The sequence below is a fragment of the Porphyromonas canoris genome, assembly GCF_000769115.1.
GTDB lineage: Bacteria > Bacteroidota > Bacteroidia > Bacteroidales > Porphyromonadaceae > Porphyromonas_A > Porphyromonas_A canoris.
On record NZ_JQZV01000003.1, the window covers coordinates 115,343 to 173,013 of the forward strand.

At 43.3% G+C, this 57,671-nt stretch carries 46 protein-coding genes and 1 tRNA gene; 23 read left to right on the top strand and 24 right to left on the bottom strand.

The genetic code is table 11. The annotated features are described in order from the left end of the window. Positions 1 to 375: 375 nt before the first annotated feature. On the top strand, positions 376 to 2,196 hold the full coding sequence (locus HQ43_RS01210; protein WP_036788686.1) for a membrane dipeptidase: 1,821 nt from the start codon (positions 376 to 378) through the stop codon (positions 2,194 to 2,196). Between the two features lie 92 nt (positions 2,197 to 2,288). Here HQ43_RS01210 and HQ43_RS01215 read toward each other — a convergent pair whose 3' ends face one another. Together HQ43_RS01215 and HQ43_RS01220 are read right to left on the bottom strand one after the other, a co-directional pair. Next, the gene (locus HQ43_RS01215; RefSeq protein WP_036788689.1) at positions 2,289 to 2,915 is read right to left on the bottom strand and encodes an OmpH family outer membrane protein; all 627 of its coding nucleotides are present in this window, start codon (positions 2,913 to 2,915) and stop codon (positions 2,289 to 2,291) included. A gap of 112 nt (positions 2,916 to 3,027) precedes the next feature. Then, the gene (locus HQ43_RS01220) at positions 3,028 to 3,261 is read right to left on the bottom strand and encodes a hypothetical protein (protein WP_036788693.1); all 234 of its coding nucleotides are present in this window, start codon (positions 3,259 to 3,261) and stop codon (positions 3,028 to 3,030) included. Positions 3,262 to 3,341: 80 nt separating this feature from the next. Here HQ43_RS01220 and HQ43_RS01225 point away from each other — a divergent pair, with 80 nt between their 5' ends. The 3 genes from HQ43_RS01225 (at position 3,342) to HQ43_RS01235 (ending at position 6,890) form a co-directional block, all read left to right on the top strand. Beyond that, the gene (locus HQ43_RS01225) at positions 3,342 to 4,799 is read left to right on the top strand and encodes an aminoacyl-histidine dipeptidase (protein WP_036788696.1); all 1,458 of its coding nucleotides are present in this window, start codon (positions 3,342 to 3,344) and stop codon (positions 4,797 to 4,799) included. Between the two features lie 151 nt (positions 4,800 to 4,950). After that, positions 4,951 to 5,922, top strand: coding sequence for an endonuclease/exonuclease/phosphatase family protein (locus HQ43_RS01230; RefSeq protein ID WP_152567446.1), 972 nt, complete (start codon positions 4,951 to 4,953; stop codon positions 5,920 to 5,922). Positions 5,923 to 5,927: 5 nt separating this feature from the next. Next, entirely contained in the window at positions 5,928 to 6,890 is a 963-nt protein-coding gene (locus HQ43_RS01235; RefSeq protein WP_161785859.1) for a DMT family transporter, read from the top strand. Between the two features lie 162 nt (positions 6,891 to 7,052). Here HQ43_RS01235 and HQ43_RS01240 read toward each other — a convergent pair whose 3' ends face one another. From HQ43_RS01240 to hemE, 5 genes are all read right to left on the bottom strand, one after another. Next, positions 7,053 to 8,165: a hypothetical protein gene (locus HQ43_RS01240; protein ID WP_036788702.1), complete on the bottom strand. Its 1,113-nt coding sequence runs from the start codon at positions 8,163 to 8,165 to the stop codon at positions 7,053 to 7,055. A 35-nt stretch (positions 8,166 to 8,200) separates the two neighbouring features. Further along, positions 8,201 to 9,334, bottom strand: a complete 1,134-nt coding sequence (locus HQ43_RS01245; protein ID WP_036788705.1) for an SPFH domain-containing protein — start codon at positions 9,332 to 9,334, stop codon at positions 8,201 to 8,203. Positions 9,335 to 9,960: 626 nt separating this feature from the next. Beyond that, a tRNA-Leu gene (locus HQ43_RS01255) sits at positions 9,961 to 10,045 on the bottom strand. Between the two features lie 67 nt (positions 10,046 to 10,112). Continuing rightward, on the bottom strand, positions 10,113 to 10,598 hold the full coding sequence (locus HQ43_RS01260) for a ferritin (protein ID WP_036788711.1): 486 nt from the start codon (positions 10,596 to 10,598) through the stop codon (positions 10,113 to 10,115). A 51-nt stretch (positions 10,599 to 10,649) separates the two neighbouring features. Continuing rightward, positions 10,650 to 11,720 carry a uroporphyrinogen decarboxylase gene (gene hemE / locus HQ43_RS01265; protein WP_036788713.1) on the bottom strand — a complete coding sequence of 357 codons (1,071 nt, stop codon included), beginning with the start codon at positions 11,718 to 11,720 and terminating at the stop codon, positions 10,650 to 10,652. A 167-nt stretch (positions 11,721 to 11,887) separates the two neighbouring features. On the opposite strand from hemE, the gene HQ43_RS01270 reads away from it, so the two are divergent. The 4 genes from HQ43_RS01270 (at position 11,888) to HQ43_RS01285 (ending at position 15,571) form a co-directional block, all read left to right on the top strand. Next, positions 11,888 to 12,478, top strand: a complete 591-nt coding sequence (locus HQ43_RS01270) for an L-threonylcarbamoyladenylate synthase (protein WP_036788715.1) — start codon at positions 11,888 to 11,890, stop codon at positions 12,476 to 12,478. Continuing rightward, positions 12,479 to 14,272, top strand: coding sequence for a chloride channel protein (locus HQ43_RS01275; protein ID WP_036788717.1), 1,794 nt, complete (start codon positions 12,479 to 12,481; stop codon positions 14,270 to 14,272). 4 nt (positions 14,273 to 14,276) lie between these two features. Then, entirely contained in the window at positions 14,277 to 15,257 is a 981-nt protein-coding gene (gene fmt / locus HQ43_RS01280; RefSeq protein ID WP_036788720.1) for a methionyl-tRNA formyltransferase, read from the top strand. Between the two features lie 128 nt (positions 15,258 to 15,385). Then, the gene (locus HQ43_RS01285; protein WP_036788723.1) at positions 15,386 to 15,571 is read left to right on the top strand and encodes a hypothetical protein; all 186 of its coding nucleotides are present in this window, start codon (positions 15,386 to 15,388) and stop codon (positions 15,569 to 15,571) included. A gap of 115 nt (positions 15,572 to 15,686) precedes the next feature. On the opposite strand, the gene HQ43_RS01290 is transcribed toward HQ43_RS01285, so the two are convergent. From HQ43_RS01290 to HQ43_RS01310, 5 genes are all read right to left on the bottom strand, one after another. Continuing rightward, positions 15,687 to 16,385, bottom strand: coding sequence for a metal ABC transporter ATP-binding protein (locus tag HQ43_RS01290; RefSeq protein WP_052102990.1), 699 nt, complete (start codon positions 16,383 to 16,385; stop codon positions 15,687 to 15,689). Next, positions 16,385 to 17,287 carry a metal ABC transporter solute-binding protein, Zn/Mn family gene (locus tag HQ43_RS01295; protein ID WP_036788726.1) on the bottom strand — a complete coding sequence of 301 codons (903 nt, stop codon included), beginning with the start codon at positions 17,285 to 17,287 and terminating at the stop codon, positions 16,385 to 16,387. Before HQ43_RS01295 ends, HQ43_RS01290 begins: the two co-directional genes overlap by 1 nt. Further along, positions 17,259 to 18,101: a hypothetical protein gene (locus HQ43_RS01300; RefSeq protein ID WP_161785861.1), complete on the bottom strand. Its 843-nt coding sequence runs from the start codon at positions 18,099 to 18,101 to the stop codon at positions 17,259 to 17,261. Before HQ43_RS01300 ends, HQ43_RS01295 begins: the two co-directional genes overlap by 29 nt. Before the next feature lie 39 nt (positions 18,102 to 18,140). Continuing rightward, positions 18,141 to 18,932, bottom strand: a complete 792-nt coding sequence (locus tag HQ43_RS01305; RefSeq protein WP_036788732.1) for a GIN domain-containing protein — start codon at positions 18,930 to 18,932, stop codon at positions 18,141 to 18,143. Positions 18,933 to 19,125: 193 nt separating this feature from the next. Beyond that, positions 19,126 to 19,347 carry a DUF2795 domain-containing protein gene (locus HQ43_RS01310; RefSeq protein WP_036788734.1) on the bottom strand — a complete coding sequence of 74 codons (222 nt, stop codon included), beginning with the start codon at positions 19,345 to 19,347 and terminating at the stop codon, positions 19,126 to 19,128. Positions 19,348 to 19,652: 305 nt separating this feature from the next. On the opposite strand from HQ43_RS01310, the gene leuS reads away from it, so the two are divergent. From leuS to HQ43_RS01330, 4 genes are read left to right on the top strand one after another with little or no spacing between them, the layout of a single operon-like run. Next, complete coding sequence (leuS, locus tag HQ43_RS01315) at positions 19,653 to 22,415, top strand: leucine--tRNA ligase (protein ID WP_036788737.1); 2,763 nt, start codon at positions 19,653 to 19,655, stop codon at positions 22,413 to 22,415. Positions 22,416 to 22,453: 38 nt separating this feature from the next. After that, positions 22,454 to 23,344 carry a YitT family protein gene (locus HQ43_RS01320; RefSeq protein WP_036788739.1) on the top strand — a complete coding sequence of 297 codons (891 nt, stop codon included), beginning with the start codon at positions 22,454 to 22,456 and terminating at the stop codon, positions 23,342 to 23,344. 38 nt (positions 23,345 to 23,382) lie between these two features. Next, on the top strand, positions 23,383 to 23,994 hold the full coding sequence (rdgB, locus tag HQ43_RS01325) for an RdgB/HAM1 family non-canonical purine NTP pyrophosphatase (RefSeq protein ID WP_036788742.1): 612 nt from the start codon (positions 23,383 to 23,385) through the stop codon (positions 23,992 to 23,994). Beyond that, positions 23,981 to 24,631 carry a DsbA family oxidoreductase gene (locus tag HQ43_RS01330; RefSeq protein ID WP_036788745.1) on the top strand — a complete coding sequence of 217 codons (651 nt, stop codon included), beginning with the start codon at positions 23,981 to 23,983 and terminating at the stop codon, positions 24,629 to 24,631. Before rdgB ends, HQ43_RS01330 begins: the two co-directional genes overlap by 14 nt. A 191-nt stretch (positions 24,632 to 24,822) precedes the next feature. Here the strand turns inward: HQ43_RS01330 and HQ43_RS01335 are convergent, their stop codons facing one another. From HQ43_RS01335 to HQ43_RS01350, 4 genes are all read right to left on the bottom strand, one after another. After that, positions 24,823 to 27,012, bottom strand: a complete 2,190-nt coding sequence (locus HQ43_RS01335) for a tetratricopeptide repeat protein (RefSeq protein ID WP_052102991.1) — start codon at positions 27,010 to 27,012, stop codon at positions 24,823 to 24,825. 161 nt (positions 27,013 to 27,173) lie between these two features. Continuing rightward, the gene (locus HQ43_RS01340) at positions 27,174 to 29,102 is read right to left on the bottom strand and encodes a peptidase U32 family protein (protein WP_081964505.1); all 1,929 of its coding nucleotides are present in this window, start codon (positions 29,100 to 29,102) and stop codon (positions 27,174 to 27,176) included. After that, entirely contained in the window at positions 29,005 to 29,673 is a 669-nt protein-coding gene (upp, locus tag HQ43_RS01345; protein ID WP_036788748.1) for a uracil phosphoribosyltransferase, read from the bottom strand. The genes HQ43_RS01340 and upp overlap by 98 nt, the downstream gene beginning before the upstream one ends. A gap of 69 nt (positions 29,674 to 29,742) precedes the next feature. Next, on the bottom strand, positions 29,743 to 31,209 hold the full coding sequence (locus HQ43_RS01350; protein WP_161785862.1) for an MltF family protein: 1,467 nt from the start codon (positions 31,207 to 31,209) through the stop codon (positions 29,743 to 29,745). Positions 31,210 to 32,117: 908 nt separating this feature from the next. Here HQ43_RS01350 and glmS point away from each other — a divergent pair. The 8 genes from glmS to HQ43_RS01390 all read left to right on the top strand — a co-directional run bounded on the left by glmS (position 32,118) and on the right by HQ43_RS01390 (position 40,892). Continuing rightward, positions 32,118 to 32,534: a methylaspartate mutase subunit S gene (gene glmS / locus HQ43_RS01355; RefSeq protein WP_036788752.1), complete on the top strand. Its 417-nt coding sequence runs from the start codon at positions 32,118 to 32,120 to the stop codon at positions 32,532 to 32,534. Between the two features lie 4 nt (positions 32,535 to 32,538). Then, complete coding sequence (gene glmL / locus HQ43_RS01360) at positions 32,539 to 33,921, top strand: methylaspartate mutase accessory protein GlmL (protein WP_036788753.1); 1,383 nt, start codon at positions 32,539 to 32,541, stop codon at positions 33,919 to 33,921. 125 nt (positions 33,922 to 34,046) lie between these two features. After that, on the top strand, positions 34,047 to 35,501 hold the full coding sequence (locus tag HQ43_RS01365) for a methylaspartate mutase subunit E (RefSeq protein WP_036788754.1): 1,455 nt from the start codon (positions 34,047 to 34,049) through the stop codon (positions 35,499 to 35,501). An 87-nt stretch (positions 35,502 to 35,588) separates the two neighbouring features. Beyond that, complete coding sequence (locus tag HQ43_RS01370; protein WP_036788755.1) at positions 35,589 to 36,833, top strand: methylaspartate ammonia-lyase; 1,245 nt, start codon at positions 35,589 to 35,591, stop codon at positions 36,831 to 36,833. Positions 36,834 to 36,850: 17 nt separating this feature from the next. After that, entirely contained in the window at positions 36,851 to 38,230 is a 1,380-nt protein-coding gene (locus HQ43_RS01375; RefSeq protein WP_036788757.1) for an acyclic terpene utilization AtuA family protein, read from the top strand. Positions 38,231 to 38,233: 3 nt separating this feature from the next. Further along, on the top strand, positions 38,234 to 38,554 hold the full coding sequence (locus tag HQ43_RS01380; protein ID WP_036788759.1) for a DUF4387 domain-containing protein: 321 nt from the start codon (positions 38,234 to 38,236) through the stop codon (positions 38,552 to 38,554). 529 nt (positions 38,555 to 39,083) lie between these two features. Further along, a complete protein-coding gene (locus HQ43_RS01385; RefSeq protein WP_036788761.1) occupies positions 39,084 to 40,034 on the top strand; it encodes a hypothetical protein in 951 nt (316 codons plus the stop codon). A 15-nt stretch (positions 40,035 to 40,049) separates the two neighbouring features. After that, the gene (locus HQ43_RS01390) at positions 40,050 to 40,892 is read left to right on the top strand and encodes a fumarate hydratase (RefSeq protein ID WP_036788763.1); all 843 of its coding nucleotides are present in this window, start codon (positions 40,050 to 40,052) and stop codon (positions 40,890 to 40,892) included. 243 nt (positions 40,893 to 41,135) lie between these two features. On the opposite strand, the gene HQ43_RS01395 is transcribed toward HQ43_RS01390, so the two are convergent. The 8 genes from HQ43_RS01395 to typA form a co-directional block, all read right to left on the bottom strand. Further along, positions 41,136 to 41,654 (bottom strand): hypothetical protein, encoded by a 519-nt coding sequence (locus HQ43_RS01395; RefSeq protein WP_036788766.1) that lies wholly within the window; start codon positions 41,652 to 41,654, stop codon positions 41,136 to 41,138. 20 nt (positions 41,655 to 41,674) lie between these two features. After that, positions 41,675 to 42,061: a hypothetical protein gene (locus HQ43_RS09380; RefSeq protein ID WP_052102994.1), complete on the bottom strand. Its 387-nt coding sequence runs from the start codon at positions 42,059 to 42,061 to the stop codon at positions 41,675 to 41,677. Positions 42,062 to 42,131: 70 nt separating this feature from the next. Beyond that, a complete protein-coding gene (locus tag HQ43_RS01405; protein WP_036788768.1) occupies positions 42,132 to 42,704 on the bottom strand; it encodes an RNA polymerase sigma factor in 573 nt (190 codons plus the stop codon). Then, positions 42,691 to 44,745 (bottom strand): HD family phosphohydrolase, encoded by a 2,055-nt coding sequence (locus HQ43_RS01410; protein ID WP_036788769.1) that lies wholly within the window; start codon positions 44,743 to 44,745, stop codon positions 42,691 to 42,693. The genes HQ43_RS01405 and HQ43_RS01410 overlap by 14 nt, the downstream gene beginning before the upstream one ends. Positions 44,746 to 44,871: 126 nt before the next feature. Further along, positions 44,872 to 45,780, bottom strand: coding sequence for a bifunctional methylenetetrahydrofolate dehydrogenase/methenyltetrahydrofolate cyclohydrolase FolD (gene folD, locus HQ43_RS01415; protein ID WP_036788771.1), 909 nt, complete (start codon positions 45,778 to 45,780; stop codon positions 44,872 to 44,874). 57 nt (positions 45,781 to 45,837) lie between these two features. After that, positions 45,838 to 47,175 carry a signal recognition particle protein gene (gene ffh / locus HQ43_RS01420; protein ID WP_036788773.1) on the bottom strand — a complete coding sequence of 446 codons (1,338 nt, stop codon included), beginning with the start codon at positions 47,173 to 47,175 and terminating at the stop codon, positions 45,838 to 45,840. Between the two features lie 50 nt (positions 47,176 to 47,225). Next, positions 47,226 to 49,079, bottom strand: coding sequence for a glycosyltransferase family 2 protein (locus HQ43_RS10155; protein WP_081964506.1), 1,854 nt, complete (start codon positions 49,077 to 49,079; stop codon positions 47,226 to 47,228). Next, the gene (gene typA, locus HQ43_RS01430; protein ID WP_036788775.1) at positions 49,042 to 50,850 is read right to left on the bottom strand and encodes a translational GTPase TypA; all 1,809 of its coding nucleotides are present in this window, start codon (positions 50,848 to 50,850) and stop codon (positions 49,042 to 49,044) included. Before typA ends, HQ43_RS10155 begins: the two co-directional genes overlap by 38 nt. A gap of 412 nt (positions 50,851 to 51,262) precedes the next feature. On the opposite strand from typA, the gene glgP reads away from it, so the two are divergent. From glgP to gdhA, 3 genes are all read left to right on the top strand, one after another. Next, positions 51,263 to 53,845, top strand: a complete 2,583-nt coding sequence (glgP, locus tag HQ43_RS01435) for an alpha-glucan family phosphorylase (protein WP_036788777.1) — start codon at positions 51,263 to 51,265, stop codon at positions 53,843 to 53,845. Between the two features lie 37 nt (positions 53,846 to 53,882). Then, complete coding sequence (locus tag HQ43_RS01440) at positions 53,883 to 55,871, top strand: glucosamine-6-phosphate deaminase (RefSeq protein ID WP_036788779.1); 1,989 nt, start codon at positions 53,883 to 53,885, stop codon at positions 55,869 to 55,871. A gap of 221 nt (positions 55,872 to 56,092) precedes the next feature. Then, positions 56,093 to 57,427 carry an NADP-specific glutamate dehydrogenase gene (gdhA, locus tag HQ43_RS01445; protein WP_036788781.1) on the top strand — a complete coding sequence of 445 codons (1,335 nt, stop codon included), beginning with the start codon at positions 56,093 to 56,095 and terminating at the stop codon, positions 57,425 to 57,427. Positions 57,428 to 57,671 lie beyond the last annotated feature (244 nt).

The following is a 57,671-nucleotide window of genomic DNA, read 5'->3' on the forward strand; positions in this document are numbered from 1 at the left end:
TCTCGCCGTGAAATATTAGTTTCTCGCCGTGAAATATTGGTTTCTCGCCGTGAAATATTGGTTTCACGGCGAGAAATATAGAATTGGTAAGTAAGAAATCAGTTTTTGATCATTATCAGCCGGATTATTCACCGTTTACAATACGGTTATTGCTCAATAAGAATTGACAAAAATTTTTGCTCCTTTTTCCCGAAGGGTAATGATTCGGCTCGGTTTTGATCATGACCGGACAGGAGGCCGTGAATCATCCCCCTCATCAACCCTGTTTATCAGCCGCCGGAGAGGAACGAATCTCTGCTTCGGGTCATAACTAAGAGATGTAAATGCTATCTTTGCAGAAAGAGCATGGGATAATGAAAAAATCAGTAGTCCGATATGAAAAATAACAGAGGAATAGAGTTTGCAAATCTCGCGGCTTTGCGTGAGAAAGTGAGAAGACTCACGGTGGGATCGGAGGATAAAAAGCCGCTGATCGGAATCACTGCCAATCATGCCGGCGTGGATCAGGAGTTGAGAGACAACTACATAAAGGCGGTGATCCGCAGCGGAGGCGCACCTTACATCATACCCTACTCCAACGATACGGAGGCAACGGTGCAGGCCGTGGAGCGATGTCATGGAATCCTCGTGACGGGAGGAGCGGACGCTCATCCGCTTTGGTATGGAGAAGAGCCCCATCCGAAGCTCGGAGCGGCGGACTGGGTGAAGGACGCCTTCGACATGGCAGTGGTCATCACGGCTCTCGAACGCGGTATCCCGCTGCTTGGCATCTGTCGCGGAATGCAGCTGCTGAATGTCGTGCTCGGAGGTTCGATGATACAAGATATTCCTTCCGCCTGCGAGCAGGAGGGAGTCCTTCATGTACAGACATCGCACCGGAGCGAACCCTGGCACTCGGTAAGTATGGAGAAGAAGAGCCGACTTTCAGATGTTTTCGGAGCACAGGAGAGTATCTATGTCAACTCTTTTCACCATCAGGCGGTGGGACGGTTGGGCAAAAGCATCCGCGTCTGCGCCACGGCAAGGGACGGAATAGTGGAGGCGATAGACGCCTATCCGGAACATAACGCCATGGGAGTACAGTGGCATCCGGAGGCAATGGTGTCCGAAGGAGAGTCCGAAGAGCAAGCCGCCCTGTTCTCTTTCCTTGTCAAAGAGGCTACACTGTATGCCGAAGCTCGTACTTTTCATGGCAAACATCTTACTCTCGACTCGCATACGGACACACCGATGCTCTTCAAGAATGACGAACCTTACGACCTGACCGCCCTGAGTGATAAAGCGTTGGTGGATCTCCCCAAGATGAGAGCCGGAAATCTGGATGCCGCAGTGATGGTGGCTTATCTTCCGCAAGGAGAAATCTCACCGGAAGGGCACGCGAAGGCTTATGAGTATGCTCTGGAACGGATCCGAAAGCTGAAGACGGCAGTCAAGAACAGCGGAGGAGCTGCCCGGCTCGCTTTCTCGTCAAAAGACTTGTATGTCAATAAGGAGAACAACCGCAAAAGCATCATACTCGGAATAGAAAACGGCTATGCACTGGGAGGAGATCCGGACAAGGTGGAAGAGTTTGCAAAGATGGGAGTGAAGTACATCACGCTCTGTCATAATGGAGATAACGCAATCTGCGACAGTGCATCGCGAAGCAACCATACGAATAACGGACTCAGCTCCCTCGGACGAGAAGTGGTCCGACAAATGAACACTTGGGGCGTTATGGTGGATGTCTCTCACGCCGGTATCAGAACCATAGAAGATGTCCTTGAGGTGAGCACGTCTCCCATCATCGCATCGCATTCCGGTGCACGGGCAATCTGCGATCATCCCAGAAATTTGTACGATGATCAGATCAAAGCCATAGCCGAATGCGGCGGTGTTGTGCAGGTCTGTATGTACAAGGGATTTGTATATGAACCTTCAAACGAGGCCTCTCTGCTTCATGTGATAGATCATGTCGAACATATCAGAGAGCTTGTCGGGATAGACCATGTCGGTATCGGCTCCGATTTTGATGGCGATGGGGAGGTGATCGGCTGCAGAGATGCTTCTGCAATGAAACGATTGACCATCGAAATGCTTCGCAGAGGATTCTCCACCGAAGAGCTCATGAAAGTATGGGGACACAACTTCCTGCGTGTAATGAAGGATGTGCAGATGAAAGGCTATAAAATCAGACAGGAGAAGACGATGAGATAGCGATTTATCTGCTATGTTGAAAAGGGAACGACCTCTTTGTCCGATCGGATAAAGAGGTCGTTCCCTTTTTATAAAGCTTTTGATTTTGTCTGTTATTTCTTTTCAGCCGTAGCCGGAGTATGATTGCTGTTGAGATACTCCAGGAACTTAGCCGTTATATCGTACTTCTTGTCCGAAAGCAAGATATTATCGTTCATCGTATTGGAGAAGATCACTTGTATCCCCATTGTCTTGTTGAATGCAGCCAACTGAGACATGATGGTATCTCTCAAAACCGTGTTCGTTTCCAACTGTTGTTGTTGAAACTCTACAGAAAGCTTTTGTTGAAGCTGCTCCAATTCTGCCTGACGCTTCATCAGATTATTACGTTGTTGTTCTGCACTCTGAGGAGATAAGAACGCTTGGTTTTGTGCTTTTCTTTGAAACTCCGCAGCTTCAGCCTCAAAAGATTTTAGACGCTGATTCAATGTCGCTTGTGCAGATTCCGCACGACGAACCATCTGCTCGTTAAGCTCTTTAGAGAGATGATAGTGAACAAGAATAGTGTCCACATTGATGTAAGCAATAGGCATTGTTACCGCTTCAACAGCAGTAGAATCTCCCATGCCAATCTCTTGAGTTGAGCTATTAACACTTTTGTTCCCAGAGAAATGCAGCCCAAATAGTACCACAACCGCTATAGCCAATATGGCTGTTGAAATGTAATTGAAATTTTTCATCGTAAGCGTTTATACGTTATATATCTTAACTCCCAATTCCTTCTTGTTGTACATATAATATTGACCAACAAAGGAATCTGCGTGCGAAGATACAATATATCTCTCATATAATCTAATTTATTTGGTCATCATTATCCTCTTCTTTAATGCGTTCTTCCAAATTTTTCCTCTCAGAGTCATCTGCATGCTGCTCTCTATGGCAAGAGAGTCCTTTCTCTCTTAGAGCAGGTTGTGCCCCGACATGAGAAGATGGGAATCGTCTTGTTTTAGTGAAAAAGACATTGATCCCCAGTAAAAGAACTGAAATAAGGACGATAACGATCGATATAAGTAAGAGAGTTGACATATTTTTTTGTACTTTTGAGATGGAAAATAATCCGACTAATAGTTGTCATCCAACGACAAACCAAAATTAATCATTTATTTATGAATACACTGAACCCAAGAATTATTTGGCACTACTTTGAAGAAATCACAAAAGTGCCACGTCCATCGAAGAAAGAAGGCAAGATAATCGCATATCTTGAGGCATTTGCCAAGGAACACAACTTGGAGTACAAGAAAGACCACGTAGGCAATATTGTTATTAAAAAAGCAGCTACTCCCGGTTATGAAGACAGAAAGTCTGTTTGCATGCAGAGCCATATTGATATGGTTTGTGAGAAGAACAGCGATGTGGTATTTGACTTTGAGAATGATGCTATCCAGACAGAGATTGTTGATGGTTGGTTGAAAGCTAAAGGTACGACTCTCGGAGCTGATAATGGTATCGGTGTCGCAGCAGAGTTGGCAATACTGGCTTCTGATGATATTGAGCATGGTCCTATTGAGTGTCTGTTCACAGTGGACGAAGAGACAGGTCTTACGGGAGCTATGGAACTTAAGGAGGGCTTTATAGATTCTCATATTCTTCTCAACTTGGATAGCGAGGATGAAGGCGAGTTGTTCATCGGTTGCGCAGGAGGTATGGGACAGATTGCTTATTTCGACTACCAAAAGGGCTATGCTTGTCCAGATAAAACATATTTGCGTGTTGATATAAAAGGCCTTCGTGGAGGACACTCCGGTGGAGATATTCATGTAGGACTTGGGAATGCTAATAAGATCTTGGCAAGATACCTTGTAGGTCTTAACGATATTACAGAAGATTGGACTTTGGCAGATATTAGAGGTGGTAATCTTCATAATGCTATTCCTCGTGAAGCTCATGCTATTATAGGCATTCCTTCAGAATTAAAAGAGCGAGTAGCTATCTTTGCAAATGAATTTGCAGCAGATGTTCATAATGAACTTAAGGCTGTAGACCCGGGTGTTACCCTTACTGTATCTACAACAGATAAACCGGAGTACATTATAGATGAGGATACTAAGTATTTCCTTCTTTCGGCATTGATTGCTTGTCCTCATGGCGTTTTAGGTATGAGCCATGCTATTGAAGGTCTTGTCGAGACTTCGAACAATCTTGCTTCTATTAAGATCAAAGAAGAGGAAAAGCAGATCCTTGTGGAAACTAGCCAACGCAGTAGTACCGAGTCTCTTAAACGTGCAGCAGGTCAGACAGTTCGTACAGTGTTTGAGTTAGCAGGAGCAGAGGTTGTCGAAAGAGATGGTTATCCAGGTTGGGAGCCAAATGTTGACTCTGAAATACTAAAAGTTGCAAAGGAAACTTATGAAAGGCTTTTTGGTAAGTCTCCGGAAGTGAAGGCTATCCATGCAGGTCTTGAGTGTGGTTTGTTCAAGGAAAAATATCCTCATTTGGATATGGTATCTTTTGGACCTACTATGAGGGATGTTCACTCTCCTAATGAAAGACTTGAGATTGTAACTGTAAAGATGTGGTGGGATCACCTTCTTGAAGTATTGAAGCATGCTCCTAAGAAATAAGTAGATCAATATTTTGCTGCGTTTTTGTAAACGCAATAATAATAGAGATATGAAAAGACTCGGTAGCAAATATTATCTTATATTATTGTTATCGGGTCTTTTTCTATTTTTTCTTTTTGTTTCGTGGTCTCCTCCCAAAAGGATTAGAGTCGTGAGTTATAATGTGGAGAATTTGTTTGATACGATACCTTCGGGTTCCTATGCGGATCTGGCCTTTTCTCCTAATGGAGAATACAGATGGAATAGAGCAAGGTATCAAAGAAAACTGTCTAATATTTCTACAGTGCTCAATAGTATCAATGGTTGGGAACTTCCCGGTATTATAGCTTTTAGTGAAGTAGAAAATAGTAGAGTGGTAGAAGAGTTACTATATAGGACAAAGCACGATATAGATGGTTCCCCCTATTTTAATTTTGATATAACTAATGGGAAAGATAGTAGAGGTATCAATGTTGCTATTGCGTGGGATAGAAGATTGTTTAGGAAGATAGGAAGAGAGGATATTCCTAACTACTCTGTTGCCGATACTTCACATTTCCCCGGGCGTCATACGCTTTACCTCGTCCTCGAAACATTGTTTAGCTATAGAAGAGGTACTATGACGGCTGATAAAGACTCTCTTCACCTTTATGCTATCCATCTTCCATCGAGAAGAGGAGGTGTAAGAGAGAGTGAACAGAAGCGGATTTTAGCAGCAAAGAATATTCGTAATCATCTCAGCGATCTAATATCTCGGAAGCCTAAAGCCAAAATAATAATCATGGGAGATGCCAACGAAGATCCGAAAGATCCGGCGACACTTCTTTTATCAGACTCTTTACTACATCTCTGTAAAGAGTTTTCTGATAGAGGTCTCTACTCACACTATTTTCAAGGTAAAGGTTGGACTCCGGATCACATTATTGTTTCTCCTTCTCTTGTTCAGTCAGAGTCCGGAACTCTTTGTATAGAGAGCCCGATGGCACAAGTTTACGCTCCTCTCTTTTTGCAAGATAAAAGATTTAGTATTTCCAGACCTCTCCGCTTCTTATCCGGGGAATTTTATAACGGCGGATATTCGGATCATTTTCCCATTTACATTGATCTGAACTATGGTAAATGTGTAACTGTTTCACAACAATAAATGTCATGGAACAAGTAATTCAAAATGGTAAAAGCTCTGTATGGCAATTAGTCAGAGGATGGATCATTGGTATATTTGCCTCAGCATCTTTTGGATTGATACCTTTCTTTACTCTTCCGGTTATGGAGATAGGTGTTTCTAAAGGTACTATTATTTTTTACCGTTTTCTTTTTTCTGCCCTCATCATTGGTTTATTGTCTTTCTTCAGAAAGAAAAATCTTAAAGTGCCGAAGAAAGCAATTCCCAGTGTATTCGCTCTTGCCATGATGTATGTTGGCTCAGCTATGTTCCTTTTCTGGGGATTCTACTACATGCCATCTGGAGTAGCCACAGTGATACACTTCCTTTATCCTGTATTTTTAGTCCTTATCTTAGCAATATTCTACCGCCAGCGCATCTCGCCGGTCTCTTTACTTGCCATTATCATGGCAATATTGGGCGTGTCATTTATTATGGATGTCTGGGGAGAGGGAAGTGGAGGTATAGAAACATTTGGTCTTATCGTCGTAGCTCTGTCTGCTCTCGCCTATGCGCTTTATATCGTAATAGTTCAACACTCTCCCGTTAAAAGCGTTTCCGCTTCTGTGCTTACCTTTTGGGTGATGCTACTCGCAGCAGGAATGGTTTTGATTATAGAGAGTCTTACCCAGGGCGGACTTTCTCACATTCCACAGCTTGACGGATGGCTTAATATTGCAGGTTTGGCTCTCATTCCAACAGTGCTTTCCAATCTTGCTTTAGTTGTTGCCATACGCTCCATTGGTTCTACTGCCACTTCTGTGTTGGGAGCAGTGGAGCCACTGACTGCCGTGACAGTCGGAATTATCGTGTTTGACGAACCAGTTTATACCTTAACATTCTCTGGTATTTTGCTTATTCTCTGCGCCGTTACACTTATCATAACATCCGGAGTGATAGAACGCTCTTCTTTCTATGGGCGAATTGCGGGGCTAGGGAGGAAGAAGTGATTGCCTCTCCTCTTTTGTTTCTACTCCACAAAGTATTTTATCTACAAAATAGTGCTACTCAACGATCCTTTATTGGTAGCGAGACCAATAAAACCGCCAAGTAGCACCGATGATTTTTTCTTACTGTATGTTACAGAGATTGTATCAGGAGTAGAACAGATATTATGCCTTTCCGCTGAGGAGATAGAAAATAACTATTATCAGTAAGATTCCCAATATAAAGAAGAATATCTTCACAAAGCTCTTGGGATAGTTACCGGCGACTTTGCCTGTCCTTCCATTCACCACAAACTGATAGAGCTTGCCATTGTACTTGAAAGCACTTATCCACAAGGGCAGAAGCATGAGCTTGAACATAACATTGTTGTACTCCGTATCCATAGAATGGATTCGCTGACGATCACCTCCGATGTCATTCCGAACCATTTGCTCAAGTTCTGCTTCCATCTTCATTTTTGCCTCCGATATACTTTCGAGAAAATCTTGTTGGTATATCTCTGTGATAAATCCAGCAATGTATTCATGGCTATATGGGAGGCAGTTCTTAGTATCCCAGTGAGTGAGATCGTTCATCAAGCTCTTGGGCAATGTATGAGATGCCGGTACCAATAGATCGTCAAAGCTATGGCTGATATCTCCGAAAGTATAGTACCAGTCTGTCACGGCTCTATGCCGTATGTTCCCTTTCTCATCTTTATCCACCTCCGTCCTGTCTATACCGCGCTCTCCGGTATATTGGGTTTCGGTGTCGGCATCATAACTCCAGAAAGGGAGATAGATCCCCTTGAAAGAGTCGGTTGCTATGTCTCCTCTTTTGACCTTATTGGGCAAAAACCAACGAGAGCCTATCCATTTCCTAAAACTCTCTTGGCTTCTCTTTTCGGTGATGGAGAAAGGGAGGACATAGTTTGGAAGCCACGTCGATTGAAGGCTTGTCTCGCTCAATATAAGGGGAGTACCGCAAAAGGCGCAACTCATACCGCTGGTGTTCGAAGGCATAGATGTCTTTGCTCCACACTGCTTACACCTTACCTGTCTTACTTTCAGGAGGCTTTCTGTTTCGGTCTCTTTCTCTTTCTTTCTTCCATTGAAATGAGTAGCCCAATACTCAAAGTCGTTTTCGACAATCTTTCCGGGAGTCAGGTTTAAGGCTTGAGTAAAACCACAGTTCTGACACTTGAGAGTCTGACTTTCGGGGTCGAAACGTGTGTAGCTTCCACATCTCTCACACTTTGTCTGCAAGGCACTATCAATATCGGTCTCTACCATATCCATCGTGTTTGATCATGAAATCTTTCTGTTGCACATCTTTACTCCTTAGGAAGTGGAGGAGGGGTTGCTCCGAAAAGTTCGTTCAGAGCTGGGATGGAAGAAGCGGATGCCCAGTCCGACATTCCTGCTGTCCAGACCAGGCTATCAGGAGATAAAGATCCTGCTTCGTGCATCCGGATGAGTTCTTCTTTGGAGAAAGGTCCTTTCGGTTTACCATCCAGAGCCACATGATAGAGTACTGCTTCCGGTACAGGAGGAGGCATAGCTCCAGTTGCCTGACCGGAAGGCGAGGCTGACAAGCCTTGGCTCACTTGGTTAGCCATCTGAGATGCCATCGCAAAGCCCATTCCCATTCCCATTGCATCTCCTGCTGGAGATCCGCCATGTACTGCTCCTTTTTCGAGAGAGTTTGCAAACTGCATTTGGGTGTAAGCATTCATGTTTCCTATCACACCCATGCTTGTACGGCGATCGAGGGCTTGTTCGACGCTTTCGGGCAGAGATATGTTTTCGATGAGAAACTTTGTCAGATCCAAACCATAATCTGCGAAGTCCGCACAGAGTTTCTCGAAAAGGCTTTGAGAGAACTCATTGAGATTTGCGGCCAGATCAAGCGCAGCGATCTTGGATTCGCCCAGATAGTCGCTAAACTTTGTGATGACGAAGTTGCGCAGCTGTTCACGGATACCTTCTGTTGTAAAGTGTTCGTTCGTTCCCAGTACTTTTCGGATGAAAGGTATCGGGTCGGACTGGATGCGGATATTAAAAGACCCGAAAGCCCGCAGCCTGATAGGACCAAATTCGGGGTCTCTCATCATGATCGGATTGGATGTTCCCCAGCGTTGGTTCAGAAACTCTTTTGTATTGACGAAGTAAACGTCCACTTTGAACGGTGAGTTGAAGCCGTATTTCCATCCCTTAAGAGTGGTCAGAATGGGCATGTTTTGAGTTGTAAGCTCATATCTTCCCGGCTGGAATACGTCGGCAAACTGACCTTCATTAACCAGCACCGCCAACTGTGTCTCTCTAACGGTAAGCTGCGCTCCGTTTTTAATTTCGGCTTGATAGCGAGGAAATCGCCAGACCATTGTATCCGAGCTGGAGTCTGTCCACTCGATGATGTCAATAAATTCTTTGAAAACTTTCTCTTTGATTGCTCCAAATAGTGACATAATTGCAGAATAATATTTTGTTGAATTAAACCATTTCTTTGTTCGAAGAGGAGCAGAAACATCTCCTTCCCCCTATGATCTGTCGTCTCTTCGTCTCATGACAAAGTAACGGAAAAAGGCAGCAAAAATCAATAGTCTGAGATGAAATGTTTAGCCCCTATTTAGGACAAAATCCGGGTATGCTGTCCTGCAATCATGTCGTTGAATAGTGCGTTTGTTCCGAAACTTTAGGGGCTTTTCTTCTGCATCTTGGTGGCTTCGCTTGGAGACCTTCTTTTTTTCCCTCTGAAGACTTAGCCGTTTTGCTCCCGGATCCACTTGAGAAAAGTTTGATTACTATTGGTCTAAAACTTAGAAACTATTTTTACTTGTTAGTAAGAGAGTTTATTCTTCTTGTTGAAAGAGTCGTTGTTCCGGACTGTTTTTCCGTTACAGTCGCAGATAAAAGCAGATGTTCGGGACAGAAGAGCCGATACGAGGCTTGGTTTTGAGGCAAAACAGAGTACCGAGATCTCGAAACAATGATGTGGAGCTCCTTTCTTCGGAGATGTTATGTTGTCAGGGGAAACAGGTATAAAAAAGACTCTTGCAAGGATGAAACAGCCTTTTGCAAGAGTCTTTAGAAGTGCCCGGAACGGGACTCGAACCCGTACAGCCGCAATGGCTAAAGGATTTTAAGTCCTTCGTGTCTACCAATTCCACCATCTGGGCGCCATAAATTTCAGGCACAAAGGTAAAAGAAAAAGTTTACCCGTGCAAGGCAGCCGCCGAGCAAGGCTTATCTTGCTCCCAACTGGCTGTCCAATGTCATAAGACCGGCAGGATTCTTATCTATCAGCTTGAGCTTGTTTATAATATCCGCAACAGTCTCTTCCTCCTCTACTTGTTCGTCCACAAACGTGCGGAAGAAGTTTTCTGTGGCATAGTCCGTCTCCTTGATGGCAATGGTTACGATGTTGTTGATCGCTTTGGAAACGTTACATTCGTGCTCGTAGCTCTTCTCAAATGTGTGTAGGACGGACTTGAAGTCGGACTCCGGAGCTTCCACTCCTGCAAGGATGGGCATCTCTCCGCGCGAAAGGACGTATCTGATCATCGTAATGGCGTGCTGATACTCTTCATCGGCTTGCTTTGCAAACCATTTTGCAAAACCGGACCATCCCTCATTGGAAAGGTAGATGGACATGGAAAGATAGATATGGGAAGCATTAAGCTCCAGCTTGATCTGTTCGTCAATAGCTTGTTTAAGTGTCTTTGGAATCATAGTGTAACGATTTGTTTTAGTGTGAAAAACTATATAGTGATAAATACAAAATTATTGCTGTTTCTTTCCAGAAGAGTAGCGGCGAACTTCATCCACTAATGCCGCCACGTGTTCTACCGGCGTCTCTCGGTCTATGCCGTGCCCTAAGTTGAAGATATGAGGCGTATCGGCAGGAACCTGATCCAATATCTCTCGCGCTCTCGCCCTTATGGCTTCCGGATCACCAAGCAAAAGGAATGGATCCGAATTGCCCTGCAATGGCATCCGAGGCAAAGCCTCCGCAACGGAAGAGAGCTCGTGGCGCCAATCCACTCCTATAACGGATGCACCCGACTCCTTATAGAGCTTATACCACGCAAGAGGAGCATCTTTCGTGAAGCAGATAATGGGGGGAGCGGACTCTCCCAATGCTTTTCGGACTCCTTCCATGACCTCCTGTGTGTATGCCAGGCTGAAAGTCTTGAACGACGGAGTGGAAAGTATCCCTCCCCATGTGTCGAAGATCTGTACAACATTTGCTCCGGCACGCACCTGCCCAACAAGATAGGAGATAAGGGCTTGAGAGAGTACGCTCAATAGTCTGTGCAAAAGATCCGGACGGCTGTACATCATCCGTCTGGTCTGTATGAACCGTTTGCTTCCACTGCCCTCTATCATGTAGCAAGCAAGCGTAAAAGGACTGCCGCAAAAGCCTATCAGCGGTACTGCACCCTCGAGCCTTTTCTTTGTCTCCTTGATAGCTTCCATGACATAGGACAACTTCTCCATGGACAATGGACTATCAAACTCCAGCTGTTTGATATCTCTTTCCGTTCGGATAGGATGCTTGAACAGAGGACCTTGATTCTCCTCGAAGTAGAGACCGAGTCCCATGGCATCGGGAACGGTAAGAATATCGGAAAAGATAATAACGGCATCCAACGGAAAACGCCTTAACGGCTGAAGAGTAATCTCCGCAGCAATGTCGGGGCGTGTACACATGCCCATGAAAGAGCCTACTTCCTCCCGTATCTTCATGTACTCCGGAAGATAGCGTCCGGCTTGTCTCATCATCCATATCGGTGTATGAGTGATGGGGCAGCCCTGAATAGCATCTATGAGCGTATTATTGTGTGCTTTCATCTTTATAGTTTTGGAGAGTCTTTCTTTTATAGATTTTTACCGTGAAAGAAATCTTTCCGTGTCTTAAACACAAAGATAGGAAAATATTTTAACGAGTCAGACCATGCAATTGCTTGGAAATGCCTATATTCGCTATCCATAATTAAAGAATAATAAAAATGTAATCAATGGACAGATCTGTAGAACAACGTTATGACGCCCAAGATCTGGAAAAAGCTGTAAAGACGGTACTCGAAGGAGGTTTGATCCTCTATCCGACAGATACAATTTGGGGAATAGGCTGTGATGCGACAAATGATATAGCGGTATCTAAGGTTTTTGAACTAAAGAGGCGAGCAGACTCTAAGGCGCTCATTACACTTATGGAACACAGCGGATGGCTTGAAAGATATATGCTAGAGGTGCCCGAAATAGCGTATGATCTGGTAGAATTGGCGACAGAACCTCTTACTATTATCTATCCGAATGTTACGGGAGTAAGTGCTCTCTTGAAGGCTGAGGATGGAAGTGCCGGCATACGTATCCCTGATGATGCTTTCTGCAAAGCATTGTGCAACAAAATTAAACGCCCTCTTGTGTCTACTTCTGCAAATATCAGCGGAGAGAGTGCTCCTCGAAACTTTGAGGAGATAAGCGAGGAAATAAAGTCCGGAGTGGATTACGTGGTTAGCTTCAGGCAACAAGATCGCAATCCTGCTATGGCTTCCAAGATAATTAAACTTGATGTCGAAGGTTCTATAAAGATCATAAGAGGATAGATGAAACTGATAAAAGATATAGATTCGTTCTTTCTGAAGGTCTTACTTTGGCGGGAAAAGTATATCAAAGAAGGGCTGTTTATTCTTATTGTAGCATTCTTGATAGGTATTTGCAGCTCATTTGCTGCAGGTCTTCTTAAGACTATCATTCACGAGATTCAGGATTTTGTCATTTATACTACCGCCACTCAACGGCTCAACTTTTCTTATCTCATCTTTCCCGTTCTGGGAATATTGCTTTCCGGAATTTTTGTAAGGTACATTCTGAAGGATGATATAAGCCATGGCGTTACAAAGATTCTCTACGCTTTGAGTCAGAAGAAAAGTAGGATAAAACCGCACAATATGTGGTCTTCTCTTGTTGCTTCAAGTATGACAATTGGATTTGGAGGATCTGTCGGAGCCGAATCTCCAATCGTTCTGACAGGAGCCGCGATCGGTAGTAATATTGGTAGAGCTTTCCGGTTGGAGCAGCGAAATCTGATGTTGCTCGTCGGTTGTGGTGTTGCCGGAGCTGTTGCGGGTATTTTTAAGGCTCCTATCACCGGTTTGGTATTTGTGATAGAGGTTCTCATGTTGGATCTTACACTATCATCCGTACTGCCATTGCTTATCTCCTCTGTTACTGCAGCAACGCTCTCTTACGTAGCCTTCGGAACAGAACCTATGTTTGGGTTTTCTCACTCGGAGATGTTTACACTTGAGCGTATTCCGTTTGTGATATGTTTGGGGGTGATGTGTGGTTTGGTCTCTCTTTACTTTACGAAGATTTCTTTTTCTCTTGAGACACGTTTAAAAAAGATACCAAGCTATTGGGTACGCTATGCTTTGTGTGCTTCCATATTGAGTGCTCTTATCTTTCTTATACCAACACTGTATGGAGAAGGATACCTCACTATCAATGCTCTTATTAATGGTCATCCGAATTCTATATTGAAGAATACCATCTTTGCTAATATGGATAATCTCTTTTGGGTGTTACCGATATTTGTTGTTCTGAGTATTTTGATGAAAGTATTCGCAACTGTAACTACCAATTCCGGAGGTGGGTGTGGGGGAGTATTTGCACCAAGTCTTTTCTTAGGATGCTTGACAGGATTCCTTTTTGCATACTTACTCAACTACGCTCCATTTGCTCCATATCTTCCGACAAAAAACTTTGCTCTTATGGGCATGGCAGGGGTGATGGCTGGTATAATGCATGCACCTCTGACAGGAGTATTCCTTATTGCCGAACTTACCGGCGGGTATGATCTGTTTCTACCTCTGATGGTGGTCTCTATAAGTTCGTATGCTACCAATAAGATATTCCTTCCACATAATATCTACTCTCTTCGTTTAGCAGAGAAAGGTAAACTACTGACTCACAGGAAAGATCAAGCTATCCTTACACTTCTACATGTGGAGAACGTAATAGAAACGGATTTTAGTGAGCTTAGGCCGGATATGACCTTAGGCGAGATGGTACAAGTCTTTGGAGAGAGTAAAAGAAACCTTTTTCCGGTACTTACAGAGGACAGAAAGTTGGTTGGGATAGTATTGCTGGATAATATTAGGAACATCATGTTTCGCCCAGAACTATACGACAGATTTCTGGTGCAGAAGTTTATGGTATCACCTCCGGCGAGGGTAAATGTTAGCTTGACTATGGAAGAGGTGATGCACCAATTTGATGACACAGGGGCTTGGAACTTGCCTGTATTGGATGAAAAAGGTTGTTATTTGGGATTTGTCTCCAAGTCTAAAATATTTAATAGTTACAGAGATCTTCTAATAACCAATTTTGACGGATAATAAAATGTCTGAAAACAATAAACAAAGATCGATAGTATTCTTTGGAACACCGGAGTTTGCTGCTCATATTTTAGACTATCTTGTATCTGAGAAATACAACATAGCCGGAGTGGTAACTGTTCCTGATAGACCTGCCGGAAGAGGACACAAGATGCAACCATCAGCTGTGAAAGTTGTGGCAGAGTCTAATAATCTCCCCCTGTTGCAACCGGAAAGCCTTAAAGATTTGAAGTTTGTATCTTCTTTGCAGGCATGGAGAGCAGAGATATTTGTCGTAGTAGCATTCAGGATGCTTCCTAAGATTGTTTGGAATATGCCAGCCCTGGGGACTTTTAATCTTCATGCAAGCTTATTACCTGCGTACAGAGGAGCAGCACCGATCAATAGAGCTATCCAGAATGGAGAAACACGTACCGGAATTACCACATTTTTATTAGATGAAGAAATAGATACCGGACGAATATTGTTGCAAGAAGAGGTGAATATAGAGCCTGTAGATAATGCAGGTTCTCTACACGACAAACTGATGAATAGGGGGAAATTTTTGGTAGCAAAAACCATAGATGGGCTATTTGATGGTACCATTTCAGATGGTATTCCACAAGATCCGATAGCTGCAGCACAAGCTCCATCCGCTCCGAAGATTTTTAAGGAAGATCAGCTCCTCTCGTTTACACAATCTAATGCAGAATCCCTCTTGCTTACTATAAGGGCCATGTCTCCCTATCCTGCTGCTTTAGCTGAGTGTGAAGATGAAGAAGGGAACTCTTTACAGTTTAAGGTGTATGATGCGAAAATTGGAGATCATGTCTCTAATTCTGCTCCAGGAATATGTGAGACAGATGGAAAGAGTTTTTTGAGAGTAATTGCTGCGGACGGAAAGTCTGTGGAACTTCTTGAACTTCAACCTCCAAGTAAGAAAAGAATGACGATTCAAGCGTTTTTGAATGGGTCAAGAAAGAATCTTCTTTTGAAATTTAGATAATGGCATTTTTCCCTTAATCTTTTTTGTAGAATCAATAAAAATGGCTTTATTTGCAGTGATATCGCCTTTATAGAGCGAGACGAATTTAGAGAAAGAATAATAAACATACTATATAAAGTAACAGCATTATGGGCATACTGAAATACTTAGGCATCATTATTGAACTTATCGGTGCCGCAATTTTGATCTTTGTTGGTCTTAGAGGAAATATCCAAAGCAATACTCTTTTGGTTGTGGGGTTAATTGCTGTGGTAGGTGGGTTCCTTTTCCACATCATTGCTAATAAGTATCTTGTTCCAATGAGAGAAAAATAAGAGACTTTGTACCTTCTTGTTATAAAAAGAATAGAAGCTGTCCAGATGATCATTTGGACAGTTTTTCTTTTATAGAACAATCCCAACGGATAACAACCTTGAAAAAGAACAGATATTATACAATAGTATGGTCCGTCGGATTGCTTGCTAAGGATTGAACATCGTGGTGGATATGAAGATCTCTATCCACACAGAAAATCGTTCGCACTAATTTTTGAACACTTCCAACATCGTGAGAGATCACTATAATGGCGGTCTCTTTGTTTATTTCGGGAAGAAGAGAGTAGAGATGACCCTCAAAACGTTTATCTACATACGTATTAGGTTCATCTAATATAAGCAGAGCTGGAGAAGACACCAATGCGCGAGCGAGAAGTATGCGTTGGAGTTGTCCTCCGGATAGTTTCCCTATGTGAGCATCTTTGTAGTCAATCATGTGTACTCTTTTGAGCATATCTTCCACTTTCTGCCGAATATTATAGATGTCTTTTATACCTTTTTTCCAGCTTTTTACCAATCCACTACTCACTACATCATAAACAGATATGGGAAACTGTTTGTCTATGCTACTTTGTTGCGGAAGATAACCAATTCCAAATGTCGGAAATAGGGAGCTCTCTTCTCCATAAAGAACTTTTCCGGAGAAAGGCTTTATCATTCCTAATAGTACTTTTATCAAAGTTGTCTTTCCCCCACCATTGGGGCCAATAATACCTATAAAATCGTTAGAAGAGATTTCAAACGATACTCTTGGAAGAATGATATCCCCATCATATCCGGCTACAATATCTATAGCTTTTATTAATAAAGGCATTAGTTGAATATCGCTTTTGCTGTAGCTAATAGCTCCTTATCCCATTCTTCGGATAGCGGATTTATGGTGTGAGTAGGAAGAGATAAAGACTTGGCAATAGCTTCCACGGAGCTGCTTGAAAACTCTTTTTGAAGCAATACAACTCTTGCATCTTGGTCTTTTGCCTCCTTTAATATCTTCTCTATATGCTTGGGAGTCGGCTCTTTGCCTTCGTGTTCCACTGCTATTTGAGAGAGTCCCCATTCTCCCGAAAAGAAAGAGAGAGAGGGGTGAAAGATTACAAATGAGCGAGTTGGAGAGTTCGATTTTAGTAGTTCTATCTCTTTTTCCAATAAATCCATTTCATGGATAAGCTGATCATAGTTCTTTTCCAATAAATCTTTATGCTTAGGAAAAATAGCTTGGAATGTCTCAAACATCCCTTTTGCTATCGCACGTCCTCCAAGAATAGAAGACCAATAATGAGGATCTCCCATGCTTGAGTGGACATGCCCCGGATGAGAACAAATATGATCTGACCCATATGCTTCCATAATTTCTTTAGGAACATAGTTTGAAAGATCTACACTCTTTATTCCATTCTCATTGATGGTATTGACCAAAGTTTTCTCCATAAGCAAACTTCCCATGTAAAAGAATACCTTACATGATGATAAGGAGAGAAGGGTATTGGGTGTAGGATCAAAGGACTCAGGGTTTGCTCCGGGAGGAACCAATACTCTTACGTTGGCGACGTCTCCTAACAGTTTTTCTGCAAAGAATCTCTGTGGAGAGATACTTACCACAACTTCTGGCTTAGAATCTGTCTTATCATTAGATGTACAAGAGAGACAAGATAAGATCAGAATGACCCCAAGAGTGTGCTGAAAGATCTTAGAGACGATAAGTTTTTGCATTAACATCTACGGAGTCTGTCCTTGTAGGAGTTTTGGAACTTTTATTTTCTTCCGGAGAAGAGATAATAAGTTTTGAAGAATTGTCTATGTCGTTCTTATTAACCTTATCAGAGCTTAATAATGCTTCGGATGAGTTTAGCAGCTTTAGGTCTATGCTGTCTGTTTTAAACGTACCTGCAAGTAGTTCGGAGGCTCTTAGTACTGACGCTTTAAGATATTTGGAACTCCCTTCTAAGGTTGCCTCAGATGCATCTGCCAATTTAAGATGGAAAATATTTACATCTCCTGAAAAGAGCAGAGTTGATGCATCTTGAGTTACTACTGTAAGGGTATCAATATTACCCTGCAATGAGAAACTTCCGGCTTTATTGATCTCTGCATTAAGTTTGGAAAGCCACTTTTCACCAATTGAAAATTTTGCCGATGCAGCTTTGTCTAAACTAATGTCCGTGAAGTTCATCTTTCGGGATTTTATTTTTATATAGATTTGTTCATTGTCAGAATCATGTCTATAGTCCACAATCCTTAAAACTTTTCTGTTGTCTTGTTTAGAAATCTTGAATAAAATATCTTCTTCCGAGAGGTCTTGATCTACTATTTCATATATGGTGTGCTTAACCTCCTTATCATAGATAAAGTCTAATAGAATATTTCCTTCAATTTCTACTACATCAAAGTCCTCTAATTCTCCTTCCTCTGGAATCTCTTTTTTGTTCCTGTCCTCCGAAGTATGTACAACAATCCTGTCATTGTAAGATGCACTACGCTTAAACGTGCATTTGGCAATCATTAATGCTACGGCACAGCACAGAAGTGCCAATATCGTTGTCAATCTCTTGCTTTCTCGCATATTCGGAAATTATTTCTGATTAAACTTTGAAAATCCACTTGTTTCTCCACGTCGAATTTCCGGAACTTTTTCACTTGCATTAGTTAACAAAGAACTACCATAGACACCATAATAGAGTTCGGTGTTGACATTGGTTGTGGCTGAGCTTGCTCCTGAAACTTCAACCTTACCTACTTTAGTAAGCAGTTTTTTTAAGTTTGCAGACGAAGCTCCTGATATTTCTAGATCTAACAAGCGTGTGTGCCCGGACATATCAATATTAGAAGCTCCGGATAGTTCACAGTCAACTTTGTCAAAGTTCCCGGATATCCTTGCTGTTGATGCCCCAGAAAGCTCAACGTCCAATTCCCGAATGTCCGCAGAACAACCAAAAGATGATGCTCCGGAAAGTTCTATTGCAAGTTTGTCTATGTTTGTGGATTGACTTGAATTGACAAGGATTGTAGATGCTCCTTGTAGAGAAAAGCCTCGTAGAACAGATAGGTCTGTTACATGTAGTATAAATTCTATTCTGCTATTCTTTGTAAAAGGAATTTTCTTAGGCCCAACAACTTTTACTTTCCCATTATCTACTTGTATTTCCGTGCCTTTTGCGTATTTGGAATCGGAAATAAGTTCTAAATAGTTTCTATTGGACTGCTTAACATTTATCTTAACGACTCTTTCTGCTTCTACAAATTTAGGAGATTCAGGTAGGTCATATTGTCTATTTTCATTCTTGTTGAAGTCTTGTGCATAGGCGAATCCGGCCAAGAGAGTCGCAAGTATTACTACAAAAGAAAAGAAGCTTTTACTGTTCATTATGCTAAGATATTTTATGGTTTGTATTTTGTTCGTTCAAATGTAATTTGAGGACAGCCATATACAGGTGCTAATTTAGCAATTTCTATTGTAATGGAAGTCGTTCAGACGAATCATCTGTCATAAAACAAAAGCAATATCGCTATGGTTGAGCGGTATTGCTTTTGTTTTCTTTCGCTGTCCGGACAGAAGATCAATACTCTTCCTCGTTAAAGAAAAAATCTTCTTTACTGGGATAGTCTGCCCAAATATCTTCAATAGAGTCATATATCTCACCTTCTTCTTCTATTTCTTGTAAGTTTTCTATGACTTCCATAGGTGCTCCGGATCGCTGAGCATAGTCTATAAGTTCATCCTTGCTTGCAGGCCATGGTGCATCTTCCAATTTTGATGCAAGTTCTAGTGTCCAGTACATAGTGATTTAGTTGTCGTTATAGGTTCTTTTAATTATTCTTTCTCCGAAGAAAACACAATCCGTCTTCCGGAGTACAAACTTGGCGCAAAGTAAAACATTTTTTCTCAAAAACCAATTCTTGTGTGTGTTTTCTTCTGTTTTGTATAGGGAAAGGCTTCTTTTGATTCTTTTCTTGCGCTTTCAAAGGAGTTTAATAATTCACTTCAGAGTGTCTGATTTTATCGTAAAATAGAAGCTGTTAGCTGATTTATCTCTACATCGTTTTTGTTATCTTTGCACAATATTTAAGTAGTAAAAATCAGAGTATGGAATATAACTTTTCGACCATAGAAAAAAAGTGGCAAGACTACTGGTCAAAAAACTCAACGTATAAGATTGTTGAAGACACATCTCGTCCGAAATTTTACATATTGGATATGTTTCCATATCCCTCCGGAGCGGGGTTACATGTGGGGCACCCATTAGGATATATTGCATCAGATATATATGCAAGATACAAGACACATAAAGGATTTAATGTTTTGCATCCTATGGGCTTCGATGCGTATGGCTTACCGGCAGAGCAGTATGCCATTCAAACAGGCCAGCACCCTGAAGTAACGACCTATAAAAATATTGATCGGTACAAAGAACAGCTTGCCAAGATCGGTTTCGGTTATGATTGGGATAGAGAGATTCGCACTTCTGAGCCGGGTTATTATAAGTGGACTCAATGGGCATTTTTAAGGATGTTTGGCTCTTATTACGACAACATACAGAATAAAGCTCTTCCCATAGAACAACTAGTGTCTCACTTTGAGCATAAAGGAACAGAGGGACTTGATGTTGCTTGCTCCGATGAAATTTATTTTACCGCAGAGGAATGGAAGGGGAAAAGTGAGAAAGAGCAGCAAGAGATCTTGATGAACTATCGGATAGCATACCTTGGAGAAACAATGGTAAACTGGTGTGCTGCTTTAGGTACGGTTCTTGCCAACGATGAAGTCAGCGAAGGTCTCTCTGTTCGCGGAGGATATCCGGTAGAACAACGCAAGATGAAGCAGTGGTGCCTGCGTATTTCTGCTTATGCAGACAGGCTTTTAAGCGGCTTGGAAGGTTTGAACTGGACAGAATCGCTTAAAGAAACACAGCGCAACTGGATTGGTAAAAGTGAAGGGGCAGAGATAAAGTTTCATATAGCAGATTCCGATGCTGTTATCACTGTGTTTACCACAAGAGTAGATACTTTGTTTGGAGTCTCCTTCATGGTACTGGCTCCCGAAAGCGAATATGTGAGTGTCATCACTTCCTCCGAGTATAGGGAAGAAGTGGAAGCTTATCTGGATGCGACGAAAAAGAAAACTGAGCGTGAGCGTATTTCTGATCGTCGAGTGACCGGTGTATTTACGGGAGGTTATGCCATCCATCCTATTACAAAGCAGCCAATTCCCATCTGGATTAGCGATTATGTCCTTTCCGGATATGGAACCGGTGCAATCATGGCTGTTCCTGCTCATGATAGTAGGGACTTTGCCTTTGCTCACCACTTTGGCTTGCCTATACTTCCGGTTGTAAAACCTCTGGACGGAGAACTTTTGCCGGTAGAGGAGTGGAAAGATAGCTTGGACAGTAAAGAGGGGGTCATGATAAACTCTGATTTTCTTAATGGACTGTCGGTAAGAGATGCTATTGCCGAGATGAAGAATTATATCCACGACCATGACTTGGGACGAGTTAAAACCAATTTCCGTCTTCGTGATGCCATATTCAGTCGTCAGAGATATTGGGGAGAGCCTTTTCCTATCTATTACAAAGAGGGAATGCCTTATCCTCTACCGGAAGAGCAACTTCCACTTGAATTGCCGGAGGTAGATAAGTTTCTTCCAACAGAATCAGGAGAGCCTCCTCTCGGTCGAGCAAAGGACTGGAAGACCCAAGACGGCTATCCCTTAGAGCTCTCAACGATGCCCGGATTTGCCGGATCTTCTGCGTACTATTTGAGGTATATGGATCCTCATAATCCGGAGGCTTTGGTTGACAAGCAAAAGAACGAATATTGGAAGAATGTAGATCTCTATATCGGAGGGACGGAACATGCCACCGGACACCTTATATATAGTCGTTTTTGGAATAAGTTCTTGTTTGATTTAGGCATCATTTGTGAAGATGAACCCTTCAAGAAACTTATTAACCAAGGAATGATACAAGGACGATCCAATTTTGTTTATAGAATCAAGGAGACCAATACGTTTGTCTCTCTTGGTTTGAAAGATCAGTATGATACTACTGCAATACATGTCGATGTAAATATTGTTCATAACGATCGTTTAGACTTGGATGCATTCAAAAGATGGATGCCGGAGTTTGCAACAGCAGAGTTTATCCTCGAAGATGGAGAGTATATCTGTGGTTACGCAGTAGAAAAGATGAGTAAGAGTCTCTTCAATGTAGTCAATCCTGATGATATTGTTGCACAATATGGAGCGGATACGCTCAGACTATACGAAATGTTTTTAGGTCCGTTGGAGCAATCTAAGCCTTGGGATACTAAGGGTATAGATGGTGTTCATCGTTTCTTGAGAAAGTTCGTCGGACTATACGATAATATCACGGATGAAAAACCTTCTTCGGAAGAGTATAAAATCTTGCACACTCTTATCAAGAAGTTAGGGCAGGGAATCGAGTCTTTCTCTTTTAATACCTGTGTCAGTGCTTTTATGATCTGTGTCAATGATTTACAAGCAGGCCGTTGCAGTAAGATACAGATCTTGGAGCCACTCGCGATATTACTCTCTCCTTTTGCTCCACACTTGGCTGAAGAGTTGTGGCAGTACCTCGGACATCAAAATACTATTACCCGGGAGCCTTATCCCATGTTGGAAGAGAAATACCTGGTTGAAGCCGAGATAAATTATCCTGTATCTTTCAATGGTAAGGTTCGTTTCCAACTTTCTCTACCCGCAGATATGGATAAGAATGAAGTGGAGAAAGTTGCTTTATCACATCCGGACACAGCCAAATGGCTTGTGGAAGCCACACCTAAAAAAGTGATAGTTGTTCCCGGAAAGATTATAAACATAGTACATTAAATACAAAAACATAACCATTCTCTAATAGTTTAGAAATCATGGGAAAGATCTCAAAAAAACTCTACGCAATCTCCGACTATGTTGTCATTTTCATCGGGCTTTTAGTTTACTCTTTTGGTTGGACGGCCTTTATCCTCTCGCATGACATCACATCCGGAGGTCTTGCCGGTATTGCAACGCTCATAGGGCGTACATTGGATATCGCTGTAGCTTGGCCATATAATATTATCAATGGTATCCTTATAGTGATAGCACTTGTAGTTTTAGGATGGCAGTTCTCACTGAAGACTCTCTTCAGCGTTGTTGCATTGTTCTTTATAATCCCTCCTTTTGAAAGCTTTTTCAAAACACCACTACTTGCCGATCAACCTTTTATGGCGGTGGTCATAGGATCTATTCTTTGCGGTATCGGTTTAGGAATAGTATTCACTGTAAATGGCTCTACCGGAGGGACGGACATTATAGCTGCAATCATCAATAAATATAAGCCGATGTCCATCGGAACCGGACTTATGATCATTGACGTATTTATTATTGGTGCTTCTTATTTTGTCTTCAGAAATCCCGATCTCTTGGTGTTCTCTGTTGTAGAAGTGATGTTGGTAAACTTTACTTTGGACTTCGTGCTGAATGGTTATAGACAGAGTATGCAGTTTTTCATCTTCTCCGAGAAGACCAAAGAGATTAGTGAAGCCATCATGGAAGAGACCGGACGCGGAGGAACATATCTTTATGGCGAAGGAGCCTACTCCGGTAACGAAGCAAGGGTTTTGATGGTTGTGGCAAGACGTAGTGAAAGTTCCACAATCTTCAGGATTGTGAAGGAACGCGACCAGAAAGCGTTCATTACTCAAAGCCTTGTCAAGGGTGTTTACGGAGAGGGATTTGATCCGATTAAAACCTCTTCCAAGAAAAAAAAAATGGCATAAAGTCGTAGAAAACCTTATTTTCTGGGGATAACAACCTTATGGAGGCAATATTTGCAACGCATAATAACCACAAGCTTCATGAAGTGGCTCAGATGTTACCATCTTGGCTTCATCTCCACAGCTTGAATGACATCGGGCTTACTGAAGAGATCATCGAAGATGGTAACAGTCTGGAAGAAAATGCTCTTATCAAAGCCCGTTATGTCTTTTCAAAGAATCCTTCTGCTGATATGGCATTCGCGGACGATACCGGATTGGAAGTGGATGCTCTCAACGGGGCGCCTGGCATATATAGTGCGAGATATGCGGGAGAGCACTGCTCTTTCAAGGATAATGTAGACAAACTTCTCCGCGAACTTCAAGACTTTCAAGATCCGGAGCTGAGACGAGCCAGATTTCGCACCGTCATTGCGCTTATCTTGAACGGAGGAGAGGAGCACCTTTTCAGTGGAGTAGTAGAAGGTGTTATTGCTGCCGATCCAAGAGGCATAGACGGCTTTGGTTATGATCCCATATTTATTCCGGATGGTTTCGGTGAGAGCTTTTCAGAGATGCCATTGGCATTGAAGAACAGCATCAGCCACAGAGGAAAGGCATTTCGCAATATGAAACAATTCTTAGAAACTCGTACAGAAGATGAGAAACGATAAGATCAAGATAGAATTTTGGGGAGATTTTAACTGCCCTTTCTGCTACATCGGAGATGTTGTTCTCAAGCGTACAGTCGAATCTATGGGATATATGGATAGGGTTGAAGTGGCTTATCGGGCTTGTCGTTTATATCCTCACTTTACTCCTGAAGAGCAGTATCATTTCCGTTCCCAACTTGATGAATCTGACGAAACATCAAAAGAACATATCGACAAGAAAATCGGAGTCCTAAAGCATTTGGCAGACAAGTATGGCTTAAAGTACGGGATGGATGATGCTATCGTCTCCAATACGTCTGAAGCTCTTGCTTTGCTTCTGTGGGTATCGAGTCGTTTCAGCGGAGACATTAACACTCTTTTTGCCTTGAAAGAAGCCCTTGGCAGAGCATTCTTTTCAGAAGGTAAAGTATTATCCGACAGGGCAGTGCTTCTTTCTGCAGCAGAAGAAGCCGGACTGGATAGAGTCGAAGCAGAGCAGATTTTGGACAACGGTGTCTATCTTGAGACCTTGGAGAGAGACCAAAAAGAGTCTGAGACCAAATGCCCTCGTTTCATACCGACCATATACATTGGAGATACAAGATTGGAAGGTGTGCTGAAAGCCGAACAGATCGAAAGGGCACTATTAGAACAATAGCTTACTGGTTATAAAAGAAAGAGTCGGAAACAGAAAGGCCTGTTTCCGACTCTTTCTTATGTCTGCCTTTTGTTAAGTTTTGCTTTATATTTCCTATTTAAGGATCAAATATTGAAAGTAATGACCTTAAATTTTATCCTATAAAGAGAGGTCTTGATTTTGCTTGAAAAGGTGTTTTTTATCAAGATCCATTACAAAGAGTCTATTTCACAAGCTTTTTTGGAGTACTCTTCCGCCTTATCATACTCTTTTCGGATATCTTTTAGGAAGAGAGCGTAGCCTCCCAAGATGATTGCATTTTTTTGATCGGCGTCGATCGCTCTGTTATAGAACTCTTCCGCCTTATCGTACTCTTTTCGGATATCTTTTAGGAAGAGAGCATAGTTATACAAGATAGCTGCATTTTTTTGATCAGCGTCGATCGCTCTGTTATAGAACTCTTCCGCTTTATCGTACTCTTTTCGGAAACTTTGAAGGAAGAGAGCATAGCTTCCCAAGACGGTTGCATTTTTTTGATCAGCCTCGATCGCTCTGTTATAGAACTCTTCCGCTTTATCGTCCTCTTTTCGGATATCTTTTAGGAAGAGAGCGTAGCCTCCCAAGATGATTGCATTTTTTTGATCAGCCTCGATCGCTCTGTTATAGAACTCTTCCGCCTTATCGTACTCTTTTCGGATATTCTTAAGGAAGAGAGCATAGTTATACAAGATAGTTGCATTTTTTTGATCAGCCTCGATCGCTCTGTTATAGAACTCTTCCGCTTTATCGTCCTCTTTTCGGATATCTTTTAGGAAGAGAGCGTAGCTTCCCAAGACGGTTGCATTTTTTTGATCAGCCTCGATCGCTCTGTTATAGAACTCTTCCGCCTTATCGTACTCTTTTCGGATATTCTCAAGGAAGAGAGCATAGCTTCCCAAGACGGTTGCATTTTTTTGATCAGTGTCGATCGCTCTGTTATAGAACTCTTCCGCCTTATCGTACTCTTTTCGGATATCTTTAAGGAAGAGAGCATAGTTTCCCAAGACGGTTGCATTTTTTTGATCAGCATTGATCGCGCTGTTATAGAGCTCTTCCGCCTTATCATACTCTTTTCGGATACTTTGAAGGAAGAGAGCATAGTTTCCCAAGTTGATTACATTCTTTGGATCGGCGTCGATCGCTCTGTTAAAGAACTCTTCCGCCTTATCGTACTCTTTTCGGATATTCTTAAGGAAGAGAGCATAGTTTCCCAAGTTGATTACATTCTTTGGATCGGCGTCGATCGCTCTGTTAAAGAACTCTTCCGCCTTATCGTACTCTTTTCCTCTTGCATTACTAATGATTTTGTAGGGTTCTGGAAGTAATTTAGTCAAAGAGTCAGATCTCTTTTCCATTGGTTTTTTCTCGTTACCTATGTATTCTTGTAGTTTTTGATCAATTTTGCGTAGCTTTCGTAGAACCGGTTCTATTATGGGGAGAGAAGAAATTCGTCGAATTTCTGATATTCGCTCAAATAAGTCTTTAAATTTTAAATCTGGCTCCAATTCAGAAGCACATTCATACATAAACTCATCAAATCCTTCTATGGTTACAATCCTATCTGAAGGACCTTGCAAGACATCTAATATTCTTGAACTAAGCTCGCCATCATCTTTTCTCTTACACCAATAGATTCCCTTTCTTTGATCGGGAGACAGCTCTTCAAAGAAGTTCATGAGACTGCCATCATTACCTCCGTATCCTAAAACAATAAGGGTTGATGCAGAGAGAATATTCCGAAGAGTCTTCTGCCATGCCTCTTTGAGGCAGGCTGTTTCATCACTTGTGTTGAGGGGTTTGTATAACAGATCTCGGTGAAGTTTGATGATTATAGGACGATCTGTATGGGAGGTAATATGTTCAGCTAAATGCTCATGCCCTGCAACAAAGGGGATCTTTTCCGTATAGGAACGAACAGCGTCCTCCATAAGATTGTCGAAGTTGGTTGTTAAGACAATATTGTTTTTTGTTTTGGAGATAATTTGAGACAAAATAAAGTATCCCAAAAAAGGATCTTTGCCCTCCATGATCCGCTTTAGTTCATTGTATCCCTCATCCGGGATATGTCCAAATCTTCTCTGATATATTGGGGAGTAAAATTCAGCTCGTCTATTGGGGACTTCAATTCCCTTATTTTCATTTATCCACTCTTCCAATTCTTCCTTTTCTAGTGTCTCTTCCAGTTCTTTATACCATTTTTCAGCAAGAGTCTTACCGGTTGGGATTCCGGAAGATTTGGATGCTCCGGAACCTAACAGAAAAGTAAATTTGATACCAGATGAATTTTGGTTCCTTTGTATTGTTTTAGTGAGCTCCCTGAGAGAAAGAGTTTTGACTTCGGATGTCTTTTTATCTGATGTCATAATCTTATATTGAAAAATTGTATTATTTGTAATGAGAAAGATATTCTACTGATAAGCTATGCAGAGGTCATGTTATCTTCAAACCTCTTTTTGAAAAATCACTTCTTAAAGTTAAGAAATATTTTGAATAGCAGATTCGACAAAGGAATCAAGAAAGGTGCCTAGCATTTGGGCTTGGCATTGTAGAGGTACATCTTGCATGCCTTGCAGTCGGTGCGGATTCGCATTCGGACGGTCCCGTCGATGCTTTCGAGGTAGAGAGGTTCGGAGAGAGTGGAGGTGGGAGATTGGCGGATAGGACATTTACCAAGACTGTACTTGATGCAGTGTCGTGTCTCCATGAGAGGAGCTTCGGGGGCTGGGGAACTCTCGAATGCTTCAGCCTCTACGGCTACGTGGTGGTCGGAGTAGAATGTTTTGGCTTGGGCATTAAAGACGTTGACACGGAAGTCTACTTTCTTTTCGGGATAAGCTAAGAGCGTCTTCCGCTTTATCGTGCGATATGGTTTCGTATAAGATCTTTTTATTTCCCGAAGAAGATGTTGGGAGAGATCATTTTTGAGATTTTGGAGTAGAGAACGAGGTACAAATATATCTTTAAGACCGTCTGTGTCAATGTCTGACGGAGTAAAGATGGTTTCGCCCCATCTTGAAAGGATATCTATCTGACCTGCAGAGTCATCACGCTTTGCCGGTTCCGGTTTGAATGGTATACTGCTCCTTACTCTCTTCTCTCCACAAGTAACCTCCATGGAAAGTTCGTCATCTGTAACGGAAGCGCAGATAGATATCGGGAGCTTTCTTTCTGCGGTCTTCTGTTGCAACTCTTTCTGATAGCGGACATCAAGGCTGCGGTAAATCTCCATTCCGAGTGTGAGTTTTTTCAGATCGGATGGTGTGGATGGAAATATCTTAAAGCCTTCCGCTTTATTTGCCCGTATTCCGGAGGTACCCCCATCGGGGAGAAAGAATGTGAGTCCGTCTCCATTGTTCAGAGCAGTAGTGCCGGTGATGGAGAACCATTGCGGTGTGATCTTCTCCACTTTGCCGATGAGCACCCCGATAGACTTAGGCGTGGCAAAAGATGATAGCTCGTCTTCTCCTCGCCCTCTTGCCATATAGGTGGTGAATCTTCTGTTGAACGACTTTGAAAGATCCGGAGTAAAGAAGTGCGTAATCTCTCCTTCCGAACTCCTGCACAGATCCTCCCGGCGAGAGATAATCCCCTCCAATTCTTGATGATAGTGTGCAGTTACACTCTTGAGATAGGTGAGATCTTTCAGTCTGCCTTCTATCTTGAACGATGAAACCCCTGCGTCTATCATCTGCTCCAGCAGAGAACTTCTGTTGAGGTCTTTGATGGAGAGAAGATGACGGTTGGATACAATCGTCCGTCCGTTGGCATCTATCAGATTGAATGCCATCCGGCACACTTGCGAACACTCCCCTCTGTTTGCGCTTCTCCCATGAAAGGCTTGAGCGGCATAGCACACTCCGCTGTAAGAGACGCACAAAGCTCCGTGGACGAATGCTTCGAGACGGACATCGGGAGCAGTCTTTGCAATTGTGGCAATATCTGCCAGATTCAGCTCACGAGGTATCACGATCTGCTCCATACCGAGATCCGCATAAAATCTCACCTTCTCAGGTGTGCGCAGATCCATCTGTGTACTTGCATGGAGCGGAATGGGCGGAAGATCCGAAGCCAGTAATCCGACATCCTGAATAATAATGGCATCGACATCCGACTCGTATAACTTCCGGATGAGATCCACCGCCTGAGGCAGCTCTTTATCCGTCAGAATCGTATTGAGAGCGACATACACTTTCGCTCCATACAGGTGTGCAAAAGCTGCAAGTTCCGCAATATCCTCTATGCTATTGCCTGCCGATGCTCTGGCTCCAAACGCCGGAGCTCCTATGTAAACGGCATCCGCACCATGCAGTATCGCTTCCTGTCCGTAGGTTTTATTCTTTGCAGGAGCAAGAAGTTCAATGCTTCGCACCGTGATCGAGCTTGTGTCCGTATGCAAGGTCTCCGGCATCGCCAAGTCCCGGCACGATATAAGAGTGGCTGTTGATGGTGTCATCAAGAGCGGCAACCCATACACTCACCTCTTCCGGCAGATGTTCTTCCAGATATTTCAGTGCCGGCTTGCTTGCTATAACGGATGCAATGTGTACGCTTTTCGGCTTGCCAAAACGCTGGAGAGCCTCATAAGCAATCTCCATAGAGCTTCCGGTGGCAAGCATCGGGTCTATGATGACGAGTGTTTTATCCGTAAGATCGGGAGTGGTAAGGTAACCCATGTGGATGTCGAAATGCTCTTCATCAATGTATTTTCTGTATGCCGATACAAAAGCATTCTCGGCTCTGTCGAAATAGTTCAAGAATCCGTGGTGCATCGGAAGTCCTGCACGAAGGATGGTAGCAAGTACCACTTTATCTTCTTCCAGTTCGGTAGGAGCGATACCCAGCGGTGTCTGTATATCTTTTACTTTGTAGTCCAATGTCTTGCTTATCTCATACGCCATGATCTCACCTATCCGCTCTATGTTGCGACGGAATCTCATCGAGTCGTTTTGTATGTTCACATTTCGGAGTTCAGCCACAAAGCGGTGTAGCAGCGAGTTCTCTTCTGCCAGATTAAAAGTTTTCATCTTATATATATGTATTCTGTTTTTATGACTCTTTTAGGAAGCAATCTTTTGTCGGAAGAGTAGAGGTTGTCATTGATAATTGCGTCTGAACAGCTCGTACTTCTCTACAACGTTTGTCACATAGTTTGCTGTTTCACGTCCTCTAAGGTATCCGTTCTTGCAGACAGGGTCGTTGTAGTATTCCGGGTTCGACTTCAAAAGGATATATTTCCTCACTCCACTATCCCAAGAGTGTTTATCTTCATTGTATTTTTCTGCCAACCTTTGGGCATCGACCACGTGTCCGTGTCCTGCATTATACGCCGCCAGAACGATTTTGACGCGCTCTGCCGGATCTTCTATATTTCGAAATATTTTGTCTAAAGCCAGAAGCAGAGAGACGGCAATGCGTACCGAAACATGAGGATCCGTAAGTTCGCCAACGGATGCACCATAGGCTCTTCCTGTTCTTGGCATAATTCCCATAAGACCGGTAGCACCCGACCATGCTTTTACTTCCGGACGGAATCTGGACTCATGGAATGCTATCGCAGCAAGATACTGCCAATCCCAACCGAGTCTTTTCGCTTCTTCCTTAAATATATCATCAAAAGGGGAGAGGTTGCCCGGCTTTGTGATGTATGTTGTACCGGTTTTGCTCTCATCCTCTGCCAGCCATCTGTTTTCCTCGAAATATCTGTAAACCATTTGTCGCTCTTTGGAGACGAACTCATGTTCCGTTACGAAAAGATTGATACTGTCTTGAAGAGCTTTATTGCCCTTGGCTGTGTACCACGATGTCGGGATCGGAAAGCTGAGACGAGTAGAGGTATTCAACCCTCGTATATAGGTTTTGTTGAGACCGGCAGTGCGTTCGTCCGTTGCCGTGAAGCGTATGGAGTCTTTGGCGACGAGCATCATCAGCTCCTCTATCTGTATGGAGTCTCCCTGTACAGGCACTATCTCTACTCCTCCACCTATCTCTCTGTTCATGTTGTGCAGACGAAGCTCTTCGGGTGTGTGCGGTAGGATGTGTATGGTTTCTCCTGCAAGCTCATACGGCTGCTTGATAAGGCTGTCTGTCTGCTTTTGTACCAAAACGATGCTATAGCTCTCTTTCTCTCCGCAAAAGTCCACACGTTCTCTCGCTTTTGCCGTCATGCCGTAAGGAGCAATGGAGAGGTCTATCTCTCCTCTCTCTATCCAAGTGAAAAGGGAGTCTGAAGAGGGAGCAAGATGTAGCTCTATGTTCAGATCATGCCTGGTGGCAAAGGCTACGATTTTCTCATATTCCGGTCCCAGCTCTTCTCCTTTGTAGAGAAAGTAAATCAGCGGAGACGATATGGCTCCCACTCTTATGGTATCTGAACTCTTGATCTCATCCCAAGAGCGGTAGAGTGGAGTCTCTTCTTTGGAAAGGTTGCAGGATTGAATGAATGGCAATAGAGACAGAGCTGCAAAAAAAAAGAGCTTCTTCCCACAATATCCCAGACTTGTGGCAAGTGCTCTCAGCCGATCCGAAACGTCTCTATACTGGTTCTTCCGAAATATATTCATCCGATTCGTTTTTGCTCCATTTCTGCAAAGGTAGTAAATGTTTTTCGAGTTACGTCTTATCGCGCTCCTCTTTTCATAAAGTCTGCCCCCTTTTAGAGAGTCCATTTTTATATATTCCATACCGAAAAATGCTCACTTTTTTCGGTCTCTCTATTTTGATCGTAGGGCTCGTTTTCAGAGCACGACCGAACTGTTAAATCAGGGCTGTTTTATTAACATAAATTCTGATAGCTGTTAAGCGAAAACACTAAACGAGCATATTGTTTCGGCTTAACGTGTTTAATTTTTCAATGAACACGTTTACCGATTTCATTTAATACGTTTACCGGATTTGGTTAAAGTGTTTAGCCAAAATGATTATAATCCTGATTATTAGCGTATTAGCTATTTTCTTCTCTTTTTGCCCTCTTTTTCCGGATTTTTGTCGTTAGGTTTTGTTTGCACCAAAGTGGTTTGTTTTTCAACTTTATTAACGCAAAAACAGCCCATGAAATCGTCTAAGGAGAGAAAGATTCTAAAATTCGAGAAAATTTGTATGCTATTGTGTGTGAGTGTTTTGGTTGTTGTTTAGAGAAAAATAGAGCTATAAGAGAGCCGGAGAATGTCGAAACAGACGAGCCGGTAGAGGCTTCCGTTTTTATATAAAACACACCGCCGAAAGCCCCCTTTTATTCCCCGAAAAGGATGAGAAAAAAGAGCTTCTGAAGGGTGGAGAAAAAGCTATGAAAGAGATGTGATAACGTTAAATTCGGGTTCGGTTGTCCAGATTATAAATCTTTGTTTAACTTTGTGTCTATAATCGCACACAGGACACGAGAAACCACTGAAAAACGTGTCTTGATGTGTGAAGGACGAAGAAGTATATAAGAAGCTAAGCTTCATTTTTAGCACATAGGTAGAAAAATATTATGAATGGAAAGACAGTGGTCACCGGTGTTATCGGTGCGGATGCCCATGCTGTAGGGAATAAGATTATTGCATTTGCTTTAGAGCAAGCGGGCTACAAGGTTGTTAACCTCGGTGTTATGGTCTCACAGGAAGAGTATATAGAAGCTGCCATAGAAACGGCGGCCGATGCTATTATCGTCTCTTCTCTTTATGGTCATGGTGAAATAGACTGTAATGGTCTTCGTGAAAAGTGTGATGAAGCCGGGTTAAAAGGTATTCCTCTCCTTGCCGGTGGCAATCTTGTGGTAGGTAAACAGGAGTTCGCAGACGTTAAAGAGCGTTTTGAGAAAATGGGCTTCAACTGTGTTTATCCTCCCGGAACTCCAATAGAAACTACAATAGCAGATCTTGATAAAATATTGGGAGTAACTCGTTAAAGTAATGAGGTACCTTACTGCGGACTTTGGAAGTACCTACACCAAACTTACCGCAATAGATGGTAATTCCCGTAAAATTGTAGGTACGGCTGCTGCATTTACAACAATTGAAACTCATATCGGAGATGGCTTTCGGGATGCGCTTCTTGCGCTTGAACAGAACATAGGAGAGCCATGGCTGTATGACGAATTGGTTTGTTGTAGTTCTGCCGCGGGTGGACTCAAGATGGTAGCTCTTGGTTTAGTGCCGGAGCTGACATCGAAAGCTGCACGCATGGCTGCTTCAAGCGCAGGAGCAAAGGTGGTTAAGACCTATGCTTATGAGATTTCAAAGGCAGAACAGCATGAGATAGCAACCATCGCTCCGGATTTGATCCTGCTTTGTGGAGGAACAGACGGAGGAAATAAGGAGGTTATACTCGCCAATGCTCGTCGTCTGATAGAGATTCCCGGAGACTTCTCTATTATAGTGGCAGGAAACAAGACAGCATCTTACGAACTGGAAGAGATTCTCTCTGCCGGGAATAAGTCGTTTATCATCACAGAAAATGTGATGCCGGAGTTCAACAGACTCAATATAGAGCCTGCCAAGCGTTGTATAATGGAGCTTTTTATCTCTAAGATCATAGAGGCTAAGGGGCTTACATCCATACAAGAGATGTCTCGCTTCAAGATCGTGCCTACGCCTTATGCCGTGTTGAATGCCTGTAATCTCTTGAGTTTGGGTACGAAACAGACGCCGGGAATAGGGGATTTGATGGCGATAGATCTCGGCGGAGCCACTACCGATGTTTACTCGATAGCAAAGGGAGAGCCTACAATGGAAAGCATCATGCTGAAAGGTATTCCGGAGCCTTACAGCAAACGTTCCGTTGAGGGAGATTTGGGGATGAGATATAGCTTGATTCCGCTCTTGGAGCAAGCAGACTCCTACAAACTTTCTTTGGAAGCAGAAGTGGAGGAGACAGAGCTGGTGCATTGGGTAAAAAGCTGTACGGACACACCGGATACTCTTGCCTCAAACGAGAGAGAAGTACGAATGGAAGAGGCATTGGCAAGAGCTGCCGTGAGGATTGCCATGGAGCGTCATTGCGGAACACTTGCAAAGGTTTATACGCCTATGGGTGAGCTTTTTACGCTTAATGGTAAAGACCTTACTCAAGTCCCGTTTGTGCTGGGTATCGGAGGAGCTATCCTCAATAGTCCGAACCCTAAAGAGGTGCTGAAAGGAGCATTGTACGACCCGATGAGATACGAGAGTGCCAAGCCGAAAAAGCCTGCATTCCTTTTGGACAAGAGGTACATCATGGCTTCTATGGGGCTTCTGAGCAGTGCAGATCCCGAATTGGCTCTCGAACTGATGAAGAAAGAGGTAGTAACCTTATGATATAATAGAAGACCTTATTCCTGTACGACTGCTTAGAGGAATGAGGTCTTTGTGCCTTGGTATGGTAGGCATATTGGGAAGTAGAAAAGAAGATTAAACTAAAGAATAGAATCCATTTTTAGACTATGGAAGTAAAGAATGTAAGAATTCCCGAAGACGTGTTCATGAAAGAACGCGAAGAGGTCTTGAAACAATGGCCTACGGGAGCAGGTGTAAACTTTGATGAAGCTGTGGAGTATCAGAAGCGCATCGCGCCTGAAAAGCGTTTCGACTCAAAGCTGCAACAGGCAGAGAAAGAGGGAGTAACTCTTATTCAACCTCGTGCCGGTGTGGCTCTTTACGATGAACACATCAAGCTGCTTCAGTTTTTGGAAACAGAGGGAGAAGCGGATCTTCTGCCTTCAACGGTAGACAGCTATACTCGTCTCAACAGATACAAAGAGGCAGAGAATGGTATAGAGAAGAGTAAGGAGACCGGACGCTCTATGCTTAATGGTTTCCCTATCGTAAACTATGGTGTGGATATTTGTAGGTCGGTAACTTCTGCGCTTAAAAATCCGGTTCAGGTGCGTCACGGAACTCCTGATGCACGCCTCTTGACGGAGATCTCTATCGCAGGAGGATTTACATCATACGAGGGTGGTGGTATCTCTTATAACATTCCGTATTCTAAAAACTACTCTTTGGAGAAGACCATTGCCTATTGGCAGTACACAGACCGTCTTTGCGGTATGTATGCGGAAGCCGGTATCAATATCAACCGTGAACCATTCGGTCCTCTTACAGGTACGTTGATCCCTCCGTGTATCTCCAACTCTGTTGCCGTGCTTGAAAGCTTACTTGCCGCAGAGCAGGGTGTTAAGGATATTACCGTAGGCTATGGTCAGTGCGGTAACCTCATCCAGGACGTGGCAGCAGTGAGATCTTTGAAGAAGATGACGGAAGAGTATCTTGAGAGATACGGCTATAAAGGATGTACGGTTACGACTGTATTCCACCAATGGATGGGCGGATTCCCTCAAGATGAAGCCAAAGCATTCGGTGTAATATCTTGGGGAGCTGCCGCTGCTGCATTGGCAAAAGCGACAAAGGTTATTGTAAAGACTCCGCACGAAGCTATGGGGGTACCTACCAAGGAGGCTAACGCGGCAGGTCTTAGAGCCACAAAACAGGTGATCTCCATGTTGAGAGACCAAGACTTCCGTGAAATCCCGGCAGTTTTGGCAGAGAGCGAAATCATAGAAGCAGAGATGAGATGTATCTTGGATAAGGTAGAGGAGCTTGGCAAGGGCGACTATGCCAAGGGTACCATTGCGGCATTTGAAGCAGGTGTACTGGATATTCCTTTTGCTCCATCGAAGTACAATGCCGGAAAGGTAATGCCTGCTCGCGACAACTTCGGTGCTGTGAGAATTTTGGAGTTGGGAAACATTCCATTCAGCGAAGAGCTTAAAGCGTTCCACAGAGCGAAACTCGAAGAGCGAGGAAGAGCAGAAGACAGAACCGTGAGCTTCCAAATGGTGATAGATGATGTCTATGCCATCGGTAAAGGATTTCTTGTAGGTAGAAATACAAACTAAAACAGAAAGAGTATGCAGGCTAAAGGTCTGCATACTTTCTATTACAACCTAATACTAAACATAAACTCGTTAAAAACTACATACGCGATGAAGATTAAGAAAGTAGTATGTGCAGCCGGAAAGACCGGTTTCTACTTTGATGACCAAAGAGCCATCAAAAAAGGTGCGGAAAGCGATGGTGCTTTCTATAAAGGTGAGACAGTTACGGAGGGTTTCTCTTCTGTTCGTCAGGCAGGCGAGGCTATTTCTGTACTGTTTATATTGGAAAACGGAGCCATTGCTCATGGAGACTGTGCTGCGGTGCAGTATTCGGGAGCAGGGGGTAGAGATCCTCTGTTTTTGGCAGAGAACTTCATTCCTGTTATCGAAAAGGAGATAGCTCCGATGTATGAAGGAAAAGAGATCACTACATTCCGTGAGATGGCGGACTTGGTAGATAAGTTTGTCTGCCCGAAAACAGGAAAACAATACCACACGGCTATTCGCTACGGCGTTACTCAAGCTTGCTTGGATGCCGTTGCCAAGAGCAAAGGAAAGCTTATGGCTCAAGTCATAGCGGAAGAGTACGGCACAAAGGTTTCGGATAAGATGATCCCGATCTTCACTCAGAGTGGAGACAACCGTTATGAAAACGCAGATAAGATGATCATGAAAGGTGCAGAGGTGCTTCCTCATGCTCTGTTCAACCACGTTGAACAAAAGGTCGGTCTCAAGGGCGAGAAGATGAAAGCGTATGTGGAATGGTTGAGAAACCGCATTCTCGAATACAGAACATCGGACTCTTACAACCCTATTCTGCACATTGACGTATATGGTACGCTCGGTATCGTATTCAATAATGACTTTGAAAAGATCGCGGACTACGTTATGGAGCTGGAAGAGATAGCCAAGCCGTTCAAGCTGCGTGTAGAAGGTCCGGTGGACGTTGAGGAGAAATGGGCACAGATAGATGCTTTGGCAGCTATCCGCAAGCACATGGATGCCAAAGGCTCTACTGCCGAAATCGTGGCAGACGAATGGTGCAATACTTTTGAAGATATTGTAGACTTCTCCAAAGCCAAAGCCGGACACATGGCGCAGATTAAGACTCCTGACCTCGGCGGTATCAACAACTCGATAGAAGCCGTTCTCTACTGTAAAGAGCATGGAATGGGGGCTTACTTGGGAGGAACATGCAACGAGACAAGCCGTTCTGCCGAGATCTGCGCCAACATTGCCATGGCTACCCGGCCGGCTCAAACTCTTGCCAAGCCCGGTATGGGTGTGGACGAAGGCTACATGATAGTCTTCAACGAGATGAGCAGAATACTTTCACTAAAGGATAAACTCTAATTACAACACATTATATTATGGAAGAGATAAGAGTACTCTCTCCTACGGCTATTTTGGGATACGGCTTTCCGGAAGAGTCTTTCTTGGAGGGCATGAAGCGTAATCCCGATGTTATAGCCGTGGATGCCGGAAGTACAGATCCGGGTCCGTATTACTTGGGAGCCGGCAAGTCTTTTACGGACAGAAACTCCGTCAAGCGAGATCTTGAATACATGATCCCTGCGGGGGTGGAAAGAAATATCCCTGTGATCATCGGTTCTGCCGGTGGTGCGGGTGGTCATCCTCATGTGGAGTTTGTGCTTGATATTGTCAGAGAGATTGCGAAGGAGAAGCTGCTCTCTTTCAAGATGGCGGTCATCGAGTCCGAGTTTAAGAAGGATTTTATTCTTTCGGAGCTTCGCAAGGGCAACATCACGCCTCTCAAGCCGGCGAAGGAGCTTACCGAGAAGGATGTCGAGGAGAGCGTTCGCATAGTGGCACAGATGGGAGAAGAGCCTATCATCGAGGCATTGAAGAACGGAGCGAATGTGATAGTGGCGGGGCGTGCGTATGATCCGAGTGTTTTCTCTGCGCTGGCCATCAGCCGGGGTTATGAGAAAGGCTTGGCGATCCACATGGGAAAGATTTTGGAGTGCGCAGCCATCGCGGCACTTCCGGGCAGCGGTTCGGACTGTATGTTCGGCTATCTCCGCAGGGATCACTTCGAGCTGGAGACGCTCTCTCCGCTTCGCAAGTGTACCACTCTTTCGGTGGCGGCTCATACGCTGTACGAGAAGAGCAACCCTTACATCCTGCCGGGTCCGGGCGGAGCCATCAATCTGCACGAGACCAAGTTCGAGCAGGTGGAAGAGAACCGTGTCCGGGTATCGGGCAGCAGGTTCGAGCCTACGGAGGAGTATTTCGTCAAGCTCGAAGGCGTGCGCAAGGTCGGATACCGGACCATCTCCTGCGCGGCGGTGAAGGATCCCATCCTCATCTCGAAGATAGACGAGGTGAAAGAGAAGGTCAAGGAGCGTGTGGTGAACAACTTCGATGCTTACGGCATTCGCGATTTCTTCCTGGACTTCAAGGTCTACGGCAAGAACGGTACGATGGCTATCTTCGAGGATAGGGCGGACGAGTATCAGCCTCGCGAACTTCTCATCATCATCGAAGCCGTGGCGGCGACTCAGGAGCAGGCGGATACGATCTGCGGTTTTGCGAGAAGCACGATGCTGCACTACGGTTACGAGGGACGCATCTCCACGGCGGGGAATCTTGCTTTCCCGTTCTCGCCTTCGGACTGTCATGTGGGCGAGGTGTTCGAGTTCAATGTGTATCACCTGCTGAAAGTGGCGGATGCAACGTCTCTTTTCCCTGCGAGGTACGAAGTGTTTAACCAAGGAATAAGCAAATAAATCATGGCAAGATATACTTTGAGAGAGCTTGCTTCCGTTATCAGGAGCAAGAACTCCGGACCTTACGAGCTGACATTCGACGTGATTTTCAAGGACTTCGACGGCTATCACATGGTGAGAGACGCCGGAATTTTCACCAAAGAGATGTTTGCGCGGCTGTACAACATTTCGGAGGACGACATCATGAATATCGTTCATTTCGACCCTGCCAAGGCGATCAAGGTAACCATCGTTCGTCCCATTCCGTCCGGAGCATTGGGCGAGACCGATGTGTACGGCGCACAACAGCATGCCCCTCTCGTAACTTTCGGGTTCGAGATCTGAGGAAACGGTGCCGCATTTGTCGGATAAAAAGACAGAGACAGACGGATTAGTGGCGGAATCGGTTCCGGTCATTTACGGAGCCGGTTCCGCTCATTGATGGAAAATTGCCTCTTTTCGGAAGGAGCAAAATTTCTGCACGCACGCAAATTTATTTCTTCATGCACGTAAATTTACTTCTGCACGTACGGAAAATTTTCTCCGCACGCACGCAAATTTATTTCTGCACGCACGGAAAATTTTTTCTGCACGCACGGAAAATTTTCTCTGCACGTACGGAAAATTTTTTCTGCACGCACGGAAAATTTTTTCTGCACGTACGAAAAATTTTTTTTGTACGTACGAAAATTTTTTTTTGTACGTACGAAAATTTTTTTTTGTACGTACGAAATTTTCACCCCTTCCGAAGGAAATTTATTTTTCGCTATAAACAGCTGATTATCATGCTTCTAAAAAGACTTTTGGAAATGCCGTCGGAAGACGCTCCGAAAGCAACAAAAAGATCACTCTACACATACCCCCGATAACGCCAATGAACCCCCTGAATCTGTACAGAGAATACTCGGTTTCGTCCCAGTATTTTGCCCCGCGAGGGAGAGAGCGACTGATGTTCCTCGGAGAGCAGATCGCACAAAAACATTTGAGTTATAGAGATCGGCTCGTGGGCATCGTCGGAGATGCCGGTTCGGGAAAATCGTCCCTGATCAAAGGGATGTTTCCGGGCTTGGAGCTCTCCAACGATGACGATGTCATCAATCCGAGAAAGATCCTCCAGGTGAGGGACACATTCGACATGGCGGAGCGAGAAAGCTCCACCTACCATCTGGATATGCGGTTTCAGCTCGGATTCACACAGATGTACGAGATCGTGGACTTTGTCAAGAACATGCTCGAAAAAGGGCGCAGGCTGGTCATAGAACACTTCAACCTGCTCCAACCCGCCCTCGGACGCAACGCCGACATCATCGTGGGGATCGGGGAGGAGATTATCGTTACTCATCCCACCATCTTCGGACCGCAGGCAGACCGCATCTACGACATGGTGCACAGCTCGCTGAGGTATCGCAAGATGGCACACTCGGCAGAGGAGCTGACGCTGCTTTCCCTCATGGACGAGTGGGGGATAGGGATGGAAAGCCTCACCGTGAGCGATATACGGAACGGTTTTGTGCTCTGCTCCGAGTCGCCGCTGCCAATCAACTTCGACCGCCTGGCAGAGCTGATCCGGGAGAAGATAGACCAAAATCTCACCATCTCCTACAAGGACGAAAACCATATCATGGTCGCAGACAGAGAAGTGCCCTGCACCGGTCCGCGACTGCACGTACCGAGAACATCCGAAATCAAGAACTTTTATCTGGTCCGCCACTGGGTACACGACCCCAAGCAGAAGGTCTACTGTATGGTCGGGCTGCTCGACGTCCAAACCGATAAGGATCTCGAAAACCAGAATACCAACTACTTTCTAACCCGAAAAGAATAACACTCTACCCCTCTCATGAAAACAATTCATACCTCTCAGGTAACAGACCTCGTCGAACGCCTCTGCATGGATGCCAACTATAAGCTCGCCCCCGACATCGAGAACGCAATGAAGAGATACAAAACACAGGAAAAGTCGCCCCTCGGACGAGAGATACTGGGCACGATCCTCGAAAATGCCCGCATCGCTCGTACCGAAGAAGTGCCGATGTGTCAGGACACCGGCATGACCGTCGTCTATCTTACCATCGGACAGGAGGTGCACATCGAAGGAGGCAGCCTCAAAGATGCCGTGAACGAGGGCGTCAGAAGAGGATACCGGAACGGATACCTGAGAAAATCCGTGGTGAAAGATCCGTTCGACCGAACCAACACCGGAGACAATACCCCCGCAGTCATACATTATAATATAGTGGAAGGAGAAGAGCTGCACATCCTCGTGGCACCAAAAGGCTTCGGCAGCGAAAACAAAAGCCGGCTCATAATGCTTACCCCTTCGCAGGGCGTGCAAGGCGTAAAAGACTTCGTGATCAAAGTGGTCAGGGACGCAGGCCCCAACCCCTGCCCTCCGATAGTGGTGGGAGTAGGTGTCGGCGGAACGATGGAGCGTTGCGCCTATCTCTCCAAGCTCGCTCTGATGAGATCGGTGGGCTCTCACAGCGACAACGAGTTTGTGGCAAGCCTGGAAAAAGAGCTACTGGAAGAAATAAACCGACTGGGCATAGGCCCCGCCGGGTTCGGAGGCTCCACAACGGCTCTGGCTGTGAACATCCTGACCGAAGCCACCCACATAGCCGGGCTTCCCGTCGCAGTCAATATCGGCTGCCACGCCACAAGACATGCAGAGGGATCCTTATAGATAAACACTTACACTTATCGTTTATCTTTTGAAAGAGCAGCCGTCTTTGCGATGCGTTGCTCTTTCTTCTTTCCCCGAAAGCAAGCCTCCCGCTACCCGATCTCATGATTTTCCGAATCTTTAAGCATCGCGCAGACTCTCCAACGCAAACGTCAAAATCTACGACCGGGCACAAAAAAAGTGATGGGAGACTCTCGTCTGCCATCACCCACACTAATCTAATCTTTAAAGTTCTTACCCAAATTATTTCTTTGTTGTTTCCTTCGGGTGTTGTTCGCCTTTAGATTTCCTTGCAAAGTAACGCTTCGTGTAGACGTTCTCCGCATGTATGATCTGAAATGCCTTTGTATTTGATAGCTTGGAACGAAGAGACGTAATCAACTCTTGAGTAATCTCTGCTTGAGCTTTCATATTCTCCACGGTTTTGTCTAAGGCTTCTCCATATTGGGCTTCGGATATGACGACATCTTCCCTCGCTGTGTGTTTGATGAGTCTGTTCATCTCCATCCATAGCTTTTGCTTCTTTACGTCATATTTCTGAAGCTCCTGTTCTACGAAAGTCCGCTCTGCAACGGTCAGCTTTGCCTTTTCCGCAATATACGCGTTCCGCCCTTCGGTAAACTCTCGCATTCTTTGAGATCGCTTTTCGACTTTATCATGGTTTTGACCGCTTATCGTACCAACGCACGCTACTGCGACAAAGATAAATAATAAAATCTTTTGAATAGCAATGTTTACGCTATTTTTTGTATGTAAATACATGGCTTTTTATTTTTTATATGTTATTCGGATATGTATGAGACCATATAAGCTTCGGCTGCCTGATCCTCTAAATAGGAGGTGTAAGTAGCATCATCCCACTCAATCGAGTATCCTTCATCGGTTTTGTAATCCACTACCGCCGTAATATTAGCATTCTCCATAGAAGTGTCGGTCGGAGTCGGTAGAATAACTTTTATGAGAAGAGCCAAGCCAATAAACATCGCAGCCAAATAGATGTATGGCTGCAGCCTGGACCAAACGGAGAGCTTTATCTCCTCCTTTTGAGCCTTTTCTGTCTGCTCTCTTTCTTTGAAAGTAGAGACCAAATCCTTTTCCAAGTTCTTGAAATAGTTTTCGGGAGTTCGGAATCCCAAAGATCTCTTTTTTATTTCATCTATCTCATTCATAATATAATAATGTCGTGTCTGTATTGTATGACCTACCTACATCCCTTAGATAGGGTTTAGGGATAAAGGTTTAATCCGATTCTATCTCAATGTGTTGTTTTACTTTCTTTTGTGCATGGTGAAAGTCCGCTTTAAGAGCTCCGACCGATGTATCCGTCAGTTGAGAAATCTCATTATAGGAGAGCTCATCAAAGTAGCGGTATTGAAAAACCAGCTTTTGCTTTTCCGGGAGAGTAGCTATTGCTGCATGAAGAAGAGCTTCCGCATTGTCTCCGTCAAAGTATGGATCGTTCATAAGTATCTCAGCGAGATCATACTCCGATGTGGATAGCGGAACTTTTCGTTCATATTTTTCGGATCTGAGATGAGATAGAGCTTCATTTGTTGCTATCGTATGCATCCACGTGTAGAGCCTGGAATTGCCCTTGAATAAAGCAATATTCTTCCAGATCTTATACAGCGACTCCTGCAGAACATCGTTGGCATCTTCGTGGAAGAGCACGATGCGACGGATCACCGCATACAATCTGGGGCTGTATCTTTTTACAAGAACAGAGAACGCTTGCTCCTTGCTCTCTTCTTGTTGAAGGAGAGGCAGAAGCTCCTCTTCTGGTATGCGAGATAAATCTTTACTCGAAAGCATTTGTTCTTGTTTTGAGCTCTGGATAGGAGATGCGAGAATGAAACATGGTTTTAAGTTTCTCGAAGAATACTTCCTTAATTATTTCTACATCTTTGAATGTCAAAGGGCTATTCTTTAGGAGTCCTTCTTCTATTATTCCATCTATGATTTTATTGATGTGAGCCATCATACTGTCTTCAGTAAAGTCTTTAAGGCTTCTTGATGAGGCTTCTACGACATCTGCAAGCATCAGTATTGCCATCTCTTTGGTGTACGGATTAGGACCGGGATAAGTGAATATACTTTCATCTATGATTGCATCAGGATTGGCATTTTTATATGAGTAGTAGAAGTATTTTACCTTACTCAATCCATGATGTGTGCGGATAAAGTCTATCACCTGTTTCGGAAGTCTCGCTTTTTCTGCCAGTTCTATACCATCCGTGATATGCTTAATGATGATCTTTGCACTCTCATCAAACGGTAGTTTGTCATGTGGATTATTGTTGCCTTGATTCTCTGTGAAGTATCCTGGATTCTTCATCTTTCCAATGTCATGGTACAATGCTCCGGTACGGATAAGCTGAACATCTGCTCCAAGACGTGCCGCTGCAGATGTGGCTAATATTGATACCTGCAAAGAGTGTTGGAATGTTCCCGGAGCCATTTCCGATAATTGACGAAGCATGGGAGTATTGACGTCCGAAAGCTCTATCAAAGATATGTTAGAAACATAGCCAAAAACCCGTTCTAACACATATACCATCACATAGGTAAACATTAGGAAGACAAAACTTATGAGGAAATATACAATGATTCTCCATGAGATATTTTGCAGATCGCCTTCTTGAAATATGGTCAGACTGGCATAGGTAATAATGCAGGTGAGCAATACATAGAATGAGCTTCGGATAAGGTCCGAACGTTGGGATAAACGTACAAGGGTCAGTATTGACATGGCACCGGAGAGGAATTGTATGATGATGAACTCTAAGGCATAAGGAGCGATAAGAGAGCAGGTGAGTACATTTATGATGTGTGCGTAGAGTGCTGTGCGAGAGTCGAAGAAGGTTCGAACCAGAATAGGAAGGGTGGAATAAGCCAATATGTAGATATTAAAGATCTCATACGAAACGGCTATCTCTGTGAGAATGACGAATAACAATATGATGGAGAGAAAGAAAAACGAGTTCTTTATATCAGAAATGATTTTGGGTCGGAAAGAGACCAAGTAACCCCAAAATGAGAGGAGGATGATAAGATTCAGTATAAAGTGTCCTAATAAAATAAGAATAGAGCTGGAGCCGGTAGATGATTGACTCTCATAAATCCTTTTCAGAGAACTCAGCTGCATATATATTTCGGGAGTGATAACGTCTCCTGTTCCTACGATACGCTCTCCGGCTTGTACACGTCCCTGCTCCGCCACAATGTCTTCAAGTTTGGCTTGCTCTACTTTATCTGTTACTTCTGCATTAAAGACCAGATTAGATCGGAGGTATTTATTTATTCCAATGGTGCGCAGACCTTCACTTGAAACAGATGCAGGAGCATCTGTCAGTACCTTTTCATACGCTTGTTTTAGAGTATAAACATCATCCAGAGTTCGCTTTTTTGCTATGTTATCCTCTGTAATGATGTTAAAGCTCTTCTCTTTCAGCTGGTAGAGGTCATCGTATAAACTTTGACTTAATATTCCTTGCTTGTAGATGATCTCAAGTTCATGAACAAGATAGTTGATGTATTCGTTTCCAAGAGTCTTGTGATGTTCTCTGTTATAGTCGGCAATAAGTTCGTTCTTTACGGATTTATATACCTGCTCTTCCAATGTATAGTAGAGCATAACAGATCGAAGAACACTATCTTTTTCGTATTGTATCTGTGCGGATGTTTTTATTACAGGGAAGTCGAAGGGAGCAGTAAGCAACTCATACTTCCAAGGTCTTCCCTCTGTGAATTGGTATTTGAACTTTGTTCTTCGAGGATAAAACATAACGATGATGGCAGCTGTAAGGATAAACAGTGCCAAAGATCGGTATTGAACTATTCTGTTTCGTGTCATGAAGTTTCAGAAGTATTTATTACTACCATAAAAGACTCACTCCTCTCCAGTCTTAATTGAGAAATTAAGAGTAGGGAGGAGTGACGTCTTATAAATCGGCTTAAGAGCCAATATCTATAATAGGACCTATTTCTTTCTTTGTTTTGCAGCTTTTAAGGTATTCTGCATAAGAGAGCATATTGTCATCGGACCTACTCCTCCCGGTACCGGAGTAATATAAGAGGCTTTTGGGGCAACCTCATCAAACTTGACATCTCCGGATAGTCTGAAGCCGCTTTTCTTGCTGCTGTCCGGTATTCTTGTTGTACCAACATCTATAACAATGACTCCATTCTTTACCATGTCTCCTTTGATGTATTCCGGAATACCTACTGCCGCAATAAGGATATCTGCTTGTTTGGTTATCTCTGCGATATTGGGAGTTCTGCTATGACATACGGTAACGGTGGCGTCACCTTGTTCTCCTTTGTATAAGAGCAGATTAGCCATCGGTTTTCCTACGATATTGCTGCGACCTACAACCACACAATGCTTTCCTCTGGTAGAGATATTGTAGTATTTCAGAAGGGAAATGATACCAAGAGGAGTGGCTGAGACAAATGTGTCCAAACCTATACTCATCTTTCCCACGTTTTCAGGATGAAATCCATCCACGTCTTTTCTTGGATCTACCGCTTCTATCACTTTTTGTTCATCTATATGTTTAGGAAGAGGCATCTGAACGATAAAGCCATCAAGTTCATTGTCTTCATTAAGGGTTTGTATTGCTTTCAAAAGCTCTGCCTCAGTGATATCTGATTCATATCTGATTAAGGAGGATTTGAATCCTACCTCTTCACAAGTTTTCATTTTAGAAGCCACATAGGTCTCACTGCCGCCATCGTGTCCTACTAATATGGCAGCCAAATGTGGTGCTCTTTCTCCTTGGGCAACGAAGGCTTCGACCTCTTTTCTTATCTCTTCTTTGAAGTGAGCCGAGGCCTCTTTGCCACTTAAAATTTGGTATTTGTTTGTATCAAAATTGGTACTTTCCATTGTTTGTTTTGTAGTCAATAGTTGGTGTTGATAATTTCAAAAAGTTTGTCTTCAAGCCTAACGTTTTGGGCGTAAACCTCCTGCTAATTTCGCTAGTTGTCCGGCTCCTGAATTGGTCATCATGTGCATGACCTTACGAGTTTGCTCAAACTGTTTCAAAAGATTATTTATCTCTTGTATAGAGCGACCCGAGCCCGCAGCAATACGTTTCCGTCTTGATCCGTTGATGATATTAGGATTGGATCTCTCTTCGGGAGTCATGGAATATATGATGGATTCCACTCCTTTGAAAGCATCATCGTCAATATCCAGATCCTTGATAGCCTTGCCCATACCCGGAATCATTCCAATCAAATCTTTTAAATTTCCCATCTTCTTGATTTGGGCAATTTGTTCAAGAAAGTCGTTGAAGTCAAACTGATTCTTAGCAAGCTTTTTATGTAGCTTTTTTGCCTGCTCTTCGTCAAACTGTTCCTGAGCACGCTCAACCAAAGAGATAACGTCTCCCATGCCCAAGATACGGTCTGCCATACGGCTTGGGTGGAACACATCTATGGCTTCAGGCTTTTCGCCCGTACCAATAAATTTGATGGGCTTAGTAACAACACTTCTAATGGATATGGCAGCTCCGCCTCGTGTATCACCATCAAGTTTTGTCAGCACAACGCCGTTGAAGTCAAGTCTGTCGTTAAACTCTTTTGCAGTATTAACTGCATCTTGTCCTGTCATTGCATCTACAACGAAGAGAATTTCATCCGGACGAATCGCCTCTTTAATAGAGGCAATCTCATTCATCATTACCTCGTCTACGGCCAATCGTCCTGCCGTGTCTATGATGACAACATCACAGCCCTCTTCTGTGGCTTTCTGTATAGCATTCTTTGCAATAGTGATAGGATTTTTGTTCTCTTTCTCACTATAAACAGGGATATTCAGCTGTTCGCCTAGTACGTGAAGTTGTTCTATCGCAGCAGGTCTGTAAACATCACATGCTGCAAGTAAAGGTTTCTTGTGCTGTTTGGTTTTCAGATAGTTCCCCAACTTCCCGGTAAATGTTGTCTTACCGGAACCCTGCAAGCCGGACATCAATATCACAGAAGGATTTCCACTTAGGTTGATGTCCTCAGCAGATCCGCCCATAAGTTCTGCCAACTCATCATGGACAATCTTTACCATGAGCTGACCGGGCTTGATAGAAGTCAGAACATTTTGTCCGAGGGCTTTCTCCTTTACTTTATTGGTAAAGTCTTTCGCAACCTTAAAGTTAACATCTGCCTCTAAAAGAGCTCGTCTTACGTCTTTCAATGTTTCGGCCACATTGAGTTCCGTTATTTTGCCTTCCCCTTTAAGTATTTTGAATGACCTTTCGAGTCTATCTGAAAGATTATTAAACATTTTGCTGTATAGTTATTTGCGTATTTGTATTATCTGCTGAAGTTTTATGTTCACAAAATTAGCGAAAACTTTCGTATCCTCCGCCACGCTTTTGCAGGTATAGAGTTGGTTTTACGATAGTAGCGCTCCAATTTTTTACGGAATATTAGATTCTCTTTTACTTCTTGTGGAGGAGTCTCCGCATACAGAGGGTAAGGAACAAGAGTGCTACCATATAGGAAGTCTTGTCCGCAATGAGTCCCGGATCCATCAAAACCAATATTGTTCACAAGAGATCTTCCTGCTGTAAGTGATAGCTTATTTTGTAAAAATAGAGAGGCATTCCAGCGTATGGCCCAAGAGTTATTTTGTCCCGCTATCTGTCTTTTTAGCATACGAGTATAGGGATATGAGTTGTTGAAGTCAAACTTTCCTTTGAGATCATGTTTCTCTATCTCATGAAGAAGCTTTTCGCCATCCCACTTGGCATATTTCTCCCAAGCTCTTTGCCAAGTTCCCCAGCCCCAAGATCCTACAAAGCACAAGAAGTCTCCATTAGGATTGCCTCCTTTTGTTTGGAAATAGTTGCATCCATAGATATGAGCCACCTCTTCTACGGAAGAATACCTATTCAAAGCATCATTCATCCATCTTAGGAAGTAGGGAGACAATGTTAGGTCGTCCTCCAATACGATGACTGAGATATATGATTGAAGTATCTTTGTCACTCCATCAATGATACTCTTTGCCAATCCAATATTTCCGGATTGTTGGTATATGGTTTTACTCCTAAATCCGTTGATGTTATCCACTATATCTTGAACCTCTTCTACTTTTGTTTTGTCTTGCTCGTTTTTCGCACCATCACAAAAGATGATAAGATCAGTATAGGCAGCTTCTGGTTGGGCAAGTAAAGAGTTGATAACCTGTTTGGTGTGTTCCGGTCTATTATAAACAAAAAGCAAAACAGGAGCAAGAGAACTATTCTCGCTTGGTAGAGTCCTGCGAATAGAGTCTATGTCTATGGCAGGTCTTTCTTTCCAAAGAGCTACCTCATGTCGTCTTTTCCATAGCTTTTTGACGTCTGTAAGAGAAAGTCTGTGTCTTCTCAGAAGGACTTTTATGAACAAATCTATCAGGCCTTTCTTCAGAGATTTGAAAAAAGAGTATCCGGGATTGATCCATTCTGTGAGATGATAAGTGTATTCTAACGTTCGTCTTTTCTCTATTGGTATATCCTCTTGTTGAGATCGATGATGATAGCCTTTGGCAGAAGGAAGATAGCCGATTTTTAGTCCGGCATATCTTACTCTGTTGCAATAATCTTTGTCTTCCCCATACATGAAGAACAGAGGAGAAAAGCCTCCTACTTTTACAAGAGTCTGATATGGTATATACCAAAGAGCAGCATTGATAAAGGGAACCTCTATTATCTCATTTTCGGAAGAAGTGTTCGAGCAATGACGAATATAGTTGGAGAAGCCTCTATCCAAGTTCTTTTCGTCGACATAGTGCATTGGCGAGATGATACCCCAAGTAGAGTCTTTTTCTCCTGCTTCAATGAGTTTTCTTGCTTCGGATGGTGCGATACAGGCATCCTGATTGATCAGTAAAACTCCTTTGTAGCCGTGAGCTATGGCATACTCTATACCTCGGTTGTTTGCCATCCCAAATCCGATATTGATTTTAGAGAATACGCGCTTTTGTATGTTTGGAGTCTTTTGCAGCCACACAGGAGTATCATCCGTACTTGCGTTATCTATTATAAATAGATCTATATCCGGTTGATCAAGGAGGGTATTGAACGACAAATCGTGCCACATACTTGCGTTATGTAACACGATTATCGCCAAAACTTTATTTTTATTTTCGTCGGAAAAGTCCATGTCAGACCAGAGCATTTTTACCCGCTCGCTTTCGATCATTTTCGGATAAAAGTATTTTTCTCAGACGCATACTTTTCGGAGTGATCTCCACATACTCGTCTGCTTTGATGTATTCAAGAGCATCTTCCAGGCTGAACACTATCGGTGGAGCAAGCGAGACTTTTTCATCACTTCCTGAAGCTCGCATATTGGTCAGCTTTTTTGTCTTACAAACATTCACTACAAGGTCTCCCTCCTTAGTGTGTTCTCCAACTACCTGGCCTTCATATATCTCTTCTTGTGGAGAGATAAAGAAGTTTCCTCTACTCTGAAGATTGTTAAGAGCATAGGCAAAAGCCGTTCCACTTTCAAGGGCAATAATTGAGCCATTATTACGTCTTTCAATCGGTCCTCTCCAAGGCTCAAAAGAGACAAAGCGATGTGCCATAATAGCCTCTCCTCCTGATGCTGTAAGAACACTGTTGTTGAGTCCGATGATTCCTCTTGATGGGATGGAGAACTGCAAGAATATCCTGTCGTTTTTGTTCTCCATCGAAAGCATCTCTCCCTTTCGTTTTGTTACTATATCTATGATTTTGCTGGCATGCTCTTCCGGGAGATTGATCGTAAGTTCTTCTATGGGTTCACATTTTTCTCCATCTATCTCTTTGATGATGACTTGAGGCTGTCCTACCTGAAGCTCATATCCCTCTCTCCGCATTGTTTCTATAAGGACAGATAAGTGTAATACACCCCTGCCATAAACAAGCCAAGAGTCTGCATTTTCCGTTGACTCCACTCTTAATGCCAAGTTTTTGTCCAACTCTTTCATGAGTCGGTCATGTATATGCCGAGAAGTAACGTACTTACCCTCTTTCCCGAAGAAGGGAGAGGTATTTATTGTAAATAGCATACTCATCGTAGGCTCATCAATGGCAATAGTAGGTAAGGGTTCCGGTTCGAGAAAATCGGCAATTGTGTCTCCAATTTCAAATCCTGCGATGCCGATTACAGCACATATATCTCCGCTGGACACCTCTTCTACCTTCTTTCGTCCAAGACCTTCAAATACGTTAAGCTCTTTTATTTTGCTTTTTACCATACTGCCATCTCTCTTGCAGAGTGTTATGTCTTGTCCTTCCTTGAGAGAGCCTCGGTGTACACGTCCTATGGCTATTCGACCTACATACTTGGAGTAGTCCAAAGAGGTAATAAGCATTTGAGTTGTCCCATCCAGTTGCACCGGTTCAGGAATATGCTCTATGATAGCTTCTAGAAGAGGCTCAATGGAAGCAGTTGGTTGTCTCCAATCATAAGACATCCAGCCTTCTTTCGCAGAACCGAATAGTGTCGTAAAGTCAAGCTGTTCTTCCGAAGCATTCAGTGAAAACATAAGATCGAATACCATATCTTGTACTTCATCCGGTCTGCAGTTGAGTTTGTCCACTTTATTTACCACGACTATTGGAACCAGCCCCATGTCTATCGCTTTTGAAAGCACAAATCGAGTCTGAGGCATAGGACCTTCAAAAGCATCAACCAACAGCAAACAACCATCTGCCATGTTGAGTACACGTTCCACTTCACCTCCAAAGTCCGCGTGCCCCGGAGTGTCTATGATATTTATTTTGTAGCCTTTGTAAGAGATAGAGACATTTTTGGATAATATGGTGATGCCTCTTTCTCGTTCCAAGTCATTATTATCCAACAGCTGATCCAGCTCTTTATTCTCTTCTCTAAATAGATTGCCCGCAAGAAGTAAACGATCCACCAAGGAAGTTTTACCATGGTCGACGTGGGCAATTATTGCGATATTTCTTATTTTTTGCATCTTCTGCCTATTAAATTATGGGAGGCTCCTTTCAGTGTTTAATAAGATACAAAATTACGACTAAATGGTGAGTTGTGAAAATCTAAGAAGAGCAGAAGCACATTATAAATGTATTTGGCTAAAGAGAATAATTACTCTCATCAGAGTATTTATCCGTGATATTTTCTTGTTACAAAGCGAGAATTGTTGTTAGATTCTTTCTTTGAGACGACTTGAACACAACCTCCCCAAAAAGATATGAGGAGGAGCCGGTTTAGGATTGAATATTTTTGTGTACACCGATATAAATTTGTAAGTTTGCGCTGTTGTAAACACATAAGATGAGAGGTTTTAAGATAGAATTATTCATGTCTTGGGATCTGTGCTGATATAGACGCAACTATTGTAAATAAAATATCCGATAAAAATAAGTATGATAATTAACAAAAGATGTAATGCTCCTGCGTGGAAAGACTTGTTTACAAGCTCTAAAATGCCGGAGTCTCTTTCTAAGTTAGACGAAATTGCTCACAATTTATGGTGGGTCTGGAATCCCGAAGCGAAAGCTCTTTTCAAGAGTCTCAATCCATCTGTTTGGCATGAAAACTTTGGTAATCCTGTAAAGCTTTTACAATCTTTATCTCAGTCTAAAATAGAGGAGGTGATGGAGGACTCTGCTCTACAAGCTCGTATAGCAGATATTTATGAGAAGTTTAGAGCATACATTGACGAAAAGCCCGATAATACCAAACCATCTGTGGCTTATTTTAGCATGGAGTATGGTCTTACTAACATACTTAAGATATATAGCGGAGGTTTGGGTGTTTTAGCCGGAGACTATCTCAAAGAGGCAAGCGATACCAATATAGATCTGGTCGCAGTCGGATTTTTATATCGTTTTGGCTACTTTGATCAAACGATAACATCCGACGGTCAGCAGGTTGCAGTATATAAACCACAGGATTTTGAAGCACTTCCGATAACACAACTATTTGACGAAAACGGTAGACAAGTTCAGATATCCATTCCATTCTTGGATCACATGTTGATGGCTAACGTTTGGTCGGTTGCAGTAGGTCGTGTAACACTCTACCTTTTAGATACAGACATTCAAGAAAATAACGAATGGGATAGGACAATCACTCATCAGCTTTATGGTGGAGATTGGGAAAATCGTATGCGTCAGGAGTATCTTCTTGGTATAGGCGGTATAGAACTTCTCAATCGTTTAGGCATAAAGAAAGATATTTACCATTGTAACGAAGGACATGCTGCCCTCATCAATGCAGAACGCTTAGCCAACCATATAGAAAGGGATGGCCTTACATTCCTTCAGGCATTGGAGCTTGTGAGAGCATCTTCTCTTTATACGGTACATACTCCCGTACCTGCCGGACACGATTATTTTGATGAGTCTCTCTTTGGTAAATATATGGGGCGTTTTGCCGACAGACTCGGTATATCATTCCATGAACTTGTGGATATGGGACGAGAAAATCCCGGTTCGGGAGAAAAATTCTCCATGAGTGTCTTTGCTCTCAACACTTGTCAGGAAGCCAATGGTGTAAGCTTCCTTCACGGGAAAGTTTCTCAAGAGATGTTCGCTCCTGTTTGGAAAGGATTTTTTGCAAAAGAACTTCATGTGGGATATGTTACCAACGGTGTACACCTTCCAACATGGACACAACCGGAGTGGAAAACATTTATAGAAGAAAAAATCTCATCTGATATCTGTCATACACAAGAGCAAGAAAGTGTTTGGAATAAGATTCAAGATGTAGATAATGAAGAGATTTGGAAAGTACGAACAGAGCTAAAGCAAAAGTTCATCCGTTATATTCAAAAACATTACGGAGACAACTGGGTGCGCAATAATGGAGATCCATCAAAGGCTGTGGATCTTATAAATAGCATCAATCCAAAAGCTTTACTGATCGGTTTTGGTAGAAGATTCGCGACATACAAGAGGGCGCATCTGCTCTTTACAGACTTAGAAAGGCTTTCAAAAATTGTCAATAACAGTGATCGACCTGTACAATTCATATACACGGGAAAAGCTCACCCCGCAGATGGAGGAGGACAAGGATTGATAAAGCATATCGTTGATATTTCCAAGAAACCCGAATTTTCTGGTAAGATTTTGTTTTTGGAAAACTATGACATGCAGGTTGCTTCTATGCTGATTGCAGGAGTGGATGTCTGGCTGAATACTCCTACAAGACCTTTGGAAGCTTCCGGTACTTCGGGAATGAAAGCTCTTATGAACGGTGTGCTGAACTTCTCTGTCCTTGACGGATGGTGGTTCGAAGGCTACCGCGAAAAGGCGGGTTGGGCATTGACCGATAAGAAGACATTCCAAAATCAGCACCATCAGGATCAGCTGGATGCTGCTACCATATACCACATTCTTGAGGAAGAGCTCATACCTCTCTATTATAATAGAGCAGAGGGAAAAGAGTACTCGGATGAGTGGATACAGTGGATTAAGAACAGCATGAACTACATCTTGCCTCACTATACAATGAGGCGTATGCTGCAAGATTATATCGAGCGTTTTTATAATCCTCTTGCAAAGCGGTTCAAACTTATTTCTGCCGACTCCGGTAAGATTGCAAAAGAGTTGGTAGAGTGGAAGATAGACGTTGCTGAAAAATGGGATCAGGTAGAAGTTGAGAATTGTAGTATGATCGTTCATGATCGTACCGGAGATCATTCTCTAACCGTGGGAGAAATGCTTGAGGTAAATCTCTACATTGATAAAAAAGATATTGCCGGAGATCTTCTTGCTGAGCTGATAGAAGTAAAGGCGGATAAGGAAGATGCGAATAAACTTCTATTGGAAGAGGTTACACCACTGGAGATCGTCGAGCAGAATGGAAGTAAAGTACACTATAGAATCAGAAAAGAAGCCGAAAACCCGGGACATCACAAGCTGGCGGTTCGACTACTTCCCACACATCCTGCCCTTCCTCATAAGATGGACTTTTCTTTGGTTCGGTGGGTCAATATAGATTAACAACGAAGGTCGTAATATAAAAACATAGAATAAAGATATGAGGTACAATTTAAGCTCTAAGATTGCATTAACGCATATTCCGGAGAGATATTACAAGCCAACCAATGCCTACGAGCAGTCTCTGCTCACACGATACGAAAAGATTCCGACACAGATTTTCCCTGCAGCCGGTGATGCAGCGGAGGTTATCGCAAAGGCTATCGTAAAAGAGTTGAAGCAGGCACAATCGAAGTCCAAGTCGTACGTGCTTGCAGTTTCGGGAGGAGATACTCCATCCAATGTCTTTGAACTTCTTGTGAAATACCACAAGGAAGAGGGCATAAGTCTGTCTAACCTGCATATTTTCCCCCTTTACGAATTTTATCCTCTTACGGATGTTCATCAAGGAGTTTCGGCAAGAATAAGAGAAGAGTTTGTTGCCCATGTCGATATGCCTAATGGCAATCTGCACGCAATAGACACATTCTCTGTTTCCGAGAGCACAGAGAAAGAGAGCCGCAGATACGAACAGGAGATAGCAGACCTCGGAGGTATAGACCTTGTAATATTGGGTATCGGCAGAGAAGGTACTATTGCCCTGAATATGCCCGGAGCGATGAGTACATCCATTACAAGGCTTGTAACTTTGGATAAGACTTCACGAGAAGAGGCAATGACAACATTCAATGCTCTTGATGCAGTTCCTCAAACCGCTATCACAGCAGGATTGTCCGTTATTTTTAAGGCTAAGAAGATATATCTTTTGGCTCTCGGAGAGGATAAGGCGAAGATAATAAAAGAGACCGTGGAAGGGGATTGCAGTGTCCTTCTGCCGGCATCTCAGCTTCAAATGATACCTCAAGCGAAAGTTTTGGTAGATCTTCAAGCTGCTTCTCAACTTACACGAATCAGCCACCCATGGTTGGTTACTTCTTGTGATTGGGACGACAAACTTATTCGTCGTGCTATCGTATGGCTCTGTGATCTTACCGGAAAACCGATCTTGAAGCTGACCAACAAGGACTATGCAGAACATGGGCTCAATGAACTTATAACCAAGTTCGGCTCGGCATACAATGTCAATATCAAGATATTCAACGATATTCAGCATACCATAACCGGTTGGCCCGGTGGTAAACCTAATGCCGATGACTCTAACAGACCTGAGCGTGCAACGCCGTATCCTAAGCGAGTGATTGTATTTAGTCCTCACCCCGACGATGATGTTATTTCCATGGGAGGAACATTCCGCCGATTGGTTGTGCAGGGACACGATGTTCACGTTGCTTATCAGACATCCGGTAATATTGCTGTGGGGGATGAAGAAGTTATAAGGTATGTATCCTACCTAAGAAATGTTTGCGAACATTTGGGACAGGAAGACTCTCCTGTAATGAAAAGAGCATTGGATATTCGCAACTATCTCTTGAATGAAAAGAAAGAAGGCTCCATAGAGACTCCGGAAGTCCGTTTCATGAAGGGAACCATTCGTAGAGAAGAAGCAAGAACAGCGTGTCGTTTTGTCGGAATTGAGCAGGATGATCATGTACACTTTTTGGATCTGCCATTCTATGAAACAGGAGCTATCAAAAAAGGAGACTTGACACAAGCCGATGTCGATATTATAAAAGAGCTGATCTGCAAAGTGAAACCTCATCAGATGTTTGTGGCAGGAGACTTGGCGGATCCTCATGGCACGCATAAAGTCTGCTTGGATGCCATCCTGGCTGCAATAGATCAGGTGAAACATGAAGAGTGGTATCAGGAATGTAAGGTCTGGATGTACAGAGGAGCATGGGCAGAGTGGGAGATAGACCACATCGAGATGGCTGTCCCGATGAGCCCCGAAGAAGTTCGTTTCAAGAGAAACTCTATTCTAAAGCATCAGTCTCAAATGGAGAGTGCTCCCTTCTTAGGTAATGACGAGAGACTTTTCTGGCAACGTGCAGAAGAGCGCAACCGTGCAACGGCAGATCTTTACTCTCGTTTGGGCTTGGCTTCTTATGAGGCTATCGAAGCCTTTGTGGAGTATCACCCCGTAGATTAAAGGTAGAGTTTTAGAGCTATATATCTGAGCTTTCAGATAAGATAAAAAGAGATTGACACAGTTTTTTCTTCCTGTGTCAATCTCTTTTTCATATAAAAGCTATTTTTTTCTCCGATTTCGTTTGTTTTGAAAGTATTAAGTACTAAATTTGCGGAGTAAGATAATTAAGGTTATTACCTAATTAAGTGTTTATATTTTCACTTTATTAAAATTACATTGTAATGAAAATCCACGAAGTCCTCGAAAGACTCGAGAAAAGACATCCCGGAGAAAAAGAATTTCTTCAGGCAGTAAAGGAAGTGCTACAATCTATTGAAGAGGTGTACAACCAACACCCTGAGTTTGAAAAGCACAACATTATCGACCGCATTGTAGAACCCGACAGAGTTTACACTTTCAGAGTGCCCTGGGTAGATGATGAAGGTAAGGTACATGTGAACATCGGTTATCGTGTACAGTTCAACAACGCAATCGGCCCTTATAAGGGAGGTATCCGTTTCCATCCATCTGTGAACTTGTCCATCCTTAAGTTCCTTGGTTTCGAGCAAACATTTAAGAATGCTCTTACTACCCTTCCTATGGGTGGAGGTAAAGGTGGCGCCGACTTCTCTCCAAAAGGTCGTTCTGATGCGGAAATTATGCGTTTCTGCCAGTCTTTCATGACAGAACTTTGGAGAAACATCGGTCCTGATGAAGATGTTCCTGCAGGTGATATCGGCGTTGGTGGTCGTGAAGTAGGCTATATGTACGGAATGTACAAGAAGCTTTCTCACCAACATCATGGTACATTTACCGGTAAGGGTCTTACATTCGGTGGATCTAACCTCAGACCGGAGTCCACAGGTTTCGGTGCAATCTATTTCCTTAACCAGGTTTTGGAAACACATGGCCACAAGTTGGCAGGTAAGACTGTAGCTCTTTCAGGTTTCGGTAACGTAGCTTGGGGTGCTGCCAAGAAGTTGGACGAGCTCGGTGCTAAGGTTGTTACAATCTCCGGTCCTGACGGATACGTTTACGATCCAAACGGAATCTCCGGTGAAAAGATCGAATACATGTTGGATCTTCGCAATAGTGGTAACGACATCGTAGAACCATACGCTAAGAAGTTTGGTGTAGAGTTCTTCAAGGGTCAAAAGCCTTGGGGACAAAAGGTGGATATTGCTCTTCCTTGTGCTACACAAAACGAGCTTAACCTTGAAGATGCTCAACAGTTGATCGCAAACAACACTCTTTGTGTATGTGAAGTATCTAACATGGGTTGTACAGCAGAAGCGGCAGAACTATTTGTAGAAAAGAAGATTCTCTTTGGTCCTGGTAAGGCTGTTAATGCAGGTGGTGTTTCTACTTCCGGTCTTGAAATGACTCAAAACGCAATGCACTTGTCTTGGTCTAACGAAGAGGTCGATGTAAGACTTAAGGCAATCATGAACGACATTCATGAGCAATGTGTGAAGTATGGTACCGAAAAAGACGGTTATATCAACTATGTTAAGGGTGCCAACATCGCAGGTTTCATGAAGGTTGCAGAAGCAATGATTCAACAAGGTGTGATCTAATCCGGAACACATTCATTTTGAGAAATAATACAACGATTGTTTATTGAGGAACAGACTTTCCCGTAAAGATCGTTTCTGACAAATAGAGAGTTTCCGAGCGAAAGTTCGGAGACTCTCTTCTTTTTATCTTATACCATTGATATTGCCCTGCCGAATTGTTGGTTTGAACCTGTATGAAAGATGTGATAAACACTTTCTTAGATTGAGCTTATTAGGTTTAGAGGTATAAACCAAGCCGTGATTG

Coding starts and splice junctions, on each gene's coding strand:
- HQ43_RS01210 (WP_036788686.1), top strand. CDS start 376: ATGAAAAATAACAGAGGAATAGAGTTTGCAAATCTCGCGGCTTTGCGT.
- HQ43_RS01215 (WP_036788689.1), bottom strand. CDS start 2,915: ATGAAAAATTTCAATTACATTTCAACAGCCATATTGGCTATAGCGGTT.
- HQ43_RS01220 (WP_036788693.1), bottom strand. CDS start 3,261: ATGTCAACTCTCTTACTTATATCGATCGTTATCGTCCTTATTTCAGTT.
- HQ43_RS01225 (WP_036788696.1), top strand. CDS start 3,342: ATGAATACACTGAACCCAAGAATTATTTGGCACTACTTTGAAGAAATC.
- HQ43_RS01235 (WP_161785859.1), top strand. CDS start 5,928: ATGGAACAAGTAATTCAAAATGGTAAAAGCTCTGTATGGCAATTAGTC.
- HQ43_RS01240 (WP_036788702.1), bottom strand. CDS start 8,165: ATGGATATGGTAGAGACCGATATTGATAGTGCCTTGCAGACAAAGTGT.
- HQ43_RS01245 (WP_036788705.1), bottom strand. CDS start 9,334: ATGTCACTATTTGGAGCAATCAAAGAGAAAGTTTTCAAAGAATTTATT.
- HQ43_RS01260 (WP_036788711.1), bottom strand. CDS start 10,598: ATGATTCCAAAGACACTTAAACAAGCTATTGACGAACAGATCAAGCTG.
- hemE (WP_036788713.1), bottom strand. CDS start 11,720: ATGAAAGCACACAATAATACGCTCATAGATGCTATTCAGGGCTGCCCC.
- HQ43_RS01270 (WP_036788715.1), top strand. CDS start 11,888: ATGGACAGATCTGTAGAACAACGTTATGACGCCCAAGATCTGGAAAAA.
- HQ43_RS01275 (WP_036788717.1), top strand. CDS start 12,479: ATGAAACTGATAAAAGATATAGATTCGTTCTTTCTGAAGGTCTTACTT.
- fmt (WP_036788720.1), top strand. CDS start 14,277: ATGTCTGAAAACAATAAACAAAGATCGATAGTATTCTTTGGAACACCG.
- HQ43_RS01285 (WP_036788723.1), top strand. CDS start 15,386: ATGGGCATACTGAAATACTTAGGCATCATTATTGAACTTATCGGTGCC.
- HQ43_RS01290 (WP_052102990.1), bottom strand. CDS start 16,385: ATGCCTTTATTAATAAAAGCTATAGATATTGTAGCCGGATATGATGGG.
- HQ43_RS01295 (WP_036788726.1), bottom strand. CDS start 17,287: ATGTTAATGCAAAAACTTATCGTCTCTAAGATCTTTCAGCACACTCTT.
- HQ43_RS01305 (WP_036788732.1), bottom strand. CDS start 18,932: ATGAACAGTAAAAGCTTCTTTTCTTTTGTAGTAATACTTGCGACTCTC.
- HQ43_RS01310 (WP_036788734.1), bottom strand. CDS start 19,347: ATGTACTGGACACTAGAACTTGCATCAAAATTGGAAGATGCACCATGG.
- leuS (WP_036788737.1), top strand. CDS start 19,653: ATGGAATATAACTTTTCGACCATAGAAAAAAAGTGGCAAGACTACTGG.
- HQ43_RS01320 (WP_036788739.1), top strand. CDS start 22,454: ATGGGAAAGATCTCAAAAAAACTCTACGCAATCTCCGACTATGTTGTC.
- rdgB (WP_036788742.1), top strand. CDS start 23,383: ATGGAGGCAATATTTGCAACGCATAATAACCACAAGCTTCATGAAGTG.
- HQ43_RS01330 (WP_036788745.1), top strand. CDS start 23,981: ATGAGAAACGATAAGATCAAGATAGAATTTTGGGGAGATTTTAACTGC.
- HQ43_RS01335 (WP_052102991.1), bottom strand. CDS start 27,012: ATGACATCAGATAAAAAGACATCCGAAGTCAAAACTCTTTCTCTCAGG.
- HQ43_RS01340 (WP_081964505.1), bottom strand. CDS start 29,102: ATGACACCATCAACAGCCACTCTTATATCGTGCCGGGACTTGGCGATG.
- upp (WP_036788748.1), bottom strand. CDS start 29,673: ATGAAAACTTTTAATCTGGCAGAAGAGAACTCGCTGCTACACCGCTTT.
- HQ43_RS01350 (WP_161785862.1), bottom strand. CDS start 31,209: ATGAATATATTTCGGAAGAACCAGTATAGAGACGTTTCGGATCGGCTG.
- glmS (WP_036788752.1), top strand. CDS start 32,118: ATGAATGGAAAGACAGTGGTCACCGGTGTTATCGGTGCGGATGCCCAT.
- glmL (WP_036788753.1), top strand. CDS start 32,539: ATGAGGTACCTTACTGCGGACTTTGGAAGTACCTACACCAAACTTACC.
- HQ43_RS01365 (WP_036788754.1), top strand. CDS start 34,047: ATGGAAGTAAAGAATGTAAGAATTCCCGAAGACGTGTTCATGAAAGAA.
- HQ43_RS01370 (WP_036788755.1), top strand. CDS start 35,589: ATGAAGATTAAGAAAGTAGTATGTGCAGCCGGAAAGACCGGTTTCTAC.
- HQ43_RS01375 (WP_036788757.1), top strand. CDS start 36,851: ATGGAAGAGATAAGAGTACTCTCTCCTACGGCTATTTTGGGATACGGC.
- HQ43_RS01380 (WP_036788759.1), top strand. CDS start 38,234: ATGGCAAGATATACTTTGAGAGAGCTTGCTTCCGTTATCAGGAGCAAG.
- HQ43_RS01385 (WP_036788761.1), top strand. CDS start 39,084: ATGAACCCCCTGAATCTGTACAGAGAATACTCGGTTTCGTCCCAGTAT.
- HQ43_RS01390 (WP_036788763.1), top strand. CDS start 40,050: ATGAAAACAATTCATACCTCTCAGGTAACAGACCTCGTCGAACGCCTC.
- HQ43_RS01395 (WP_036788766.1), bottom strand. CDS start 41,654: ATGTATTTACATACAAAAAATAGCGTAAACATTGCTATTCAAAAGATT.
- HQ43_RS09380 (WP_052102994.1), bottom strand. CDS start 42,061: ATGAATGAGATAGATGAAATAAAAAAGAGATCTTTGGGATTCCGAACT.
- HQ43_RS01405 (WP_036788768.1), bottom strand. CDS start 42,704: ATGCTTTCGAGTAAAGATTTATCTCGCATACCAGAAGAGGAGCTTCTG.
- HQ43_RS01410 (WP_036788769.1), bottom strand. CDS start 44,745: ATGACACGAAACAGAATAGTTCAATACCGATCTTTGGCACTGTTTATC.
- folD (WP_036788771.1), bottom strand. CDS start 45,780: ATGGAAAGTACCAATTTTGATACAAACAAATACCAAATTTTAAGTGGC.
- ffh (WP_036788773.1), bottom strand. CDS start 47,175: ATGTTTAATAATCTTTCAGATAGACTCGAAAGGTCATTCAAAATACTT.
- HQ43_RS10155 (WP_081964506.1), bottom strand. CDS start 49,079: ATGATCGAAAGCGAGCGGGTAAAAATGCTCTGGTCTGACATGGACTTT.
- typA (WP_036788775.1), bottom strand. CDS start 50,850: ATGCAAAAAATAAGAAATATCGCAATAATTGCCCACGTCGACCATGGT.
- glgP (WP_036788777.1), top strand. CDS start 51,263: ATGATAATTAACAAAAGATGTAATGCTCCTGCGTGGAAAGACTTGTTT.
- HQ43_RS01440 (WP_036788779.1), top strand. CDS start 53,883: ATGAGGTACAATTTAAGCTCTAAGATTGCATTAACGCATATTCCGGAG.
- gdhA (WP_036788781.1), top strand. CDS start 56,093: ATGAAAATCCACGAAGTCCTCGAAAGACTCGAGAAAAGACATCCCGGA.